Origin of the sequence: Streptosporangium longisporum (genome assembly GCF_039534895.1) — a bacterium.
In the GTDB taxonomy this organism is placed as follows: domain Bacteria; phylum Actinomycetota; class Actinomycetes; order Streptosporangiales; family Streptosporangiaceae; genus Streptosporangium; species Streptosporangium longisporum.
Window position 1 is genome coordinate 1 of record NZ_BAAAWD010000009.1, and the last position, 56879, is coordinate 56879.

The following is a 56879-nucleotide window of genomic DNA, read 5'->3' on the forward strand; positions in this document are numbered from 1 at the left end:
CTGCTCCAGGTGCTGTGGGGACGGTGCGAGCGCCGGCGACCACGTCGTCGAGGGCGACACCGCGCTGCTGGCCCGGTGGCGCGAGCTCACCCGGATCTGACCCCCGTCCCGGGAATCTCCCGTCATCTCCTCCGGAAACCACTCGGACCCCACCCGAGCCCGGCCGGGTGCGGGTAAACGTCCGTACCGGGATTCGGCCAAGACACGACAGGCCCCGCGGCGGGCGCGCCCGCCGCGGCCGGGACCCGTGATGCCATGACCTTATGATCAGATGTCACAGGCGGTGGTCTCGGCCGCCCTCGTCTCCGCCGGGCTGTTCGGCGGCACCGCGCTCGCCGACGCCGAGCCCGCCACGGCGGCCGTCGAGGTGGACCGTCCCCAGATCACCGTGACGGGGGAGGGCGTGATGTCGTTCACCCCGACGTCATGCGCCTGGACACCGGTGTGGAGGTGCGCCGTCCCACCGCGAGGGACGAGGCCTTCACCGCCGCCCGCGCCCGCCGCCGCCGCGCTGACGCGGGCACTGCTCGCGGCCGGGGTCCGCGGCCAAGGACCTCAGGACCGACGAGCTCTCCCTGGGGCCCGAGTACAAGGAATATCCCACGATCTCCGGCTACCGGGCCGCGCAGGGCGTCGAGGCCGTGGTCAGGAACATCGACTCCGCGGACGAGGTGGTCGACGCGGCGGTCGCGGCCGGTGAGGCGGTCCGGCTGGACGGCGTGTCGTTCGAGGTCTCCGACAACCGCGTGCCGCTCAGGGCGGCGCGCGAGATCGCCTTCAGGGACGCCAGGGCCCGTGCCGTGCAGTACGCCAAGCTCGCCGGGCGCCAGCTCGGCATCCCCCTGGAGATCAGCGAGCAGAGCTTCACCCCGCCGACACCGGTCTACGGCGCCGCCGGGATCGCGGACAAGGCCTCGATCAGCCCCGGCCGCCGCGACGTGTCGGTCAGCGTCAGGGTGGTGTACGAGCTGGAGTAGGCCCAGCCCGGGCGGTGTCCCCCGATCGCCCCCCGAACCCGGGTACGCGACAGGTTCCCGGCACCCGGCGGGCCCCGGCGGGTCGACCACCCGCCGGGGCCCGTCCCCGCTCCCCGCCCCGGCCGTGATCACGGCCCAGGGAGGGGTCAGGGCAGGGCCAGCATCCGGTCCAGCGCGACCTTGGCCCAGTGGGCGGTGTCGTCGTCCACGGTGATCTGGTTGACGACCTGGCCTGCGGCGAGCGACTCCAGCGCCCAGACCAGGTGCGGCAGGTCGATCCGGTTCATCGTCGAGCAGTAGCAGACGGTCCGGTCCAGGAACGTCACGTTCTTGTCGGGGAACATGGCGCCGAGCCGCTTGACCAGGTTCAGCTCGGTGCCCACCGCCCAGGAGGACCCGGCCGGAGCCTGTTCGATCTTCTTGATGATGTACTCGGTCGAGCCGACGTGGTCGGCCTTGGTGACCACCTCGTGCCTGCACTCGGGGTGGACCAGCACGTTGACCCCGGGTATGCGGGCGCGCACGTCGTCCACGCACTGGGCGCTGAAGCGGCCGTGCACCGAGCAGTGCCCCTTCCACAGGATGACCGTGGCCGCGGCCAGCCGCTCGGGGGTCAGGCCGCCGCCCGGCCGGTGCGGGTCGTAGACCACGCAGTCGTCCAGGCTCAGGCCCATCTCCAGCACCGCGGTGTTGCGGCCCAGGTGCTGGTCGGGCAGGAAGAGCACCTTCTCGCCGCGCTGGAAGGCCCACTCCAGGGCGCGCCTGGCGTTGGAGGAGGTGCAGACGGCACCGCCGTTGCGCCCGCAGAACGCCTTGATGTCGGCGCTGGAGTTCATGTAGGTGACGGGGACGGTGACGTCCGCGATCCCGGCGTCCTGGAGCACCTCCCAGCACTCCTCGACCTGGTCGAAGGTGGCCATGTCGGCCATCGAGCACCCGGCCGCCAGGTCGGGCAGCACGACCTTCTGCGAGGCGGAGGTGAGGATGTCGGCGGACTCGGCCATGAAGTGCACGCCGCAGAAGACGATGTACTCGGCGTCCGGCCGGGCCGCGGCCTCCCGGGCGAGCTTGAACGAGTCGCCGGTCACGTCGGCGAACCGGATGACCTCGTCGCGCTGGTAGTGGTGGCCCAGGACGAAGACCCGCTCGCCGAGCGCCGCCTTGGCCCGCCGGGCGCGCTCCACCAGCGCCGGGTCGGACGCGGACGGCAGCTCGCCGGACAGTCGACGCCGCGCTCGCTGTGCGGGTCGACACCCCTGCCGAGGACGAAGAGCGGAAGCCCGGTCTCGGTGGTCGTCACGGCCACACCCCCTTATCGTCGAAGTGACGACTAATGATGACACACGTCCCGCAGGTCCCGTTCGCCGGGAGGGGGTCCCGGATCCGGCCGAGGAGTCTGCGGCCTTCCAGGAATGTGTGCACCGGGACGGGTGTTGGTAGCGTCTGAGAAGGACGTCATACACAGACAGCCGTTCCCGGGGAGCGGCTGACGCAGACGCGGGAGTCACCACATGTCGGTTGAGAGCAGCCAGACCACGGCGCAGGGCCTGATCCTCAGTTCCGCGGCCGCCGCGAAGGTCAAGAGCCTGCTGGAGCAGCAGGGCGAGGAGGGACTCCAGCTGCGCGTGGCCGTGCAGCCCGGTGGCTGTTCCGGCCTGCGCTACCAGCTCTTCTTCGACGACCGTTCGATGGACGGCGACGTCGTCTCCGACTTCGACGGCGTGAGCGTGGTCACCGACCGGATGAGCGCCCCCTACCTGGTGGGTGCCACCGTCGACTTCGTCGACACGATCGAGAAGCAGGGTTTCACGATCGACAACCCCAACGCCACGGGTTCGTGCGCGTGCGGCGACTCGTTCAACTGACCGGGCGCGCACGGCCGGTCCGGACGGGGCGGCTCGTCCCGTAGGACGAGATCGCGAAGGCCCCGCGGGATGACATCCGTCACCCCGCGGGGCCTTCGCGCGCCCGCGCTGTCGCGTATTCTTGCGAGGCTCGACGCCCCTGTTTCCAGATGCCGACAACGAGGAGAACAGCCCCGTGCGCATCGCCGTCACCGGCTCCATCGCGACCGACCACCTGATGACCTTCCCCGGGCGCTTCGGCGACCAGCTCATCGCCGAGCAGCTCGACCGGGTGTCCCTGTCGTTCCTGGTGGACGACCTGCAGATCCGCCGTGGCGGCTGCGCGGCAAACATCGCCTTCGGCATGGGCTGCCTGGGGTTGCGGCCCGTCCTGGTCGGCGCGGTCGGCGCGGACTTCGCCGACTACCGCTCCTGGCTGGAGCGTCACGGCGTCGACTGTGACTCCGTGCACGTCTCCGAGGTCCACCACACCGCCCGGTTCCTGTGCACCACCGACGAGGACCACAACCAGATCGCCTCGTTCTACACCGGCGCGATGGCCGAGGCCCGCCTGATCGAACTGGGCCCCATCGTCGACCGGCTCGGCGGCCTGGACCTGGTGCTGATCAGTCCCAACGACCCCGAGGGGATGCTCAGGCACACCGACGAGGCGCGCCAGCGGGGCATCCCGTTCGCGGCCGACCCCTCCCAGCAGCTCGCCCGCATGCCGGGGACCAGATCCGCCAGCTCGTCGACGGTGCCGCTACCTGTTCGGCAACGACTACGAGAAGGGCATGATCGAGCAGAAGACCGGCTGGAGCGACGCGGAGATCCTCGACCGGGTCGCCGTCCGCGTCACCACGCTCGGCCCCAAGGGCGTCGTCATCGACCGCAAGGGCGAGCCGTCCCTGCACATCCCCGCCGCGCCCGAGCTCGGCAAGGCCGACCCCACCGGGGTGGGCGACGCCTTCCGCTCCGGCTTCCTGTCCGCCGTGGCCTGGGGGCTGCCCCTGGAGCGCTGCGGCCAGGTCGGCAACCTCGTCGCCACCCACGTCCTGGAGCGCGTCGGCGGCCAGGAGTACGAGCTCGGCCGGAAGGTCTTCCTGGAGCGCCTCACCGGCGCCTACGGCGTCGACGCCGCCTCGGACGTGTCGGGCTTCCTGAACTGCCACTACGCCTGATCCGGCGCATCTCGCCGCCTCCGGTGGCCGGGGCCGTCACCCGTACCGGGACCCGGCCCCGTCGCCGTGTCACCGCGCCCGGCCCCGCCGCGCCCTCGCGCCGCGGGGCCGGGCGCGGCGGGTTCCGCCCGCCCGTTTCCGGCCGTCCGTTTCCGGTCGTCCGTTTCCGCCTCCGCGCGGTGCGTTCCGGCCGTCCGCGTGCCCGGTCCGGACCGTCCGCGCGGGACGGGTGTCAGCTGCCCGCGTAGACGCGGTGGACGAACTCGGCCATCTTGTCGTCCGGCAGGTGCCTGGCCAGGTCGGCCTCGCTGATCATGCCGATGATGCGGCCGTTCTCGATCACCGGCAGCCGCCGTATCTGGTTCTGCTCCATCTTGGCCAGCGCCTCGGCGACGCCGGCGTCCGCGGAGACCCAGACCAGGCCGGTGGCCAGCTCCCCGGCGGTGATCTTGGACGGGTCCTGACCGTGGGCCACGCACTTGATCACGATGTCGCGGTCGGTGATGATCCCCTTCAGCCGGTCGTCGCTGCCGCAGATGGGCAGCGCGCCCACGTTCATGTCGCGCATCATCTGCGCCGCCCGGTCGAGCGTCTCGTGTGCCTCGACGCACCGGACCCCGGCGTGCATCAGATCTCTGGCGGTCTCACCGCTCATGTCGTCCCCCCGATTCCTCTGGTCGGACTTACGGAGGGGACATACCCGATTTAAGGGCAGATCAGTAATTACGCCGCACGTGGATGGCCCAGCCCCGCTGGGGGAGCTCGTAACTGGCCACGTGCCGTGCGACTTCAGCCGGCACCACGCGGGGATGTCGTTGAAGGCGGCGGGATCGTCGGCCAGCACCGAGACGATCCCGTTGAGCGGCACGAGGTTGATCTGCTCGGCCAGCATGATGATGGGGATCGGGCACTTCTTGCCCAACGCGTCGATGGTCAGGGCCGGAGGCTGGGCGGAATCCGCCGGGGTGGCCTGGCTGGACGTCATGACCTTCTCACTCCCCGAAAGTTGATCACAGCTTTACCCCCGCCTCCTCACGGATCCTGCGCACCACGTCCGGCAGGACGGACAGGAAGCGGTCGACATCCGTCGCCGAGGCGCCTCGGGGCAGCGACACCCGTACGTTCCCGTGCGTGAGCACGCCCATGGCCTCCAAAACATGCGACGGACGAAGCGTACTCGCCGTGCACGAGCTGCCGGACGATACCGAGAATCCGGCCCTGTCGAGTTCGGTCAGCAGTGCCTCACCCTCCACGTAGAGACACGAGAACGTGACGATGTGCGGTGCCCGCGCCACCGGGTCGCCGATCACCTCGACGTCCGGGACCGTCCGGGCGACCTCGGTCCTGATCCGGTCCACGAGCGCGGCGATCCTGGCCGACTCGATGGCCGACTCGGCCACGGTGGCGCGCAGCGCCGCCGCCGCCGCGACGATCGCCGGGACGTTCTCGAACCCCGGGACCCTGCGGCGCTCACGGTCGTCGTCGGGCAGCGGGCTGCGCCAGCGGGTGCCCTTGCGGACCACCAGGATCCCCACCCCGGCCGGGCCGCCCCACTTGTGGGCGCTCGCGGCCAGCACCGACCACCCGCCGGGCAGCGGCATCCGGCCCGCGGTCTGGGCGGCGTCCACCAGCAGCGGCACCCCCGCCCCGGCGCACGCCTCGGCGACCTCGGCCACCGGTTGCAGGGTGCCGACCTCGTGGTTGGCGCTCTGCAGGCAGGCCAGCGCCGTGCCCTCGGCACCGGCCGCCTCGGCGAACGCACCCGCCTCGACCGCGCCGGTGATGCCGACGCCGACCGTCTCGACCGCCCCGCCGTCGCGCTCGTGGATGCCCGCGGCGTGCAGCACGCTGGAGTGCTCCACCGCCGAGGTCACCAGGCGCCGCCCGGCCCGGCGCCGCCCGTGCAGGGTGCCGAGCACGCCCAGGTGCACCGCCTGGGTCCCCGAGGAGGTGAACGAGACCTCGTCCGGCCTGGCGCCCAGGGCCTCCGCCACCTCGGTCCTGGCCTGTTCCAGTAACATCCTGGCCCGGCGGGCCGAACCGTACAGTCTCGCGGGATCGGCCCAGCCGACGTCCAGGGCCGCGATCAGGGCCTCGCGGGCCTGGGGGTGCAGCGGCTCCGTGGAGGCCGCGTCGAAGTACGCCACGCTCCCAATCGTCGCACCACGCGCGGTGCGGGCGGGGGCTGGGCGGGAGGGCGGCCCATGGTCGCGCTAATGTGTCCCCCAGCGTGAAGCTGCTGACTACGAAAACCTGAACGTGAACAAACGATCTCCCAGGAGCGACTCCTGGGCTTCATCTGTGGGGTAGGCGATCCGTGAGTCCGACCCGCCGTTCTGCACGGCGTCCGTTGGCCCGCCGCCGGGTGCCACGCGCCGCCGCTCTGGCGCTGCCGCTGGTTTCCCTGACGGCGTGCAGTGCCGAAGACTGGTCCCGAGCCGGCCTGCCCGAGGGCATCACCGAGCAGTCCAACGCCGTCCAGAGCCTGTGGAACGGCTCGTGGATCGCGGCCCTCGGCACCGGCGTGGTCGTGTGGGGGCTGATCCTGTGGTCCGTCGCCTTCCACCGCAAGAGGAAGAACTCCCCCGACGAGCTGCCGCCCCAGGTGCGGTACAACCTGCCGATCGAGATCCTCTACACGGTGATCCCGATCATCATGGTCGGCGTGTTCTTCTTCTTCACCGCCAGGGACCAGAACTACATCACCACCATGTCCCCCAAGCCTGACGTCACGGTCAAGGTGGAGGGCTTCCAGTGGAGCTGGCGCTTCACCACCGAGTCGGCCGGCAAGACCGTGCAGGTGGCCGGCATGCCGGCGGAGAACTACATGAAGGGCCCGCAGCTCGTGCTGCCGGTCGGCAAGAGCGTCAAGTTCCAGCTCAGCTCGCCCGACGTCATCCACTCCTTCTGGATCCCGGCGTTCCACTTCAAGCTGGACGTGATCCCGGGCGTGGACAACAGGTTCGAGGTGCGGACGCTGGACAAGCCCGGCGTCTACGCCGGGCGCTGCGCCGAGCTGTGCGGTGTGGACCACAGCCGGATGCTCTTCTCGGTGAAGCTCGTGCCCGCGGCCGAGTTCGACCAGTACATCGCTAGCCAGGCCGGTGCCCAGTGACAGCAGTCAACAATCCCCTCGTCCTCTCCCCGGCGACGCCGACCCGCAAGGGCCTGGTGATCACCAAGTGGGCGTCGTCCACCGATCACAAGATCATCGGACACCTCTACCTGATCACCTCGTTCGTCTTCTTCCTGATCGGCGGCGTGATGGCGCTGGTCATGAGGGCGGAGCTGGCGCAGCCGGCCCTGCAGTTCATCAGCAACGAGCAGTTCAACCAGCTGTTCACCATGCACGGCACGATCATGCTGCTGATGTTCGCGACCCCGCTGTTCGCCGGGTTCGCCAACGAGCTGATGCCGCTGCAGATCGGCGCCCCCGACGTCGCCTTCCCGCGGCTGAACATGGTCAGCTACTGGCTCTTCGCCTTCGGCAGCACGATCGCGCTGGCGGGGTTCATCACCCCGGGCGGCGCGGCCAGCTTCGGCTGGACCGCCTACGCCCCGCTGTCGGACGCGATCTTCTCTCCCGGCATCGGCGCCGACCTGTGGATCGTCGGGCTGACCATCAGCGGTCTGGGCACGATCCTCGGCTCGGTGAACTTCATCACCACGATCATCTGCATGCGCGCGCCCGGAATGACCATGTTCCGGATGCCGATGTTCACCTGGAACATCCTGCTCACCTCGATCCTGGTGCTGATGGCCTTCCCGGTTCTGGCCGCCGCGCTGCTGGCGCTGGAGGCCGACCGCAAGCTCGGCACGCACATCTTCGACCCCCAGAGCGGTGGCGCGCTGCTGTGGCAGCACCTGTTCTGGTTCTTCGGCCACCCCGAGGTCTACATCATCGCGCTGCCGTTCTTCGGCATCATCACCGAGGTCATCCCGGTCTTCAGCCGTAAGCCGCTGTTCGGCTACATCAGCCTGGTCGGCGCCACCATCGCCATCGCGGGCCTGTCGATCACGGTGTGGGCGCACCACATGTTCGCCACCGGCCAGGTGCTGCTGCCGTTCTTCTCGTTCATGACGTTCCTCATCGCGGTGCCCACCGGGGTGAAGTTCTTCAACTGGATCGGCACCATGTGGCGCGGCCACCTGTCGTTCGAGTCGCCGATGCTGTTCGCGATCGGCTTCCTGGTGACGTTCCTGTTCGGCGGCCTGACCGGCGTCATCCTGGCGTCCCCGCCGCTGGACTTCCAGGTGGCCGACTCCTACTTCGTGGTCGCGCACTTCCACTACGTGGTCTTCGGCACGGTGGTGTTCGCCATGTTCGCCGGGTTCTACTTCTGGTGGCCCAAGTTCACCGGCACGATGCTGAACGACCGGCTGGGCAAGGTCCACTTCTGGACGCTGTTCATCGGCTTCCACACCACCTTCCTGGTCCAGCACTGGCTGGGCGCGCAGGGCTTCCCGCGCCGCTACGCCGACTACAGCCCGATCGACGGCTTCACCGACCTGAACATGGTCTCGTCGGTGGGCGCGTTCCTGCTGGGCGCCTCCACGCTGCCGTTCATGTACAACGTGTGGAAGACCGCCAAGACCGCGCCGCGGATCACGGTGGACGACCCGTGGGGATACGGCAACTCCCTGGAGTGGGCGACCTCCTGCCCGCCGCCCCGGCACAACTTCACCTCCCTGCCCCGTATCAGGTCCGAGCGGCCCGCGTTCGACCTCAAGCGCCCGTACGCCCAGACCCCCGGTGAGCTGGAGAAGGAGGAGGCCCGATGAAGGTCCAGGGCTGGCTGTTCATCCTCTGCGGCGTGTTCTTCGCCGCCGTGGACGTCGTCTACTGGTACTGGTCCAAGGAGCCGGTCGGCACGACCGCGATGGCCATCTCGGTGGGCTTCGCGTTCATGATCGGCTACTACCTGATGTACACGGCCCGCCGCATCGGCGAGCAGCCCGAGGACGACAAGCAGGGCGAGATCGCCGACGGCGCCGGGGAGCTCGGCTTCTTCAGCCCGCACAGCTGGTGGCCGCTGTTCGTCTGCCTGGCGGTCGCGCTCACCGCGGTCGGCCTGGTCATCGGCTGGTGGCTGTTCCTGATCGGCGTCTTCGCGGTCCTGATGGCCACCATCGGGTTCGTCTTCGAGTACTACCGGGGCAACTTCTCGCACTGACCTCCCGGCACCCGCGCCACGAGGCGGGCCACGGAAATCCTCCGTGGCCCGCTTTTTGTCGTTTATTGGGTGCTCGCGGTGGATGTCTTCCGTGGCGGACCGCCTACTCCGGGTAATAACTGAATGAGTGGTTCGATCCGGACAGGGGAGTTCATGTGGGGCACGCTATCCGCGGTTCGAGCCGGGGGGCCGGGGCCGGACTGCTGGCCCTCGCCCTGGTGACCGCCTCCTGCTCGACGAGCACCGCCACGCCGGGCGGATCCGCGCCGGCCTCCTCGCCCGCGGCCGCGGCCCTGGTCACCGTGGCGCCCCTGAACGGGGCGACCGGCGTGGCCACCGACACGCCGATCGTGGTCGCCGCCCAGGGCGGCACGCTGACCCAGGTCGCCGTCAGGGCCGTGAAGGGCTCCAAGAAGCCGCTGGCGGGCGTTCTCAGCGCCGACGGTACCCAGTGGCGCAGCCGCGGCACGGCGGCTCCAGGGGCCTCCTACGAGGTCCAGGCGACGGCCGTCAACCCCGCGGGCACCGCCACCCGGACCACCTCCTCGTTCTCGACCGTGAAGGCCAGGGAGACGTTCGCGATCCAGAACATCACCCCGAACCGGGACGACACCGGCCTGACCGTCGGCGTCGGCATGCCGATCATGATCACCTTCGACCGGGACGTCTCCGACCGGGTCTCGATCGAGCGCCACCTGTCGGTGAAGACCTCCCGGCCCGTGCTGGGCGCGTGGCACTGGTTCGACGACCGCAACGTGCACTTCCGCCCCAAGAGGTACTGGCCGGCCGGCACCAGGGTCCGCGTGCAGGCCCGCCTCGCCGGGGTACGCGGCGGCGCCGGCCTGTACGGCGCGGCAAACCGGGCCGTCGACTTCAGGATCGGCCGCTCGCAGATCACCCGGGGCAGCGTGCTGTCCCACCACCTCACCGTGCGGCGCAACGGCAGGGTCGTCCGGGAGATCCCGATGAGCGCCGGCAAGGGGGGCGTGTGGAAGTACCACACGACCAGCGGCGTGCACCTGGCCATGTCCCGGGAGAACGTGACCGTCATGACCTCGCCGGGGATCGGGCCGGGCTCGGCGGGGTACTACCGGCTGACCGTCTACGACACCGTGCGCATCTCCAACAGCGGCGAGTACATCCACAGCGCGCCCTGGTCGGTCGGCTCCCAGGGGTACTCCAACGTCAGCCACGGCTGCGTCAACGTCAGCCCGTCCAACGCCAAGTGGTTCCTGGACAACACGCTGATCGGGGACCCGATCATCATCACCGGCTCGCCCCGCATCCTGGAGCCCACCAACGGCTGGGGGCACTGGCAGGAGAGCTGGCGGCAGTGGCTGAAGTGGAGCAGCCTCAAGCACTTCACCACCGACGACGTCTGACTCCTGCGCGGCCACCGAGGCCCGCACGCGCGCACAAGGCCCGTGCGAGCCCCGCGGCGGGCCCCAGGCGCACGAGAGGGGGCCCGGACGCCGTTTCCGGTGTCCGGGCCCCCTCACGTACGGCCGTGGCCTCTGGGTGCCCCTGAGGGCCTGTGAGACCTCACGGGCTCCCGGGCGTGGTGCGGTCAGCGGGTCAGGGACCTGTCCTCGCCCTTGCCGACCGCTGCGGGCTCGTCGTGACCGTGGTCGTCGCCGTGGCCGTCTCCGTGCCCTGCCTCCAGCGGGATCTTCTCGCCGCCGTAGGCCTGGCTCATCCTGGCGCGGAGCCTGCCCAGCGGGCCGCGCATCCCCTTGGAGGGGATGCCGTCGCGGCCGGTGTTCCCGTCGGTGATGACCGGGACGGTCTCCCGGCGCATGTGGGCCGCGATGGCCTCGTGCGGCGGGACGTGCACCTCGATGTACTCGCCGTGGGGGAGACGCTTGATCACGCCGGACTCCACGCCGTGGCTGAGGATCTCCGCGTCGCTGCGCTGCAGGCCCAGGCAGACCCGGTAGGTGATGATGTACGCCACCACCGGCCCGGCGATGATCAGGAAGCGGCCGATGTAGGTCGTCCAGTTCAGCGAGACCTGGAAGAACGCGGAGATCTCGTCGTTGGCGCCGAGCAGCCACAGGACACCGTAGAAGGTGACCGCGGCCATGCCGATCGAGGTGCGGTGCGGGTTGTTGCGGGGACGCTCGGCGATGTGGTGCTCGCGCCGGTCGCCGGTGACCCACTGCTCGATGAACGGGTAGAGAGCCAGGCCCGTCATGATGATGCCCATCGGCACCAGGGCGGGGATCAGCACGCTCATCGCGAGCGTTCCCCCGGCCTGACCGAAGAGGTTGATCTCCCAGGCGGGCATCAGGCGGAGCGAGCCCTCCAGGAAGCCCATGTAGAAGTCGGGCTGCGAACCGGCCGAGATGTCGGCCGGGGTGTAGGGACCGAACAGCCAGATCGGGTTGATCTGGGCGAAGGTGCCCAGCAGCGCGATGACCCCGAACGTGAACATGAAGTAGGCGCCGGCCTTGATCATGAAGGCCGGGTAGAAGGGCGAGCCCACCACGTTCTCGTTCGTGCGGCCCTTGCCCGACATCTGGGTGTGCTTCTGCACCCACATCAGGATCATGTGGGCGCTGATCAGCGCCAGCAGGATGCCCGGGATCAGCAGGATGTGCAGGGAGTAGAACCGGGAGATGACGTCCTCGCCCGGGTACTCGCCGCCGAAGAGGAAGAAGGTGATCCAGGTGCCGACCAGCGGCAGCGAGATCGCCACACCCTCGGTGATCCGCAGGCCCGCGCCGGAGAGCAGGTCGTCGGGCAGGGAGTAGCCGGTCAGGCCCTCGGCCAGCGCCAGCGTCAGCAGCAGCACGCCGATCAGCCAGTTGAGCTCGCGGGGCTTGCGGTAGGCGCCGGTGAAGAACACCCGCAGCGCGTGGATCATCATGCCGCCGATGAACAGCAGCGCCGCCCAGTGGTGCATCTGGCGCATCAGCAGCCCGCCGCGCACGTCGAAGCTGATCGACAGCGACGACGCGTACGCCTCGGACATCATGACGCCGCGGAGCGCGTCGTAGGAGCCGGCGTACTCCACGTGGGCCATGCTCGGCTTGAAGAACAGGGTCAGGAACGTGCCGGTCAGCAGGAGGATGATGAACGAGTAGAGAGCGATCTCACCGAGGAGGAACGACCAGTGGTCGGGGAAGATCTTCCGCAGGTTGCGCCGGAGGAAGTTCCCCGCCCCGAGGCGGTCGTCGACGAAGTTACCCGCGCCCGCGATGGGCTTGGGAACGCTTTCGACACTCATTTTTGTTTGGCTCCGTTCTCACGGGCCTCGGCCTCGGCGTCGCCACGCTCCCAGAAGCTGGGACCGACAGGGACGGCGAAGTCCGCCGTAGCAACGAGGTACCCCTCATTATCCACGGCGATGGGCAGCTGGGGCAGAGGGCGGGCGGCCGGGCCGAAGATGACCTTGGCGCCGTCGGCGGCGTCGAAGGTCGACTGGTGGCACGGGCACAGGATGTGGTGGGTGGTCTGCTCGTACAGGGCCGCGGGGCAGCCGACGTGCGTGCAGATCTTGGAGTAGGCCACGATCCCGTCGTGCGTCCAGTTCAGGTTCGTCCCGGACCTGAGCTCCTCGGGACGGAACTTGATCAGGATCAGCGTGGCCTTGGCCAGCGCGTTCAGGTCGTGCTCGTAGCCCTCGGGGACCACCGACAGGATGCCGCCGGGGGAGTTGAAGTCGGCCGCCCGGATGGGTGAGCCGCTTCCCTCGACGAGCAGCTTGCGGGGCTTGCCGTCCTTGGTCTTCTCTCCCCAGACGGTGTGCCGCAGCTTCTCGGGGAAGTTCGTGTAGCTCGGGCCGAGGTCGCGCAGCAGCACCAGCGGGGCCAGGCCCAGCGGGGCGGCGGCGGCCAGCAGGGTGCGCCGCAGCAGCGGGCGCTTGGTGATCCCGCTCTCGGCCGCGCCCTGCAGGAAGGTCTCGCCGACGTAGGCCCTGGTCGCGGGGTCGGAGGCCATCGGGTGGCGCTCCTGGACCAGGCTGTACTTCGGCATCACCATGCGGACCCAGGTCACCATGCCCGCGGCCAGCGCGAGCAGCGCCAGGGTGAGCGTGCCGCCCAGCGCGAAGTTGGAGGTCTGCGTCTTCGCGACGTCGCCGACCTGGAAGATCACGTATGACGCGACGAAGGCGATCCCGGCCAGGAAGGCGACGGCGAAGCAGAGGGCGGCGTAGCGCTCGCCCTTCTTCGCGGTCGCCTCGTCCTGCGGGACGACCCCGGGGACCTGGACGTCCGCGGGCCGGGCGGCCTGCTCGGTGGTGCCGAGCATCGAGGTGCCCGCCGCGGGCGAGGGAGTGCCGATGACGCGCTTGGGCGCGCGCTCCTCGGGCTGTTCTGTGCCGTGGTTGTTCTCAGTCATTTGGCCTGTCGCCTCTTCGCGGTGATCCAGATGGCGGCCAGGGAGAGCAGGCTCAGGCCGACGATCCAGGCCACCAGACCCTCGGTGACCGGGCCGATGCGGCCGAGACCGGCGCCGCCCGGGTCGGGCTCGTTGCGCACGCCCACGATGTAGGCGATCATGTCCCGCTTCTGCTCGGGGGTGATGATGCTGTCGTTGAACACCGGCATCGCCTGCGGGCCGGTGACCATGGCCTCGTAGATCTGCCGCTCGGTGGCCTGGTGCAGCGGCGGGGCGTACTTGCCCTGGGTCAGTGCGCCGCCCGCGCCGACGAAGTTGTGGCACTGGATGCAGTTCGCCCGGAACAGTTCACCGCCCTTGACCGCGTCGCCCTTGCTGGCGTCGACCATGTCGTCGTCCGGCGTGACCGGGCCACCGCCCAGGGACTGGATGTAGGCGCCGAGCTGGCGCAGCGTGTCCCGGGTGACCCAGGGGGCCACGGGCTTGCGCGGGGCCTGCGACGACGGGTTGGCCAGGGGCATGCGCCCGCTGCCGACCTGGAAGTCGACGGAGGCCGAGCCGACGCCGATCAGGGTCGGCCCCTGGCCGGTGCCCTCGGCGTTGCGCCCGTGACAGCTGGAGCAGCTGCGCTCGAACAGCTTCTTGCCCTCGGCCACGTCGTCGGCCCTGCCGGACGCGATCGCCGCGTCGGCCTGCCGGGGGGTGGAGGCCGCCAGGGCGACGGTGTAGAGCCCGCCGATCAGCCCCAGGGCCAGGAGCAGGACGGCGTATCTCGCGAGGGGATGCCGCCGCCCAGCGGTGATCCTATTCACAGAGATCCCCGATTCCTTATTGAATTCCGTAGATGGTCACGAAAAGGCCGATCCAGACCACGTCCACGAAGTGCCAGTAGTAGGACACGACGATCGCGCTGGTCGCCTGCTCACGGGTGAAGCGCTTCGCGGCGTACGTGCGTCCCAGCATGAGCAGGAACGCGATCAGCCCACCGGTCACGTGCAGGCCGTGGAAACCCGTGGTCAGATAGAACACCGAGTCGTACGCGGAGTGCGACAGCGTGTGCCCCTCGTGGACCAGCTGGCTGTACTCGTACAGCTGGCCGCCGACGAAGACGGCGCCCATCAGGAAGCTGACGATGTACCAGAAGCGCAGCTTGGCGACCTGGCCCTTCTCGGCAGCCCACACGCCCAGCTGGCAGGTCACACTCGACAGGACCAGGATGACCGTGTTGGCCAGGGAGAACGGGACGTTCAGGTGAGCCTCGGGCCAGGGTTGCCCCTGGCCGATGGTCACCGACCGGATGGTGAAGTACATCGCGAACAGCGCCGCGAAGAACATGAGCTCGGAGGACAGCCAGACGATCGTCCCCACGCTGACCAGATCGGGCCGGCGGGACGAATGTGCTGTCGTCGTCGTTGAGATTGCGGATGCTGTCGCCACGGGCAGCATTATTGCGGCTCTCCTGCTCGGGTCGCCGCACGCCCCCCCCGATAGGGAGCGCATACGCCCCCCCGAAGTGGACGTACGGGGCAATTCACCCGGCAGTGGCTCCGGTCTGGGAGCCGGGGGCGGCAGACCGGTAGCATCCCAGGTGACCATACATCGACGGACGAGGGACAGTGAGCGCGACCGTGAGCACCGACGACACGACGATGAGGATCCTCGTCTACAGCGACGACGCGAGCACCCGCGAGCGGGTCCGCCAGGCCGTCGGCCGCCGCCCCGCCGCCGACGTGCCCTTCGTGGAGATCGTGGAGTGCGCCACCCACGCCAAGGTCGTCCAGTACTTCGACTCCGGTGAGATCGACGTCGCCGTGCTCGACGCCGAGGCCAAGCCGGCCGGGGGCATGGGCGTGGCCCGCCAGGCCAAGGACGAGGTGCACGACTGCCCGCCGATCTGCCTGCTGATCGCCCGCAGCGCCGACCGCTGGCTGGCCGAGTGGTCGCGCGCCGAGGCCGTGCTGGGGCACCCGATCGACCCGGTCGTGCTCGCCGAGACCGTCGCCGACCTGATGCGCCGCCGCCTGTCCACCCGCCTGCCCGCCCGGTAGAGAACCCCGGCGACGACCCCCCTGGAGACCTTCATGGACGCGCGTACCACCTGGCCCGCGCTGTTGTCCGCCCTGCTCGCGGGTGAGCACCTGACGGCCGACGAGGCCGCCTGGGCGATGGACCAGATCATGTCCGGCTCGGCCACCCCCGCCCAGATCGCCGGCTTCGCCGTGGCGCTGCGGGCCAAGGGCGAGACGGTCGCCGAGGTGGCCGGCCTGGCGCGCATCATGCTGGAGCGGGCCGTGCCGCTGTCGGTCGAGGGCCCCGTCGTCGACGTCGTCGGCACCGGCGGGGACCGGGCGCACACCGTCAACGTCTCGACCATGGCCGCGATCGTGGCCGCCGGGGCCGGGGCCAGGGTCGTCAAGCACGGCGGCCGGGCCGCCTCCTCCTCCTGCGGCGCCGCCGACGTCCTGGAGCACCTGGGGATCGTGCTCGACCTGCCCCCGGCCGAGACCGCCAGGGTCGCGGTGGAGGCCGGGATCGCCTTCTGCTTCGCGCCCGTCTACCACCCGGCGCTGCGCTTCGCGGGCCCGACCCGTAAGGAGCTGGGCATCCCCACGGTCTTCAACTTCCTGGGCCCGATGACCAACCCGGCCAGGCCCGCCGCCCAGGCCATCGGCATCTTCGACGCGCGCATGCTCCCCGTGGTGGCCGGCGTGTTCGCCGAGCGCGGCGTCTCCGCGCTCGTCTTCAGGGGCGACGACGGGCTGGACGAGCTGACCATCTCCACGACCTCCACGGTCTGGGTGGTGCGCGCCGGCCAGGCCGAGCGGACCGTGTTCGACCCGGCGGTCCTGGACATCCCCAGGGCCGAGCCGGACGCGCTGCGCGGCGGGGACGTGACCTTCAACGCCCAGGCCGTCCGCGACCTCCTCGACGGCCGCACCGGCCCGGTCCGCGACGCCGTGCTGCTGAACGCCGCCGCCGCGCTGGTCGCCCTCGACGGCGCCTCCGGCGACGCGAGCGGCGCCGTCGAGGACCTGGACGCCGCGATGGCCGCCGGGTACGAGCGCGCCGTGCGGGCCGTCGACTCCGGCGCCGCCGCCGCCACCCTGGAGCGCTGGATCGAGGTCAGCCGGCCGCGCTCCTGACGGCGTCCCTCCCCTCGTGGACGGACCGAAGATCCGCCCACGAGGGGATGTGACCCCCGCGGGGAGCGCTCTAGATTGCCTCCATGTGGCGTGCCGACTCCCCGATCGGGCAGATGCTCCCCCTCCTGCTGGCGTGCGTGACGCCGGCTCTCTGCCTGACCGTCGTGGTCCTGGTGCGCGAGCGCAGGCTGCTGCTGCTCAGGCTGAGATCCTGGGAGGCCGCGGACGCCGGCCGGCAGCGCGAGCTGGCCCGCGCCCGGTTCGCCGAGCGCCGGGCGCGCATCGCCCGGGAGCTGCACGACATCGTCGCGCAGGGGATCAGCATGATGACGCTCGGCGTGGGCGCCGGACGGATGATCATGAGCAAGGATCCCGAACGGGCCAGGGAGACCCTCAGGGTGGCCGAGGAGGCCGGCCGCCAGGCGCTGGTCGAGCTCCAGCGTGCCCTGTCCCTGCTGGACCTCGACGGTCCCTCCACCGGCAGGACGCCCCAGCCCCGGCTGTCGGACCTGGGCGACCTGCTCGCCGGGATCCGGGCGAGGGGGCTGCGGGTGGAGGTGGTCGAGGACGGCCGCCCCGCCGAGGTCGGGCTCGCCCTGGAGCTGGTGGCCTACCGGATCGTCCAGGAGGCGCTCGCCAACACCCTGCGGCACGCCGGGGCGGATTCGGCGCGCGTCACGCTGCGCTGGCGGCCGGGCTTTTTGGAGGTGTCCGTCCGCGACGACGGGCACTCCGGTCCGCCGGGGGCCGCCGGGGCCGGCCTGCTCGGCATGCGTGAGCGCGCCGTCCTGTTCGGCGGGACGCTGGAGGCCGGCGTCCTGCGCGGCGGGGGCTTCGAGGTACGGGCCAGGCTGCCCACCGCCGGTGAGGTGAGCCCCGGCCGCACCGGCGAGCCGGGGGAGCGGGCGCGGGGGCTAGTCGGACTCGCCCAGGCCGATCGAGAAGGCCGCGTCGAGGTCGTGCCGGGAGTAGGCCCGGAAGGCGATGTGCGTCTCGGTGTGCAGCACCCCGGCCACCTTGTTGATCCGCCCGGGGACCACCTCGGCGATCTCCTCGTAGGCGCTCACCCGGACCATGGCCATCAGGTCGTACTCGCCGGTTATCGAGTAGACCTCGCTCACCCCGTCGATCTCGGCGATCGTCTGGGCGACCTCGGGGATCCGGTCCACCTCGGCGTTGATGTGCACGATCGCGGTGACCACGAGCTTCCTCCTCGTTGAGTGCTGCCTGCCGTCTCAGAAGCTACCAGTGCCGTCCCGCGCGGCGCTCAGCGCAGCGGGCGGCCCTCGCGCGCCCGGCGCGGCTCGCCCCCCTGGTAGGCGCGGTCGATGCGCGCCTTGAGCCTCCCGGCTCCCGAGACGGGCAGGCTCCAGGTGCCCTCCACCTGCACCAGCCGCACCCCGGGCGACTCCAGCCAGCGCAGCACGCACTCGGTCTCCTCGGCGCTGGCCGCGTGCACCGGCCCGGCCCCGGGGGACACGGTCTCCGCGGTGGCCGTCAGCGCGTCGACGAACGGGGTGGGATGCGCTCCGGAGGGCATCACCCCGGCCGAGGCGAGACGGCCGTAGCGCACCACGTGGATCTCCCACCGGCCGCCGGGGAGCGGGGCGGCGGCGACCAGCTGGGGGATCGCGGTCAGCGACCGCAGCCGCTGCATCCGGGCCGAGGTGCGCACGTAGGCGGCCAGCCGGTCACGGTCGGCCGCGGCCTCCTCGTAGCGCTGGTCGAGCGCCAGGCGCTCCATCCGGGCCTCGATGGCCGAGAAGACCGGGGCCGCGTCCAGCTCCAGCGCCCGGCGGGCCGCGACCACGTGCACGGCGTACTCCTCAGGGCTCTCGCGGCCCTCGCACGGTGCCCCGCACCGGCCGATCTCGGCGAGCGCGCAGGCCGACCGCCGTGAGCGCAGGGTGATCCGCTCGGTGCACTGGCGCAGCGGGATCGTCTCGTGCAGCGCCGCGCGGGCGTCCTCGGCGGCGCGGGTGCTGGAGAACGGGCCCAGGTAGGAGGCGTCGTCGTCCTTGATCTCGCGGACCACCGACAGGCGGGGGAACGGCTCGTCGGTCAGCTTGAGCCAGAACATCTTCTCCGGAAAACGCGACCTGCGGTTGTAGCGGGGCTTGGCCGAGCCGATCAGCCGCAGCTCCCTGACCTCCGCCTCCAGCGCGGTAGCGCAGGAGATGGACCTGACCCGCGCGGCGATGCCGACCATCTCGCGGATACGGGGCCGGGTCTCGCCCGCGGTGAAGTAGCTGCGCACGCGGTTGCGCAGATCGACGCTCTTGCCGACGTAGAGCGGGTCGCCGCCCTCGTCCTCGAACACGTACACGCCCGGGCCGGAGGGCACGGAGTCGGCCAGGTGGCGCTTGCGGCGCTGCTCGGGCGTGGGCGCGCGGACGAAGCCCTTGAGCTCCTCCAGCGTGTGCACCCCGAACGAGCCGGCCCGCTCCAGCAGCGCGTGCAGCACGTCGGCGGTGGCCCGCGCGTCGGCGAGGGCCCGGTGGCAGGGCTCGGTGCGGCTGAACATCTTCGCCAGGGTGGCGAGCTTGGCGTTGGGCGCCTCGTCGCGGGTCAGCAGCCGCCTCGCCAGGTCCACGGTGTCGACCACCGGATGGCCGGGCGGGGGGTAGTCGTGGGCGGCGCAGGCCGCCTTGAGGAAGCCCATGTCGAACCCGGCGTTGTGCGCGACCAGGGTGGAGCCCGCGGCGAACTCCAGGAACGACGGGAGCACCGCCCCGATCCTGGGCGCGGCCACCACCATGCCGTCGGTGATGCCGGTCAGCACCGAGATGAACGGCGGGATCGGCGAGCCGGGGTCGACGAGGGTGCCGAACTCGCCGAGCACCTCGCCGCCCCTGACCTTGACCGCCCCGATCTCGGTGATGGCGTGCTCGGCCGCCGAGACGCCGGTGGTCTCCAGGTCGAAAACGACGAAGGTGACCTCGCTGAGCGGCGTGCCCAGCTCGTCGAGCGTTCCCTGTACGGCGTAGTCCACGATTCCCGACCCTAGAAGCCCCGACCGACATTTAGCGCGCCGCCTCCCCCTCCGGGGCCCCCGCGGGACGACCCCGGGAGCCCCGCGGGCGGGCGCCGCTCAGCTGCGGCGATCTCCCGCGATCATCCGCTCCAGCCGGTGCCGGTGCAGCACCAGGTCGTCGGGGTCGGCGGGCATGGGCAGCTCGCCGAAGTGGACGCGGCGCTGCCAGACGCGGGCCATGATGACCCCGTGCCGCAGCGCGGCGTAGGTCTCGTAGAACTCCATGTCCCGGGGGGCGTACCCGGTCAGCTCCCGGTACGTGCGGCACACGTCCTCGGAGCGCATGAAGTCCGGCAGGCCCGGCAGGCCCATGGACTCGGCGACGTCCTGGAAGAACCGGTGCAGGAAGATCATCCATGCGAGGTCCAGCTCCCGGGGGGCGATCGTGGCCATCTCCCAGTCCAGCACCCCCACCGGGGTGAAGTCCCGGTACATCACGTTCCCGATGCGGGCGTCCCCCCAGCTCAGCACGTCGGGGCCGGGATCGTCCGGCCAGTGCTCCTCCAGCCAGCAAAACGCCCGCTCCAGCAGCGGGATCGGCATCGCGCCGTGCGCCCACGCGTAGTAGGCGCGCTGCTCGTCGACGTGCCTGCGCAGCGCCGTCCCGCCCGTCCCCGCGGGCTCCAGTGCCGCCGTCTCCCCGGCGGTGAGCGCGGTGCCGTGCAACCTGGCCAGGATCTCCACGCTGTGCCGCTGCAGCCGTTCGCGGTCGGCCGGGGAGGCCTCCAGCAACCGGCCCTCGAAGGTGTACGGCGGCAGGTCCGGCGGCACGTCCCCCTCCAGGCGCTCCATCACGAAGAACGGGGTGCCCAGCGGGCCGGGGTCGGGCTCGTACCACAGGGTCGCCGGGGCGGGCACGCCCGCGCGTTCCCTGGCCAGCCGCATGACCTCGCACTGCCTGCCCAGGTCGTAGTCGGGGAAGACCGGCACCGCCTCGCTCGCCGGCGCCATCCGGGCCACGCACCGCGCCTCATGGGTCTCGCGAATCTCGCGGCCCTCGCGGCCCTCGTGGACTTCGCGGCCCTCGCCGCCGGAGGTCCATCGCGCGTCGAAGATCAGGGTCTCGCTGGACAGCCCGTTCCCCGACGGATGGGCGATCCTGGAGATCGTGACGGGTGCCCCGACCCTGCCGGTGAGCCAGGTGCGCAGCCGCTCGCGTACCTCGGCAAGGTCACGGGTGGAGGTCCGCATCCCCTCGACCCGTTCGTGCCGCTCGTCCATCGCTCTCCCGTGGCGTAGGTCACAAAGTGATCCGCACAGTCGTAACCTATGAGCAATCGCTTGTCCATAAAGGGTTCACCGGCGGGCCGGGCGCCGGTCGTCTTCGGTCAGGTCGGGGTCAGGGTGCGCTAGCCGTACCCTTGACGTGAATGCCGATCCGAGTAGGGGCCGTGATGAGTTCAGCCGGAGAGGGCCTGTCTCGTCCGTTACCCGAGCAGGTCCGTTCACACGTCGTGGAGCTGGCCTCCCAGATCCTCGGGTCGATGCCCGCCGCCTCGGTCCCCGCGCCCCTGAAGGGGATCGCCAGGTTCGACCCGCGCAAGCGCGCCAAGCTCGGCGGCACGCCCATCGCGGCGCAGCTGGAGACCGACAAGAAGTTCCGCGAGCTGGTCGCCGAGACCCTGACCGCCGGCTGGCCCGAGCTGGTCGCCAGCCTGGCCGAGGGCACCGTCCCGCCGGCCGCCGAGCCGGTGATGGTGGCCGCCGCCGCCTATCTGACCCGGCCGCCGGGCTGGGCGGAGATGGTGGAGACGGCCCGGGAGGACCTGGAGCGGTCGGCCGTGGCCGCCGAGGGGTCGGCGCAGGAGCAGACGGTCACCCGGCTGCGCGAGCAGCTCGCCGCGCAGAAGGCCGCGGCCAAGGACGAGGCCGAGCGGCTGCGCGAGCAGCTGCGGTCCTCCCGCTCGGAGGTGTCCGACCTGCGTCACCGGCTGCACGACGCCCGGGAGCGGGCCAGGGCCGCCGAGGCGCGCGCCGTCGCGGCCGAGGAGGCCGCGGCCGAGGTCAAGGCGACCGCGGTCTCGGCCGGAAGCGCGACCGAGAGCGAGCTGCGCCGCCTGCGTGAGCGCCTGGCCGACGCCGAGCGCCAGCTGGAGGCCACCCGCAGGGCCGCCCGCGAGGGCCGCAGCGTGGAGGACACCAAGGTGCGCATGCTGCTGGACGCCCTCCAGGACGCCGCGGCCGGGCTGCGCAGGGAGCTGGCGCTGCCGTCGGGCATCCACCGTCCCGCCGACTCGGTGGCCGCGGTGGCCCCGGGAAGCCAGGGCGTCCAGGCGGTCCCGGCGCGGGCGCTGGCCGACGACGACCCCGCCCTGCTCGACCAGCTGCTCGCGCTGCCGCAGATCCACCTCATCGTGGACGGCTACAACGTGACCAAGTCCGGTTACGGCACCTTCACCCTCGCCGACCAGCGCAGCCGCCTGCTCACCGGTCTGGGAGCGCTCTATGCGCAGACCCGTACCGAGCTGACCTGCGTCTTCGACGGCGCGGAGCTGAACGGGCCGGTCCCGGTGTCGGCGCCGCGCGGGGTGCGCGTGATGTTCAGCGCCCCCGGGCAGATCGCCGACGACCTGATCCGCCAGCTGGTCCGCGCCGAGCCCACGGGACGGGCCGTCGCGGTGGTCTCCTCCGACCGGGAGGTGGCCGACTCGGTCCGCAGGATGGGGGCCCGGCCGGTGCCCGCGGTCCTCCTGCTGCGTCGCCTGGGTCGTGCGTGAACCTTTCGGGTGGTTCGCGCATCGAATGATCCAGGAGGATTACCCGATGAAGAAGATCATAGCCCTCGCCCTCACCGTCCTGACCGCCGCGGCCACCGCCGCACCCGCCACCGCCGCTGCGGCCGCCCCCGTCGGCGGCACCGCGTCCACCGGGACGGCCGCGATCCCCAAGGGCTTCCTGCTGTACGAGAAGGACGCCGCGAAGAAGGACGACGACCCCGAGACGACCTGGAAGGTCAGCGGCTCGGTGAGGACCCGGCTGGCGGTGAACCCCTGCGACCGGAGCACGCTGGCCAGGACCGGCCGCCTGGCCGCGCGGACGGTGACCTACACCGCGGTGCCGGACTTCATGAAGGTCGAGCAGGTCGTGCTGTACCGCTCACCGGCCGACGCGGCCAGGGCGGTCTCCCAGGTCCGCGCGGCCCTGGTCGCGTGCCGGTCCGACACCCAGTCCGGCTCCACCTACCGCTACGCCCACGCGCGGCAGGCCGGGCTCGGCGATGAGGCGCTGAGGGTCTCCGGCCAGGTCTACTACCGCGGCAAGGCCGGGGTGGGCGGTGACCGGAGCGTGCTGGTCAGGAAGGGCAGCGCGGTCCTGATCTACCAGTGGGCCGGGGAGTACTCCAAGCCCGCCGCGGGCGACTGGACCGTCCAGCTGCGCGACGCCAGGAGGATGACCGCCAAGGTCTGCGCCGTCGCCGTCTGCCGGTAGCGGGGGGCCGCTGCCCGGCGGACATGACCTGCGGCGGAAGGAACGGCTACCCGTTTGGGGCAAACCCGGCGAAAAGGTGAGCCAATCATTACTTCTTCTGTACTATTCGCCGCAGGTCTGTGTATCTGGGAGGCGTTGACGTGGCCGTGGCGGGCATGCCGGTTGGACTGAGTCGGATACCGGTGGCGGCCGGTCTCGCCCTCGCGCTGCTGATGGTGCCGGTGAGCGGAGCGGTCGCGGAGCCCAAGCCCACCCTCGCCCAGGCCAGGAAGAAGCTGGCCAAGCTCAACGAGCAGGCCGACCAGGTCGTGGAGAAGTACAACCAGGCCGCGGAGAAGTGGAAGCGGGCCAGGAAGAAGTACCGGACGCTCAACGGCGACCTGGCCCGCCAGAGCGAGCGGGTCGCCGGGTTGCGCGAGGAACTCGTCTCGATGGCCGTCAGCAGCTACCAGTCCGGCGCGCTCACCGGCTGGGAGAGCATGGTCGTCCAGCCCGACCCCGCGGCGCTGCTCAGCGGCTTGGCCGCCGCCGACCAGATGGCCGCCTCCCGGGCCCGCTCCCTCACCGCCTTCGGCCAGGCCACCAAGGAGCTGCGGACCAACCGGGACAAGGCCAAGGAGGTGCTGGCCGAGGCCGACGAGACCCGCGACGAGCTCGCCGAGGAGAAGGCCAAGGCCGACAGGATGGTCAAGGTCCAGACCAAGCTCCTGCGCGAGCTCGGCGCCTTCCGCCAGGGCGACCCCGACAGCGCCGGGATCCAGTACAACGGCGCCGCCTCGGGCAACGCCCGCGCCGCCCTGCAGTTCGCCTTCGCCCAGGTGGGCAAGCCCTACCAGTACGGCGGCACCGGCCCCGGCGGCTGGGACTGCTCGGGCCTGGTGCAGGCCTCCTGGCGGACCGGCGGGGTCAGCATCCCCCGGACGACCTGGCAGCAGTGGAGCTGGGGCGCGAGCCGCAAGGTCTCGCTGAACGACCTGCAGCCGGGGGACCTCATCTTCAGCGAGGGCCTGGGGCACGTCAGCATGTACGCGGGTGACGGCAAGATCGTGCACGCCCCACAGACCGGCGACGTGGTCAAGGTCGTCCCGCTGTCGGCCTACGGCCGCCGTCTCGTCGGGGCCGTCCGCCCCTGAGGGGCCGGGTGCTCCTGAGGGCCCGGGTACTCCGGTCCGTGTGCTCCCGAGGGGCCGGGTCTCCTGAGGGCGGATCGTGTGCCCCTGAGGGGCCGTGCGCCTCTGAGGGCCCGTTCGCCTCGGAGGCGGCCCGTGTGGCCGGAGCCGCCTCTCCGGAGGGTCCCGGTCCGCAAGGACGGCTCGGCCCCCGGAGGACCCGTCCACCGGCGCCCGTGGGGTCCGTGAAAACGTCTCGCGGGCGGGCGACGATTCCGCGCGCTCGCGGGAGTCGTCTCTCCGGACGGACCATCGGCCTCCTCCGGCCCCCGGAGGCGTGCCGCGACACAGGATCAGGGAGACGACGATGCCCACCCCCGCGACCCCGCAGCCGCTCGACCACACCTTCACCGCCCCCATCGAGAAGGACGGCGCCTTCGCCACCTTCGTGACCGTGCCGGGCTCGGCCGAGCTCCTCGGCACGAGGCGGGCCGTGAAGGTCACCGGGACGGTCGACGGTCACCCGTTCGCCGCCACGCTCATGCCCTCGGGCACCGGCCCGCACTGGCTGCCGCTGCGGGCGGAGCTGTGCAGGCTCATCGGCAAGCACGAGGCCGGGGCCGAGGTGACGTTCCACCTCGAGCGGCGGCTGAGCTGAACCGTCCCCCCGCGGGCCCGGGACGCCGCTCACGGCGACCCGGGCCCGCGCCGTCCCCCGTGCTCACCGCGAGGGCCGGGACAATGTGACGAAGATAACAAAAGCCGTGATTTCCCGGGCTTACAGGGCGGTGTGACGAGAGTCATATCTCGATCGCATAAATAGGCATCACGCAGCGGTAACGGGAGGATCAAGAAGCCCTCTCGATCCTCCGTTTCTGGGAACCCTTTGCCGAAACGTGGCGATCGGAGTAACTTCTGGCTGCGCGACGTGCAAGCCATGCCGCCGCGGTGAACGACGGTCTCCGGGCCGTCTTCGTCCATAGAAATCCAGCCGGCCGCCGCGCCCCCGCAAGGGGCGGACGTCACCGTGGCGGCCCGCCGAATCCGTGCAGCCAGGAGGCATGGAACCGGGGACCCAAAAGGCCCGACACACCGTGGCCAGGGGTGAATCGGCACATTTGTGCCGTAGGGCATCTTCCAAGCCCGAATCCGTCAGCTAACCCGGTAGGCATCAGTGGAAGCACCAAGGAGAAATCCTGTCTACCACCCCGTATAACCCCCGTTTGTCACGCTTTTTCCGCCTTTCTCTAGGCGGCGTCGCCCTCACGTTGACCGCCTCAGCCGGAGCGGTCACCCTGGGACCCACGGCGGCGCAGGCGATGACGGACAATCCCCCTGAGATCCTGGTCAGCAGCGCGACCGGCGTCTCCGAGCAGAGCGAGAGCACGGAGACCGGGCGGGCCACGACGAAGGGCACGGTCAAGGCCAGGACCAAGGGCAAGACCGCCACGAAGTCCAAGGCCAAGGCCAAGACCACGATGAGCAGGGCGGCACTGCAGAAGGTCCGGGCCGTCAAGGCCGTCGCGGCGGCCAAGAAGCAGATCGGCGATCCGTACCGGTGGGGAGCCTCCGGTCCCGGAGCCTTCGACTGCTCGGGGCTCGTCCGCTACGCCTGGCGCACGGCCGGTGTGTCCCTTCCCAGGATCACGCACAGCCAGTACAGGTCGCTCAAGAAGAAGGTCCCGTGGAGCAAGCTGCTCCCCGGTGACCTGCTGTTCTTCAGCGGAAAGGGCCACGTCGGCATGTACGTCGGCAAGGGCAGGATGGTCCACTCGCCGAGCAGCGGCAAGTCCGTCCGGATCGTGAAGCTGAAGGGGCACTACCGGTCCTCCTTCGCGGGAGCGGCCCGGCCCGGGGTCTGAACCCGAACAGTGACAGCGGTCCCGTCCCCGCACCGCGGCGACGGGACCGCTGCTGTCCGGTCGGCTACCATCGGCTCACATGTCCGTCCCGAACGGGTCCCACCCGGGCGGATCCGTCCCGCGAGACCGCCGCGCGGTGCTCGCCGGGATGCTGGCGCTGCTGAGCGCCGGCCCGCTCACCGGGGCCGGACCCCTCCCGGCCGGCCGGTACGGCCCTTTCGGCGCCCCGGAACCCCTCGGCACCCTCGCCGGCCGCCGCGCTCCCGCCGTCCCCGCCGTCCCCGGTGATTCCCGCGCTCCCGGTGTCTCTGACATCCCCGGTGTCCCCGATGCCCCTGACGTCCCCGTCGGCCTCTGGCCCGACGGTGCGACCGTCGTGCGGGGCCGGCACTCCGTGGTGGTCGGTCACCGCGTGCCGCACGCCGCCCTGCGGGACCTGGCCGCCACGGCCGACCGGGCCCGGCGCACCGTCGCGGAGATCTGGGGACCGGTCCGCGCGCTGGTCCTCCACCCCGCCACCGACGCCGAGGCCGCCGCCCTCGCCGGGGCGGGAAGCACCCACGGTCTGGCCGCGCTGGCCACCGCGGACCGGGTGATCGTCCTGCCGTCCGGCTACGCCCGGCTCACCGCGACCGGCAGGGACGTGGTGATCACGCACGAGCTCACCCACGTGGCCACCGGCGCCACCCGCGGCGGCCGGGTGCCGATGTGGCTCTCGGAGGGCTTCGCGGACTACGCCGGGTACCGCGACGCCGGGATCGCCGTGCGGACGGTCGCCGCCGAGCTGGCCGCGGAGGTGCGCGCCGGGACCCTGCCCGCCCGCCTTCCCGTACCGGCCGATTTCGCCCCGGGCGCCCCGAGGCTCGCGCAGGCCTACGAGGAGGCGTGGCTCGCCTGCCGCCTCGTCGCGGAGCGCTTCGGGGAGAAGGCGTTGGTGAGGCTCTACGGTAGCGATGTCGGGAGCACGCTCGGCCTGTCGGCGGCCGAGTTCACCCGGGCCTGGCGCGAGTACCTCCGGAGGGAACTGCGATGACGCTGAGCACGACGGACGCGCCCTCGGGCACGCGGTCGGCGGGGTGGGCGCTGGCCGTCCTGGGCGCGATCACCCTGGCGGTCGTGGCGTTCACCACGCCCTGGCGGGCCCTGCCCGCAGCGGCGCCCGAGATCGCCCCCTCCCCGGAGCGGGACTTCACCGCCGAGCAGATCGCCCGCTCCCAGGCGTTCGACGCGCTGGTCAGCGTTCCGGCGTACCTGTCGCTGGGCCTGACGCTGGTGGTGGCCGGGGTGCTGGTGGCCACGCCGCTGGGCGCCCGGCTGGCCGACCGGCTGCGGGGCCCCTGGTGGCTGCGCGTGCTGCTCGGCGTGCTGCTGATCTCGGCCGCGGTGGCGGCCCTGCGCTGGCCGCTGGGGATGTGGTCGGAGACCTACCTGCGCGAGTACGGGCTGTCCACCCAGCAGTGGCCAGCGTGGTCGGCCGACCGGGTCAAGAGCGCGGGCGTCGGCACGGCACTGACCGCGATCATGGTCCTGGCGGTGGTCGCGCTGGCGCGGCGCTACCGGCGCTGGTGGATCCCGGCCTCGGCCGGGGTGTTCGCGCTGACGCTGGGCGCGTCCTTCGCCTACCCGGTGCTCATCGAGCCGATCTTCAACGACTTCAGGCCGATGGAGGCCGGGACGCTGCGCGACGACCTGCTCGCCATGGCCGCCAGGGACGGCGTGCCCGTGGAGGACGTGCTCGTCGCCGACGCCTCCCGGCGGACCACCGCGCTCAACGCCTACGTCTCCGGCTTCGGCGCCACCCGCAGGATCGTCGTCTACGACACGCTGCTGCGGGCCCCCGCCGACGAGGTCGAGCTGGTGGTCGCGCACGAGCTGGGCCACGCCGACGCGGGCGACGTGCTCTGGGGAACGCTCGTCGGCGGCCTGGGCGCGGCCTGCGGGGCGTGCCTGCTGTACGCGGTGGCCTCGGCGCCGGGCCTGCGGCGGCGGGCCGGGGTGCCCGCCCTCGGCGACCCGCGGGCCACGGGCCTGATCATGGGGCTGGTCAGCCTGGCCACGGTCCTGTCGGGACCGGCCCAGAACGTGGTGAGCAGGCACGTCGAGGCCCGCGCCGACGTGCACGCGCTGGACCTGACCCGCGACCCGGCGACGTTCGTCGCCATGCAGCGGCGCCTGGCCGCCACCAACGTCTCGGACCTGTCGCCCGACCCCCTCGAGCACCTGCTCTACGCCTCGCACCCCGCGGCGCCGCAGCGCATCGCCGCGGCCCGCTCCTGGGCCCGGCTGAACGGTCTGCCCGAGCCGTGAGCCGGACCCTGGTCGTCACCAACGACTTCCCGCCCCGCGCGGGAGGGATCCAGTCCTTCGTGCACGGCCTCGTGGCCCGCCGCCCGCCCGGCTCGGTCGTCGTGTACGCCCCGGCCTGGCCCGGCGGTGACGCCTTCGACCGGCGCCGGCCGTACCCGGTGGTGCGGCACCCGGGGTCGCTGATGCTGCCCTCGCCCGCGGTGGCCCGCCGGGCCGCAGCCCTGGTCGCCCGGTTCGGCTGCGACACCGTGGTCTTCGGGGCCGCGGCGCCGCTGGGCCTGCTCGCGCCGAGGATGCGCGAGGCCGGGGCCCGCCGCGTGGTCATGCTCACCCACGGCCACGAGGCGGGATGGGCCGGGGTCCCGCTGGCCCGCGGTCTCCTCGCCAGGATCGGCGCGGAGGCCGACGCGGTCACCTACCTGGGGGAGTACACCCGGCGCAGGCTGGCCGGGCTGGTCCCCGAGGGCAGGCTGGTGCGGCTGGCGCCCGGGGTCGACACCGGGACGTTCCACCCCGGCGCCGGGGGAGAGCGGATCCGCGCCGAGCTGGGCCTGGGGGACCGGCCGACGGTGGTCTGCCTGTCCAGGCTGGTGCCGCGCAAGGGTCAGGACACGCTCCTGCGGGCCTGGCCCACGGTGCTGCGGGACGTCCCCGACGCGGTGCTCCTGATCATCGGTGGCGGCCCGTACCGCAGGACGCTGGAACGGCTCGCCCGGCCGCTGGGCGGCGCGGTCCGGATCGTCGGCCCGGTGCCGGAGTCCGCGCTGCCCGGCCACCTCGCCGCGGGCGACGTGTTCGCCATGCCGTGCCGCACCCGCCTGGGCGGCGTGGACGTCGAGGGGCTCGGCATCGTCTACCTGGAGGCGTCCGCCACCGGGCTGCCGGTGGTGGCGGGCTCCTCGGGCGGCGCCCCCGACGCCGTGCTGAACGGGGAGACCGGGCTGGTGGTCGACGGGACCCGCCCGGACGAGGTCGCCGCGGCCCTGACCGGACTGCTCAAGGACCCGGCCGGCGCGCGGACCATGGGAGAGCGGGGACGCGAGTGGGTCGCGCGCGAGTGGAGCTGGGAGCGTGCCGCGGCCCGCTTCGCCCGCCTGCTGGAGCCTGCACAGACCCCCTAACCCCACTCCGCGCTCTCCGGGAGACCGGCGGGGCGACCGGCGCGGGACGCGGCCGGGCCGCCGGGACGCGCGTCGCCGGGGTCACCGATGGGGTCGCCGGTGGGGTGGCCGGTGAGACGGTCGAGCGCCGCGGAGGTGGCGTCGTCGGCGGGCAGGTGCACGATCAGCCGCTGGTCGTCGTCGGCGGGCAGCTCCAGGGTCTCGTACGCCAGGCGCAGCTCGCCCGCCCCGGGGTGGAACATCCGCAGCACGCCGCTCGCCCGGGGCAGGCCGGGCAGGGTCTCCACGCGCCCGGTGAAGGCGGTCCCCGCGGTGACGGCCAGCTCGTCGGCGAGCAGCACCAGGTGCGGGTCCGTCCGGAACGCCCCCTGCTTGAGGGCGGCGACCTGCTCGTCGGCCACCTCGTCCCAGTCGGGGTAGACGGCCCGCGCCCGCTCGTCGGTGAACACGAAGCGGGCGAGGTTCGGCGGATCGCCGTCCAGCAGCCCGGTCGGCTCCGCCAGCCGCCGGTACCCCGCCGTGCAGGCCAGGACCTCGCTCAGCCGGTTGAGCAGCACCGCGGGGGCCGGCTCCAGGCGGTCGAGCAGCGCCCGCACGGCGGGGCGCGTCACGCGGGGCGGCACCGGCGCGTCCACGCAGTCGAAGCCGCCCTCGGCCGCCTTGCCGAGACGGTGCAGGTGGACGCGTTCGAGCGTGGTCAGCCGCAGCGCGCCGGCGAGGGCGGAGAGCACCTGCACGGACGGCCGCTGGTCGCGTCCCTGCTCCAGGCGGGTCAGGTACTCGACGCTGACCCCGGACAGCGTGGCCAGCTCGGCCCGGCGCAGACCCGGCGTGCGGCGCCGGGGACCGGCCGGCAGCCCGATCTCGGCGGGTGACACCGCTTCGCGGCGGACGCGCAGGAACAGCCCCAGTTCGTTGTCGCTCACGGTGCGAACGTAACAGCGGTGGCCGCGGGGAGCGTGCCCGCGAGCCACCGCCCCCCGGCCGTCCGGTCGTCGTTCCAGGCCGTTCCCCGCGTCCTGCCCCGGCGTTCCCGCGCTCTGCTCCGACGTTCCCCGCGTCCTGCCCCCGCGTTCCCCGCGCTCTGCCCTGGCGTTCCCCGCCCCGGACGGGCGGACGGCGCGTGCTAGCGGTAGAGGGAGTTCACCCGCTCGGCGAAGTCGCGCATGACCACGCCGCGCTTGACCTTCAGGGTCGGGGTGAGGTGCCCGCTCTCCTCGCTGATGTCGACGTCGAGCACGGTGAACTTCTTGATCTGCTCGGCCCTGGAGACCGTCCTGTTGGCGTCGTCCACGGCCTTCTGCACCTCGGCGACGATCTCCGGGTCGGAGCTGAGGGCGGCGAGGTCCGCGCCGGTCCTGCCGTGGGCGGTCTTCCACTGCTCCAGGGCCTCGACGTCGAGCGTGACGAGCGCCGCGACGAACGGCCGGTCGTCGCCCACCACCATCGCCTGGCTGACCAGCGGGTGGGCGCGGATGCGGTCCTCCAGCGGGGCCGGGGCCACGTTCTTGCCCGCGGCGGTGACGATGAGCTCCTTCTTGCGGCCGGTGATGCTGAGGTAGCCGTCCGGGTCGAGCTCGCCGATGTCACCGGTGTGGAACCAGCCGGCCTCGTCGATCACCTCGGCGGTGGCCTCGTCGTTGTTCCAGTAGCCGTCGAAGATGTGCCGGCCCTTGACCAGCACCTCGCCGTCCTCGCCGATGCCGATGGTGACCCCGGGGAAGGGCTTGCCGACCGTACCGATCTTGTTGGCCCCCGGGATGTTGACCGAGGACGGCGCGGAGGTCTCGGTCAGGCCCCAGCCCTCCAGGACCTCGATGCCCACACCGCGGAAGAAGTGGCCCAGCCGCTCTCCCAGGGCCGAGCCGCCGGACACCGCGGCCCACAGGCTGCCCCCGGTGGCGGCGCGGAGCTTGCGGTAGACGAGCCTGTCGAACACCCGGTGCCTCAGCCGCAGGGCCAGCCCCGCGCCACCGGTGGACTCCGCCCTGCTCCAGGCGACGGCCGTGTCGGCCGCGACGCGGAAGATCTTCGTCTTGCCCTCGGCGGCGGCCTTCTGCTCGGCCGTGTTGTAGACCTTCTCGAACACGCGGGGCACGCCCAGCAGGAAGGTGGGCCGGAAGCCCTGCAGGTCGGGGCCGACGTTCTTCATCGTGGGGGTGTGCGCCAGCAGCGTGCCCGTCTCGACCAGCACGACCTCGATGATGCGGGCGAAGACGTGCGCCAGGGGCAGGAAGAGCAGCGCCGACCTGCCGTCCACGGTGAAGAGCCGTTCCAGCGGACCGCCTGCGACGTTCCTGGCGGTGAACAGCAGGTTGTCGTGGGTCAGCCGGCAGCCCTTGGGCCTGCCGGTGGTGCCCGAGGTGTAGACGACGGTGGCCAGGTCGGCGCCCTGGCGGCTCGCCCTGCGGTCGGCGAGCGTGTCGTCGGAGACCTCGGCGCCGCGCGCGGTGAGCTCCTCCAGCGCGCCGCCCTCGATGAGCCAGACGTCCTTGAGGCCGGGCAGCTCGGACGCGCCCTCGCGGACGGTCGCCTCGTGCGCGTCCAGCTCCACGAAGACGGCCTTCGCGCCGCTGTCGGAGATGATCCAGGAGACCTGGCCGGCCGAGGAGGACTCGTAGATCGGCACGCTGACCGCGCCCGCGGACCAGATCGCGTAGTCGACGACGGTCCACTCGTAGCGGGTGCGCGACATCAGGGCGACGCGGTCGCCGGGCTCGACACCGGCCGCGACCAGGCCCTTGGCCACCCCGGCGACCTGGTCGCGGAACTCTCCGGCGGTGACGGCGGACCAGTCGTCACCGAGCTTGCGGCGCATCACGACGGCGCCCGGCTCCTGTTCGGCGCGACGGAACACCGTGTCGGTCAGGTTGGCGGAGGAGGGGACATCCACCAGCACGGGGACGCTGTACTCGCGCACGGATCACTCCCGGGGACGCACGGATCGATGGGCTGCCTGGAAGTTATCGCGATAAGTTACGCACCGGTAAATTCGTCATCCAGGCGTTATCACAGGAATTTCACCGTACCAAGTCCCCGAACTCACGGACGTGGGCCGCACCGTGGCCACGGAGCGGTGGTGTTCGCCAGGCGTATCGGTATTTGGCGGTAGTTAGGATGACGGGCATGCGGGTTCATGTCGTCAGCGACGTGCACGGAAGAGCCGACGCGCTGGCCCGCGCCGGGGACGGCGCCGACGCGCTGATCTGCCTGGGCGACCTGATCCTGTTCGTCGACTACCAGGACCACTCCAAGGGCATCTTCGCCGAGCTGTTCGGGGCAGAGCGGGCCGCGGAGTTCATCGGGCTGCGGACGGCCAAGCGGTTCGACGAAGCGCGGGCGATGTCCTCGGAGCTGTGGGCGTCGCTGGAGGGCGACCCGCGTGAGCACATCGAGCGCTCCGTCCGGCGCCAGTACGACGAGATCTTCGCCGCGATGCCGACCCCCGCCTACATGACCTACGGCAACGTGGACCTGCCGCTGCTGTGGCCCGAGTACGTCCGCGAGGGCCACCGGGTGCTCGACGGCGAGACCGTGGAGATCGGCGGCCTGCGCTTCGGCTTCGTCGGCGGCGGCCTGCGCACGCGGTACCGCACCCCGTACGAGATCGACGACGAGGAGTACGCGCGCAAGGTCGAGGCCGTCGGCGAGGTGGACGTGCTCTGCTGCCACATCCCGCCGGCCGTTCCCCAGCTGCTCTACGACGTGGTGGCGCGGCGCTTCGAGCGGGGCAGCGAGGCCACCCTGGAGGCGATCAGGCGGACCCAGCCGCGCTACGCCCTCTTCGGCCACGTGCACCAGCCGCTCGCCTCCCGCGTCCGCGTCGGCAGGACCGAGTGTCTCAACGTCGGGCACTTCCGCGGCCGCGGGACGCCGTTCGTCCTGGAATGGTAGGCGCGCCCGGCGTCGCGGGGACGTACGCGGACGATCGTGAGGCAGTACGGTTGGCCCATGGCTGATCGCACCACCTCCAGCATCACGATCGGCGCGGACCGGTCGACCGTCATGGCGGTCATCGCCGACTTCCCCTCCTACCCCGGATGGGCGGGTCAGGTGAAGGCCGCCAGGGTCCTGTCCGAGGGGGAGGACGGGCGGCCGGCCACGGTCCGCTTCGTCCTCGACGCGGGCGTGATAAACGACGAGTACACCCTCCGCTACACCTGGCACGGGGACGAGTCCGTCGACTGGACCATCGCTGAGGCGGGGAAGATGGTCTCCGGCCTCACCGGGAGCTACCGCCTCGCCGAGGTGGGCGGCGGCACCGAGGTGACCTACGAGCTCGCCGTCGACCTCAAGGTCCCGATGATCGGCATGATCAAGCGGAAGGCCGAGAAGGTCATCATCGACACCGCCCTGAAGGGGCTGAAGAAGCGCGTCGAGACCCCATGACCGGGCCAGGCGCGGCACCGGTGACGGGCTCCTGGACGGGCATGGCCCCGCCGGTCACGGGTACGGTCCTGCCGGTCACGGGCCAGGTCCTGCCGGTCACGGGCCCGGGACGGTCCGGCGCGCCGGTCACGGGTCCGGGCCGGGTTCCCGTGTCGCCGCTGACGGGCACCGGGGTTCCTCCGGTGCCGTGGGTGCGGGAGGCGCCGTGAGCCGGATCCTGCTCTTCACCGGCAAGGGCGGGGTCGGCAAGACGACCGCCGCCGCGGCCACGGCCACCCTCGCGGCCCGGTCCGGCCTCAAGACGCTGGTGGTCTCCACCGACACCGCCCACTCGCTGGCCGACGCTCTCGGCGTGCGGGTCGGCGGGGAGCCCACCGAGATCGCGCCCGGCCTCTCCCTGCACCAGGTCGACACCCAGCGGGCGCTGGAGCGTCAGTGGGGCGAGCTGCGCGACTACGCCAGGGGCCTGTTCGCCGAGCTCGGCCTCGACGAGGTGACCGCCGAGGAGATCACGGTGCTGCCCGGCGCCGAGGAGGTCATCGCGCTGCTGGAGCTGCGCGAGCAGGCGCGGACCGGGCTGTGGGACGTCATCGTCATCGACTGCGCGCCGACCGCGGAGACGCTGCGGCTGCTCGCCCTGCCCGAGGCCCTCGACTGGCACGTGAACCGGCTGCTGCCCGTCGGCAGGCGGCTGCTGCGCACCCTGTCCCCGCTGGTGCGCCGCCTGGCGCAGGTCAGCGTGCCCGAGGACCACGTGATCGGGGCCGGGGAACGGCTTCACCGGGGCCTGATGGAGGTGCGCGAGCTGCTCACCGGGCCCGGCGCGAGCGTCCGGCTGGTGCTGACCCCCGAGGCCGTCGTACTGGCCGAGGCCCGCCGTACCCTCACCTCCCTCAGCCTGTACGGCTACCGGGTGGACGCGGTGATCGCCAACCGGGTCTTCCCCTCCGAGGGCGCCGACCCGTGGCGGCGGCGATGGGTGGACGCCCAGGCCCGCCACCTGACCGAGGTCGAGGAGTCCTTCGCGCCGCTGCCCGTGCGGATCGTCCCGTACCTGGAGGCCGAGCCGGTGGGCCTCGACGCGCTCGCGCGCGTGGCCGAGGCCATGTACGGCGAGAGCGACCCCTTCGCCCCGCCCACCGTCGACCCGCCGCTGCGGATCACCGACGAGGGCGAGCTGATCCTGGCCCTGCCGCTGGCGGACAAGGACGACGTCGACCTGTCGCGCAAGGGCGACGAGCTGATCGTCAACGCCGGTTCCTACCGTCGCGTCCTGGCCCTTCCCGCCGCACTGGCCCGCAGGCCGGTACGGGAGGCCGCGCTCCGTGATGGCTTTCTCCGGGTACGGTTCGAATCGGGAGGGCCTGATGACCGATAACACGAATGACGAAGAGAAGACCCCTACGTCGCCTACACCTGGTAAGCCCGCCAAGCCGCGTGCGCCGAGGAAGCGGGGCACGACCGCCGCCCCCGCGACTCCGGACGCCCGGGAGGCCGGGACGCCCGGAGCCGAGACTCCAGGAGCCGAGACGCCGGTCGAGGCGCCGGTGAAGGCGGCGGAGACGCCGGAACCCGTCGTCCGGGCCGGCAAGGCCACCGGGACGAAGGGCTCCGGGAAGACCCCGCGCGCCAAGCGGGGCGAGCGTGCCGAACCGGCCGGGAAGACCACGGACGCCGGTTCCGAGGGGACCGAGGGCCCCGGCGAGGAGGCCGCGCAGTCCAAGAGCACCTCGCGGCCCAAGAGCACCGGGCAGTCCAAGAGCACCGCGGAGTCCAAGAGCACCGGCCGGGGCAAGGGCTCCGGAACGGCCAAGAGCGGCGGGCGGGCGAAGGCCGCCACCTCGGCCGAGAGCGCCGGGAAGGCCGAGAGCACCGAGAGCACCGAGAGCGCAGAGAAGGCCGTAAGCGCCGGGAAGGACGCGCGGGCCGAGAAGGACGCGGGGCGGGCCGACGGCACCGAGCAGGCGAAGAAGAGCACCGCGCGGGGCAAGGCTTCCGGAACCAAGGGGTCCGGAACGGCCAGGAGCACGGGCCGGACCAAGGCCACCGGACCGGACACGAGCACCGAGACCGCCGGGAGCACCGAGACCGCCGAGGCCGCCGGGACCGCCGAGGGCACCGGGCAGTCCGTACGGGCCGTGAAGGACGCCGGAGGGCAGGCCGGGAGCGCCGTCCGGCCCGAGGAGGCCCCACAGGACGCGCAGACCGGGGAAGCCGCTCAGGCCGAGGAAGCCCCGCAGACCGGGCGTGACGCGCGTGCCGAGTGGTTCGAGCGCGCCGAGCGGGCCCGCCGGGAGGAGCAGCGTGCCGCGCAGATCCCGTGGAGCTGGCCCGGACGGCGCTCCGACCGTCCGGAGCCGGACGAGCCTGCCGGACGCGACGAGCCGGCCCCTGCCGAGCCGGCGCGGACCGGCCGGAACGAGGACGAGCGCGTGCGCGCCGACCGTGCCGATCGTGCCGACCGCGTCCATGCCCGGGGGACCGGGGAGCAGGCCGGGAACGAACGTGCCACCGGGGAGCGCTCCGGGGACGGCGGCAAGGACCCGCTGGGCGCCGCGGCCGAGGAGGCGTTCAAGCTCTTCGAGACCCTGCAGCAGAAGGCGGCCAGGGAGCTGCGCAAGAACCTGATCAAGGGCACGATGACCGGCATCGGCGGCGCCATCTCCGGGGGCGGCCGGGGCAGGGAGCGGGACGTGTGGGAGGAGGCGGTCTCCGATCACGAGGAGTACATCTGCCGCGCCTGCCCGGTCTGCCGTGCGATGGCGGCGCAGCGTGACTCCGGCGGGGCGGTCACCGACCACCTCCTGCAGGCCGGGACCGAGCTGTTCGCGGCCTTCAAGTCGGCCGTCGACGGGATCGGCAGCAAGCCCGCGTCCGGAGATCGGGCACGGGAGCGCGAACGCGAGGAAACCCCCGTGGAGCACATCGACCTGGGGTGAGCCCAGGGGGAGAGGATGAACGGACAATGGCGCTGACCATCGGCGTGGACATCGGCGGTACGAAGATCGCGGCGGGAGTCGTCGACGAGGACGGCCAGATCGTCGCGCATCTGCTGCGGCCCACCCCGGCAGAGAACCCGGACCAGGTCGCTCACACGATCGGTGAGGCGGTCCTGGAGCTCGCCAAGGACCGGGAGATCGAGGCCGTCGGCCTCGGTGCCGCCGGCTTCGTCGACGAGACCCGGTCCATCGTCCGGTTCGCCCCCAACCTCGCCTGGCGCGAGGAGCCCCTGCAGAAGAAGGTCTCCGACCTGGTCGGCCTGCCGGTGGTCGTGGAGAACGACGCCAATGCCATGGCGTGGGGGGAGGCCAGGTTCGGTGCCGGCCGCGGTGAGACCCACCTGGTGTGCGTGACCGTCGGTACCGGCATCGGCGGCGGCCTGGTGTTCGAGGGCTCGCTCTACCGGGGCCGCTGGGGCATGGGCGCCGAGCTCGGTCACATGCAGGTGGTCCCCGAGGGGCGTCCGTGCGGCTGCGGCAACCTCGGCTGCTGGGAGCAGTACGCCAGCGGCAGCGCCCTGGTCAACGAGGCCAGGATCATCGCCGAGGCCGATCCCGGCCGGGCCGCCACGCTCCTGAAGATCGCCGGGACCCCCGACCAGATCGAGGGCCAGGAGATCACCGACGCGGCCAGGCAGGGGGATTCGGCCGCGCTGGCCGCGTTCGCCTCGATCGGCCGGTGGATCGGACAGGGCCTGGCCGACCTCGCGGCCGTCCTGGACCCGGGGTGCTTCATCCTCGGCGGCGGTGTCTCGCGCGCCTCGGACCTGTGGATCGACGAGGCCCGGGACTCCTTCGCCACCCAGCTGAGCGGCCGGGGGCACCGGCCGCTGGCCGACATCCGCCCCGCCGAGCTCGGCGCCTCGGCCGGCCTGGTGGGCGCCGCGGACCTGGCCCGCCGACGCTGACGTCACCTCCGCCGGGCATGCCCGCCGACGCGCGGGCATGTCCGGCGGAGACGCGCGGGCATGTCCGGCGGAATCGCGAGGTTCGTGTCGTACGCGGGTATAGGGGCGCCTTGTCGGGGTACCCGTCGTGAGGCCGTGGGGTCGCGGCGGGTCCTGAGGTGAGGTGACCGTGGTGCTGAGGATCGCCAGCTACAACGTGCGTTCCATGAAGGACGATCTGGCGGCGCTGGAGCGCGTGGTCTCCGCGCTCGACGCCGACGTGCTCTGCGTGCAGGAGGCTCCCCGGTTCCTGCTGTGGCGCCGCAAGCGCAGGCGGCTGGCGGCCTTCGGCGGGCTGACCGTGGCCTGCGGGCGCCGCCGCGGCGGGGTCGCCGTGCTGACCGGCCCGCGGGTACGCCTGCTGCACGGGGAGGGGCGCCTGCTGGAGTCCTTCTTCCCGCTGGAGCGGCGCGCCGTCGCCGTCGCCGTGGTCGAGGCGGAGGGACGGCGGCTCGCGGTCGGTTCCATCCACCTGGATCTGGACGAGAAGGCCCGCCGCCGGCACGCGGCCGAGGCGTTCGCCGTCGTTCAGGAGGTGGCCGACCGGTTCGACGCGCTCCCGGTGCTGGCCGGGGACATCAACGAGCAGTCCGGCCAGCCCAGCTGGAACCACCTGGCCGAGCGGCTGACCGACTGCTATCCGGTCTCGCCCCGCGGGAACGGCTTCACGTTCCCCGCCAAGGGCCCGCACAAGCGGATCGACGCGATCTTCGCGATGGAGGGCCTGTCCGTGCTCTCCTGCGGCGTGGTGGACGCCGCCCCGGCCGACCTGGCCGCCGCCACCGACCACCTGCCGGTGATCGCCGAGCTGGACCCGCTGCGACCCGGGGCCGGTGAGGCTACGCCGTCCGGGCCGGGGGAGAAGGGCGGGGTGGACACCGTGGCGGGCGAGGGAGGCCCGGCGGACCGGACTCCCTGAGGAGGTCCCGGCCGCGTCCGGAAAGCTCCGGACAGGAACTCCCGGTCGCGTCCGGAAAGTCCTGGAGAGAGGGTCCCGGCCACGCTCGGAGAGCCCCGGACAGGAACTCCCGGCCACGCCCGGAAAGCCCGGGGAAAGCATCCGGGAAAGCCCCGAGGAGTTCCGGAGAGGCGCCGGAGCAGGGCGTTTCCGCCGGGGCGCGGGGGTGCGCGAGCGGGACCTTCCCGGCAGGCGGCGGGACGTGCCCGCGGATCGGGGTCCGTCAACTGCCGAGACCGGCACACGGAAGGGGACGGGCGCCGTACCATTTGGAACATGACCCGTCGCCTTCCGCGGCGTGCGCTGGTTCTCGGCGCGGGAGGCCTGCTCCTGCTGTTCTCGCACACGTTCCCGGTACACGCCGATCCCGTCAGCCCGCCCGAGGCCGAAGCCTGGCAGGCTCCGGTCAGTGCGGGCCTGAGCAGTGACGGCTCCCTCTCGGACGTGGCGGGCGTCTCGTCCACCAGCGTGTGGGCCGTCGGCCAGCAGAGCGTCTGGGACATCTGGCAGAGCCGCGGGGCGATCACCCACTGGGACGGCTCGTCCTGGAACGAGGTGGGCATCCGCAACGACCCGACCGGCGCCGGGCTGCTCCGTTCCGTCGCCGCGGCCTCGGCGACCGAGCTGTGGGCCGTCGGCGAGGGGCACGACGGCCAGCCGTACGTGGCGAAGGGCGACGGGGGGACCTTCGACAGGGTCACCCTCGACAGGCTGCACGCGGGCGACTGGCTGGGCGGGGTGGCGGCCGTCCCCGGGAGGGTGGTGGCCGTGGGCCGGCGCGACGGGACGCCGTTGATCGTGACCGGCACCACCTCGAAGTGGAGGCTCAACCGGCTCACCGACCGGGGGACGCTCTACGGGGTGGCGCTGTCGGGCAAGGGCGACGGATGGGCGGTGGGCGACGCCGAGGGCGAGCCGCTCGTCATGAGGCAGTCCGGCGGACGCTGGAAGCCGTCCAAGATCCCCGACATCCCCGGCGGCTACCTGAGGGACGTCCACCTCGACGGGCCGAAGCGGGCCCTGGCGGTCGGCGGCGTCTCCCGGGAGACGGGCGGGACCGCGCCGCTGGCCCTGTCGTGGAACGGCAAGAAGTGGTCGCGGGTGCCCCTTCCCGAGGGGGACGTCCGGCTGTACGGGGTGACGGGCGACCGCAAGGGGCACTTCTGGATGTCCGGGGTCGACCTGGAGCGTCCGCGGGAGCCGTTCCTGCTCCGCTACGACGGGCACCGGGTCAAGGCGCTGCGCGGTCCCGAGAGCACCGCTCCCCGGACGGTCAGGCTCCAGTCCGTGGCCTACCTGCCGGGCACCCGCACCGTGTGGACCGTCGGCCACGTGGTCGACGGCTCCGGAACGTACACCGACGTGATCGAACGGTTCGGCGACCCGGAGCGCACCAAGTCGTGACCCGCGGGCCCGCGCCCGGACGGCCGTGCCAGCCCGGTCTCAGATGACCGCGCCGTCGTCCCAGCCCGAGTCGTTGGGCGGCCCGTCACCCATGCGGACCACCAGCGCCACGAACCCGCCGACGAACGCGGCGACCGCGGTGAAGAGCATCCAGCCCCTGAGGTTCCAGTTGAGGGCGGCGCTGAGCAGCAGGTAGGCGGGACCGCCGAACAGGGCCAGCCAAGCGATCTTGGTGGTGGCGTCGGTCTTGGGCAGCGGGGGAGGGGGCGGGGGCACGTAGTGGCCCTCCTCGTCCTCACCGGCGGAATCGTCGGCACCGGGGTCGTCGTCCGGCCCGTCCGATCCGGCCGGCACGGTCGCCCTGCCCGGGGAGCCGTCGGCCGGGTCGTCCTCGCGCAGGAGGTCTTCCTCGTCCGACTGTTTGATCACCCGTCGCTGAGGCTCGGCCGGCAGGTTCTCGCTGTCCGGCCACGGCTGATGTGCCGAGTCGTGCTCGGCGGTGTCGTTGAAGGACGCGACGATCTGACGCCAGACCTCGTCCTCATCGCTTTGAGGTGTCACTTAGCTGGGCCCGTTGTTCATCGGCCGATCACTTTCTCCCGGAGACCGCGCCATCCCCCGCTCACGATCAGTCTCTCTGCAAGGGTACAGACGCGTTCGTCGTGATGAACTCCAGGCTCCCTGCAAAGATCCGATCCGCATCGTTGTCGAGGGTCGCGACGTGATAGCTGTCGGGGAGCTCCACCACATTCAGGTTCCCTCCGGTCAGCCTCTCCCGCAGAATACGCACACTTGCCGGTTTCACAACATGGTCCTGCGGACTATGAAAAATCAGGACCGGTTGCGTGATCTTGCCGAGTTCCGAACGGGTCAGCTTCCAGAGCCGGAGCAGACCGGCGGCGGCCTTGACGGGGGTGCGCGCGTACCCGAGCTCGGTCGCCCCCTCCTTCTTGATGTCCCCGGCGACGCCCGGTACCGAGTTGACGACGAACTTGAGCACGGGAGAGAGCCACAGCAGCGGCACGTCGTTGACCACCGAGGGGTTGACGACCACCACCCCCTTGATCCCGTCCCCGTGCACCTCGGCCAGGCGCAGCGCCATGCACCCTCCCAGGGACAGCCCCATGACGAAGACCTCGTCGCAGCGTCCGCGCAGGTCCGCCAGGGACTTGTCCAGCTCGGCGTACCAGTCCTCCCAGCGGGTGCGGTTCATCTCCTGCCAGGTCGTACCGTGTCCGGGCAGCCGCGGCAGGGCCACCGTCATGCCCGCCGCCGCGAGGTACTCGCCCCAGGGTCGCAGCGACTGCGGGGAACCGGTGAATCCGTGGCAGAGCAGGACGCCGATCCGTCCTCCCGCATGGTGGTACGCCTCCGCACCGGGCATGACTGGCATCGTGGCTCCTTGTGAGGTTCGCCCGATCGTCGCACGAGCGGGACGTGTTTTGCGAGAGGCCGTTTCGGGCGGTTCGTCGGGGTAGGTGGCTGCGATCGGAAGTGGGAGGATAACTCCAGGTCCCCGCCTGCAACCGAAGGAGTGTCGAGTGTTGTACTGGGTGGTGAAGGCCGTCGTCGGGCCCCTGCTCCATCTCATCTTCCGCCCGTGGGCGGAGGGCGTGGACCACGTGCCGAGGGAGGGTCCCGTGATCCTCGCCGGGAACCACCTCTCGTTCGCCGACCACTTCTTCGGCGCGCTCTTCCTCAAGCGCAAGGTGATCTCCCTCGGTAAGTCCGACTACTTCACCGGCTCCGGCGTCAAGGGACTGATGAGCAGGGCCTTCTTCAGCGGTGTCGGTACCGTCCCGATCGACCGTTCCGGCGGGAAGGCCAGCGAGGCGGCGCTGCGCACGGGCAAGCGCATCCTTGCCGAGGGCCAGGTGCTCGGTATCTACCCCGAGGGGACCCGCTCTCACGACGGCCGTCTCTATAAGGGCAAGACCGGGGTGGCCAGGATGGCCCTGGAGTCGCGGGTGCCGGTCATCCCGTGGGCGATGGTCAACACCTTCGAGATGATGCCCCCCGGCAGCGTCCTGCCCAAGCTGGGCCACCGCCCCGGGGTGAAGTTCGGCAAGCCGCTCGACTTCTCCCGCTACTACGGGATGGAGGAGGACCGCCTCGTCCTGCGCGCCGTCACCGACGAGATCATGTACGCGCTGATGGAGCTCTCCGGCCAGGAGTACGTCGACCAGTACGCCGCCGACGCCAAGGCCGAGGCCGCCCGCGCGGCCAAGGAGGCCAGGGAGACCGCGAGGCGCGAGGTCAGGGAGGCCGCCAAGGAGGCGGCCAGGGAGGCCGTCAGGAAGGCCCGCAAGCGCGGCTGAGACCGTTCCGCCCGGCCTTCGTGGCATCCCGTACGGCGCAGGACCCGCGAGGTCAGCGGGTGGACTCGCGGACGATCAGCTCGGGCTGGAACATGATCTGCTGGTGGGCATGGGAGGCGGGGTTGTCGCACTCGTCCAGCAGCAGTTCGGTGGCGACCCGGCCGAGCCGGTGGGTCGGCTGCCGGATCGAGCTGAGCGACACCGCCGACGCCGAGGCGAAGTCGATGTCGTCGTAGCCGATGAGGGAGACGTCCTCGGGGACCCGCACGCCCGCCTGGAGCAGGCCGCGCAGCATGCCGAGGGCCAGCAGGTCGTTGGCGCAGAACACGGCGTCGGGCAGCCGTCCCTCGGCGATCAGCTTCTCCGCCGCCTGCTGGCCCGAGCGGGCGTTCATCGCGCTCATCTCGATCTCCTCCAGCGCCCGCGCGGGGTCGCGGCCCGCGGCGGCCAGCGCCTGCCCGGCGCCGATCAGGCGGTCGGCGCACTGGCGGACGGCGAGGGGGCCGGTGACGTAGGCGATCCGGCCGGGGTCCGCCTCCAGCAGGTGGGCGACCGCGGTCGAGCCGCCGACGACGTCGTCGACCGCCACCGAGCACTGGTCGGACCGTTCGGCCGGGTGGTCCACCAGGACCACGTTGATCCCGCGCTCCTTGAGCTGCCCGAGCCTGGTGAGGTCCGGCCCGGAGGGGGTGATGAGCACCCCGCGGACCCGCTGCTCGGCGAAGACCAGCAGGTTGCGCTCCTCCTTGAGGCGGTCGCCCGAGGAGTTGCCCAGGATCACCGCGTACCCGCGCTCGCTGGCGACCTCCTCGACGCCCGCGGCCACGTCGGTGAAGAACGGGTTGCCGATGTCGATGACCGACAGGCCGACGGTGCGGCTGTGCCCGGCGCGCAGGCTGGAGGCCGAGCCGTGCCGGACGAAGCCGAGGTCGCGGATGGCCTGCTCGACCCGTTCCCGGGTGGCGGCGGCCACCTTCTCCGGACGGTTGAGCACGTTGGAGACGGTCCCGGGGGACACTCCGGCCCGCGCCGCGACTTCCTTGATGCTCACCGAACTCATGAGCAATCATTAAAACGTAACAACGTGGTCGACGCCAGTAAAGACGGTATTCCAGGCCCCTCCGCCTCTTTTCTGTAAAACGTTTTCATGATAAAGGGGCACCCTGCCCCTCGTGACGATCGCGGATCGGACCGGTTCGCCGGTCGCCCGGGGACGGGCCGCCGGTCGTCCAGAGAGAGGTCAGGGCGGGGCGCTCAGCCCTCCAGGAGCTTCCTCGCGGTCCGGAGGTGTTCGGCGACCTGCTCGGACTCGCCTCCCTCGTGGCCGTTGAAGGCCCACACCCGGATGTCCTTGGGCCCGGCGTAGTGGTTGTAGGCGGCGAAGACCGTGGACGCGGGGGTGACGCCGTCGCGCAGGCCGACCGAGAAGAGCGCGGGGGTGGTGTTGCGGGCCGCGAAGTTCACGCCGTCGAAGTGGTCGAGGGTGGCGAAGACCTCCTCGACCCGGTGACGGTGGCTCTTGAGGAACCTGCCGAGCTCGCCGTACGGGTCCTCGTCGGTGATCTCGGCCGCGTGCCGGATGTGCGACATGAACGGCACGTCGATGAAGGCGAACATCAGGTCGTCGACCAGCGCGCTCACCGCCATGGCCAGGGCGCCGCCCTGGCTGCCGCCGGAGACCACGACGCGGGAGGCGTCCACCAGCGGGTGCGCGCGGGCGGCCTCGACCGCCCGGACCCCGTCGGTGTACAGGCGCCGGTAGTAGTAGTCGCCGGGGGACAGGACGCCCTGGGTGAGCTTGCCGCTGACCTGCGGCCCGGTGCCGCCCACCGGGTCGGGGGTGTCGCCGGTCCGCCAGCCGCCACCCTGCCCGCGGGAGTCCATGACCAGGATCGCCCATCCGGCCACGGGCCAGGTGAGCCAGTCGTGCGGCAGGCCGCGCCCGCCGTTGTAGCCGATGTACTGCACCACGCACGGCAGCGGCCCGGTGGCCGTTGCGGGCACCAGCAGCCAGCCTCTGATCTCGTGCCCGCCGAACCCCGCGTAGCGGACGTCGAAGCAGCGCACCAGGGACAGGTCCGTCTCGATCTCGGTGAAGACGGCGTTCAGGTCGTGCTCGCGGGTCTCGGCCAGCGTCGCGGCCCAGAAGGCGTCGAACCCGTCCGGTTCCCGGCGTTCGGGCCGGTACTGCCTGAGCCGGTCCAGCGGCATGTCGACGAACAAGGCATCTCCCCGGGGTCGGAACGGCGCGCGGTGGCCTGCGGTGGATCGGCCGGCCGGTGGCCGGTCGATGATCGGACGGTGGTGGATCGGTGGTCGGCCGTTGGTCGGGCGGTGTGCCGGCCGGTGACCACGGTAGGGGGCGGCCCCCGCACTTGTCAGCGCGGGTGCCGATGGTAAAAACGTATCAATTCAGCAATCCCGTCGGTCGGCGTTGACAGTGCCGGACCTGCCGCGTAGCTTCGTCATCGCTATTAAAACGTTTTTAAGCCATGCGCGCAGCGGTGTACCCGCGTTCCGGCACGCGGCCGGGCGGGCGGTGGGCACACGAGTGGGGAGAGGCCATGACGTCGCCGGTTGAGGAGCTCCTGCAGCGGTCGCACACGCTGGGGGCCGACCCGCGGAACACGAACTTCGCGGGCGGGAACACCTCGGCCAAGGGGGCGGTGACCGACCCGGTGACCGGGGAGCCCGCCGAGGTCATGTGGGTGAAGGGGTCCGGGGGGGACCTGGGCACGCTGACCGAGCGGGGCCTGGCGGTGCTCCGGCTGGACCGGCTGCGGGCACTGACCGGGGTGTACCCGGGGGTCGAGCGCGAGGACGAGATGGTCGCGGCCTTCGGCTTCTGCGCCTTCGGCCCCGGGGGTGCCGCCCCGTCGATCGACACCGCGATGCACGGCCTGGTGGACGCCGCGCACGTGGACCACCTGCACCCGGACGCGGGCATCGCGATCGCCACCGCGGCCGACGGCGAGGAGCTGACCACGCGGATCTTCGGCGAGCGGGTCGTGTGGGTGCCCTGGCGGCGTCCCGGCTTCCAGCTCGGCCTGGACATCGCGGCCGTCAAGGCCGGCAACCCGGCGGCGATCGGCTGCGTCCTGGGCGGGCACGGCATCACCGCCTGGGGCGACACCTCGGCCGGGTGCGAGGCCAACTCGCTGGAGATCATCCGTACCGCGGAGGCGTACATCGCCGAGCACGGCCGCGCCGCGCCGTTCGGGCCGGTGCTGGACGGCTACGAGCCGCTGGAGGCGGCGGCGCGGGCCGAGCGGGCGGCGGCGCTGCTGCCGGTGGTCCGCGGCCTGGCCTCGACCGACGCCCCGCAGGTCGGCCACCACACCGCCACCGACGAGGTGCTGGACTTCCTGTCGCGCGAGCGCCACCCCGCGCTGGCGGCGCTGGGCACCTCCTGCCCCGACCACTTCCTGCGCACCAAGGTGGCCCCGCTGGTGGTGGACCTGCCCGCCGGGGCGCCCCTGGAGGACGTGGTCGCCCGGCTGCGGGAGCTGCACGCCGACTACCGCGAGCGGTACGCGGCCTACTACCGGCGCCACGCCACGGAGGGCTCGCCCGCGATGCGCGGGGCCGACCCGGCGATCGTGCTCGTACCGGGGGTGGGCATGTTCTCCTTCGGCAGGGACAAGCAGACCGCGCGGGTGGCCGGGGAGTTCTACGTCAACGCGATCAACGTGATGCGCGGCGCCGAGGCGATCTCCTCGTACGCGCCGATCGAGGAGAGCGAGAAGTTCCGGATCGAGTACTGGGAGCTGGAGGAGGCCAAGCTGCGCCGGATGCCCCCGGCCCGGCCGCTGGCCACCCGGGTCGCGCTGGTGACCGGTGGCGGGTCCGGCATCGGCGCGGCGACCGCGCGCAGGCTGGCCGCCGAGGGGGCCTGCGTGGTGGTGGCCGACCGCGACCTGGACGCCGCCCGCGCGGTGGCCGAAGAGCTGGGCGCGAAGGCGTACCGGCCCGAGGACGTCGCGGTCGCGGTCCGGGTGGACGTCACCGACGAGGAGCAGGTGCGCGCCGCGCTGCGGGAGGCCGTGCTGGCGTTCGGCGGGGTGGACCTGGTGGTCAACAACGCCGGGCTGTCGCTCTCGCGCTCGCTGCTGGAGACCACGGTGGCCGACTGGGACCTGCAGCACGACGTGATGGCCCGGGGCTCGTTCCTGGTCTCCCGGGAGAGCGCCCGCGTGATGATCGCCCAGGGGATGGGCGGGGAGATCGTCTACATCTCCTCGAAGAACGCGGTGTTCGCCGGGCCGAACAACGTGGCCTACGGCGCGGCCAAGGCCGACCAGGCCCACCAGGTACGGCTGCTCGCGGCCGAGCTGGGCGGGCACGGCATCCGGGTCAACGGCATCAACCCCGACGGGGTGGTGCGCGGCTCGGGCATCTTCGCCTCCGGCTGGGGCGCCAACCGGGCGGCGGTCTACGGGGTGGAGGAGGAGAAGCTGGGCGAGTTCTACGCGCAGCGCACCCTGCTCAAGCGCGAGGTGCTGCCCGAGCACGTGGCCGGGGCGGTCTTCCAGCTGACCCAGCTGACCCAGACCACGGGCCTGCACATCCCGGTCGACGCGGGCGTCGCGGCCGCCTTCCTGCGCTGACCCCCGTAGATCTTTTCCGTCCCGCCGGTCGGGCGCGGCGGACGTCTCCCGAGAGGAGCCTGCATGCAGTCGGCACCGGGGACCCGGCGGTACGCCGCGGTCGACCTCGGCGCGTCGAGCGGCCGGGTGGTGGTCGCCGAGATCGGGCCCGGCACCCTCGACCTGCGCGAGGTGCACCGTTTCGCGAACGTGCCCGTCCGGGCCGGCGGCACCCTGTACTGGGACATCCTGCGGATCCACCGGGGCGTGCTGGACGGCCTGCGCGCGGCCGGTCCGGTGGACGGCATCGGGATCGACTCCTGGGCCGTCGACTACGGGCTGCTGGACGAGCGCGGCGCGCTGCTCGGCAACCCGGTGCACTACCGCGACGCGCGCACCGAGCACCGGACGAGCGACGTCCCCTTCGAGGAGCTGTACGCCCGCACCGGCATCGCCCGCCAGCCGTTCAACACGATCCACCAGCTCGCCGCCGAGCCCCGGCTGGCCTCGGCCGCGACGCTGCTGCTCATCCCCGACCTGATCGCGTACTGGCTGACCGGCGAGATCGGCGCGGAGCTGACCAACGCCTCCACCACCCAGCTGCTCGACGCCAGGACCCGCGAGTGGGACCCGGTGCTGGCCCGCGGTCTCGGCCCCGCGGCCGGGATCCTGCCGCCGATCCGGCGCCCCGGAGAGGTGATCGGCCCGCTGCTGCCCGAGGTCGCGGCCGAGCTCGGGCTGCCGGTGGCCACCCGGGTCATCGCGGTCGGCTCCCACGACACCGCCTCCGCGGTGGCCGGGGTCCCGGCGGCGGACGAGCGGTTCGCCTACATCTCCTGCGGCACCTGGTCGCTGGTCGGCGTCGAGCTGGACCAGCCCATGATCAGCGAGGAGGGGCGGCGGGCCAACTTCACCAACGAGGCGGGCATCGACGGCACCGTGCGCTACCTGCGCAACGTCACCGGCCTGTGGCTCCTGCAGGAGTGCATCCGCACCTGGTCGGTGGCCGGGGACGGCCTCGCGGACACCCCGGCCACCCCGGCCACCGGCCGGGACCCGGCGGACGTGCCCGTCGTGGACGTGCCCGGAGCGTCCGGTGCCGGACGGGGCACCGGGCCGGGCGGGCGCGTGGACCTGGAGGCGCTGCTGGAATCGGCCGCGCGCGAGGAGCCGTTCCGGTCCGCGGTCGACGCCGACGACCCGGTCTTCCACGCTCCCGGCGACATGCCCGCGCGCATCGCCGACTTCTGCCGCCGTACCGGCCAGCCCGTCCCGGACACCCGGGCGCGGATGGTCCGCTGCGTGGTCGACTCCCTGGCCCTGGCCCACCGGGCCGCGATCCAGGACGCCCGGCGGCTCACCGGGCAGGCGGTGGACACCGTGCACATCGTCGGCGGGGGCTCGCGCAACACCCTGCTCTGCAGGCTCACCGCCGACGCCTGCGGCCTTCCCGTGGTCGCCGGCCCGGTCGAGGCCACCTCGATCGGCAACGTCCTCGTCCAGGCCAGGGCCGACGGGGCCGTCTCCGGCACCCTGGCCGACCTGCGGGCCCTGATCCGGCGCGGCCAGCCGCTGGAACGCCACGAGCCGAGCCCGGGGGCCGAGGTGCCGCCCGCGGAGAGGTTCGGCTGGCCCGCCAGGTGAGTCACGGTCCCGGCGGTGCCGGTGGCGCGGTCCTGCGGTTTCGCGGGGGCCGTCGCCGGGGCTCCGTCCCCGGTGGACCGCGCCGGACGGGCCGGTGCCTCCCTGAGGGCGGCGGATGATCAGGTGAGGTGGGCGCGGATCTGGCGGATGTGCTCGGGAGTGGTACGGCAGCAGCCGCCCACGAAGGCCGCCCCGGCCGCGTTCCACTGGGCCGCGGCCTCGCCGAACTCCACCGGGTCGGCCAGTCCCAGCCAGCGCCGGTTCTCCGAGTCCCAGACCTCGCCCGAGTTGGGGTAGGCCATGCTCGGCTTCCCCTTGACCTGCGAGATCAGGCTGCGCACGTGGCGCGGCGCCGTGCAGTTGACCCCGACCGCGATCACCTGGGGGTTGCCCGCGAAGAGCCCGGCCGCCGTCCTGAGCGGGGTGCCGTCGTTGATGTGCTCGCCGTCGCGGCAGGAGAAGCTCACCCACGCCCGCATCTCCGGCGTCTCGGCGAGCAGCCGCCGCAGTGCCCTGGCCTCGGCGTAGGACGGGATGGTCTCGCAGGCCAGCAGGTCGGCCTCGCTGTCGGCCAGGATCTGCCAGCGGTCGCGGTGCCAGTCGGTCAGGCCGTCCTCGTCGAGGTCGTAGTCGCCGGTGTACTCGGCGCCGTTCGCCAGGTAGGCGCCGTACGGGCCGACGCTGGCGGCCACCGTGCCGGAGCCGTGGGCGTCCCTGGCCTGGGCGGCCAGGTGCACGGACAACATGATCAGATCCTCGGCCTCGGCGGCGTTCAGCCCCCGGCGCATGAAGGCCGGGATGCTCGCCTGGTAGCTCGCGGTTATCGCCACCTCGGCGCCCGCAGCGAAGTAGTCGAGATGCGCCTGCCGGATCACGGAGGGGTTCTCCAGCAGGAGTCTCGCCGACCACAGGTCGTCTCGCAGGTCCGCGCCCAGCTCCTCCAGGTGCGTGGCCAGGCCGCCGTCCAGAATCACCATCCCGCCACCTTATGTGGAGCGGCCTGGCCTGAAAGCCCTCTTTTCCCGCCTTCCCGCCCCGGTCGCGGCCACGATCCGGCGCCCGGCGCCCTCCTGTCGCGGACGCCGGGGGGCTCGTGGTCCGTCCCGGGGCTCTGGCGGATCCGTCTGCGAAGTCGTTCCCGGACCCCTCTCCAGCTCCCGTTCTCGTTCCCGGTCCCCTCTGCTGACCCGACCTGTTCCCGGACCCGTTCGCGGGGTCCGGGAACGGGTCCGGGGTCACGGCCGGGTTCTCACGCGCGGGCTCTCACGTCCGGGCTCGCGTCGGGGTTCTCGGTTCCGGGACGAGAGGGTCAGCGCTTCCAGAACGGCCGGCGCTTGGCGGGACCGGCCAGCGCCTCCAGGCCCTCCACGGCCCGGCGCCAGAGAGCGTCCAGGTCGCCGCCCGCCTGCAGGTCCTCGGCCAGGGCCGTCAGCTCCGGGTGTCCGCCCAGGTAGACGGCCAGGGCCGCGAGCCGGCTGCCCAGGTCCTCCAGGACGCGCAGCCGCTCGGCGTCGGGCAGGGACTCCGCGGCGCGCAGCAGCTTCAGCTCCTGGGCGAGCTGCTCCCTCGGCGGCTCCTGCGCCGCACCACCCCGCCGGGGGGCCGCCGCCTTCGGGGCGGAACGGGGCAGCATCCGCGCGCGGTCGTCGAAACCACCCGCCGCCGCCTCCTGGGACAGGCCGGCGACGGGCATGCTCGCCCCGAACGCCGGCGGCGCGCCGGGGGCGGCCATCCCGGGCGGGCCCATCGGGGCCGGGGAGGGCGGGGCCGCGCCCGTGTAGGCCGCCGAGGCCATCGACATCGGCATCATCGGGGGCGCCGCGGCCGGGCTCGCCCAGCCGCGAGGCAGCTCCACCGGCTGGATCACCCGGTGCCCGGGACCGCCCTCGGCGACCACCTGGCTGTCGACCGCGACGAAGGCGGTGAACCGGCAGAGCACCCCGTACCTGAGCGAGGTCTCGACGATCTCGGTCTCCAGCGACCGGTCACCGGCCGCGTACCGGTCCTCCAGGGTCCGCAGCCGGGCCCGCGCCCAGATCGACCGCATCGCCGGGGCGTCCACCGTCGTCGCGCCGACCCGGCGCTCCCACGGACGGCCCGCGGCGTCCAGCCCTCCCACGGTGATCGCCCCGGCCGCCGCGCCGCGGTAGCGGCCGAACACGGTGAGCGGGACGCCCGGGTAGATCGAGCCGAGGTGGCTGACGGTCTCGGTGACCAGGTCGAGCCCGTCGGCCTTGAGGGACAGGTCGGTCACCAGGGGCGCGCCGATCCGGCGGTGGATGTGCTCCATGGCCTCGTCCAGCCGGTCCTCGGACTCGACCAGCTCGCACCGGCCGCCTCCCAGCCCGGCCAGCCTGCCCAGGAAACCGGCGTTGACCGCCTGGTCGATGCCGACCGTGTGCACCCGTACCCCGGTGAGCCGGCGGCCGATCCGTTCCAGGATCTGGTCCTCGTTGCCGACCTGGCCGTCGGTGACGAGCACCAGCACCCGGTCCCCGGCCGAGTCGCCGAGCAGCGTGACGGCCCGCTCCAGCGGGGTCAGCATCTCGGTGCCGCCGCGCGCCTCCAGCCTGGCCAGGTGCTCCACGGCCCGGTAGCGGTTGCGGTCGGACGCGGCCGACAGGCCCTCGCCGAGCCCGTCGGGGTGCTCCACCTCGGTGTCGAAGGAGAGCACCGCGAACCGGTCGCGCGAGGTGAGCGTGTCGACGATGCGGGCGGCGGCGCGCCGGGCGGCCACCATCTTCCAGCCGGTCATGCTGCCCGAGCGGTCGAGGACCAGCACCACGTCCTTGCTCCGGGCCTCGCCCCCGGCGGACTCCGCGCCGGGGACGACGGTCAGCGTGAACGTGCCCCCGGCCTCGCCGGTCTCCCCGTTCCCCGAGCCGGTCCCGGATTCGGTCCCGGAGCCGTTCCCCGAGCCGGTCCCGGAGCCGTTCCCCGAGCCGGTCCCGGAGCCGTCGCCGGGACGGGTGTCGGGGGCGAGGGCCAGCGAGGTGGAGGCGTCGAAGGCCAGCCGCAGGATGAAGTCGCGGTCCAGGCGCTCGCCCGGCTGGAGGCGTACGGTGCCGCCCTCCTCGCGGACCACGTGCAGGCTGGAGCGCAGCTCGCGCAGCTCCAGGCCCGCCGGGTCGACGGAGGCGGCCAGCGAGAGCCGGACCGGGTTGGGAAAGCCCGGCAGCAGCACCGGCGGGGTGATCCGGGAGGCGTCCGGGACCGCGTCGGTGTCCGGGGCCCAGCCGTCACCGGCCGCCTCGCCGTCCAGCGGGGCGCCGGGGATGTAGCGCGGGGCCACGACCAGCGGGAACCGGAAGGTGGCCGCGCCGTCCTCGTACGGGAGCGGCTGGTCCAGCGTCAGGTGCACGGTGACCCGCTCGCCCGGCACGATGTTGCCGACCCTGATGGTGAAGACGTCCGGCCGGTCCTCCTCGGCGATCGCGGCCCGCCTGCCCTGGGAGATCGCCTGGTCGTAGTCGGCCCTGGCCTGGCCGCGCTCCTTCAGCACGCCCTCGATGACCCGGCCGTCGGCCTCCATCCGGAACGCGGTCACGGCGGCCCGGTCGGGCAGCGGGAAGACGTAGGTCGCCTCCAGGGCCACGTCGTAGGGGTTGCGGAACCCCTGGACCACCTCGACCCCGGCCGTCAGGCCGGACACGGCGGCGGTCACGTCCACGCTCTCCAGCGGCAGGTTGCCGCGTTCGGTGGTCAGCGCCCCCAGCCCGGCGTCCGGGACGGGCAGGCACTCCTCCGGTCGCAGAGTGGTGATGGAAACGGTCATGGCTGCAGTCCTTCCGGAGGTGTGAGGCCGCGTTCGCGCAGGAGCGACAGGAGCTCCCGCGAGGCGGCGGCGATCTCGGCGAGTTCGTCGGGCGACGGGGCACGCCCGCCATCGTGCCCGCCGTCGAGCAGCAGCGTCACGCCGTCCGCCAGCCGTACACCGTGCACGGCCACGGCCGCCGGGACGGCTGGGGGGACGGGGCGGGCGGGGCGGGCGTTCGGCGGGGGAGGTGCGGGAGACGTGGGCGGTGCGGGCGGCGCGCCGGAGGCGGTGGGAGGAGCCGGGGGGGCGGTTCGCGCGGCCGGGTCGGGTGCCGGGCGGGAGGGGGCCGACGCCGGGGCACCGGTCCAGAAGCGCGGCCGTGCCGTCGCGGGGGAGGGGGCCCCGGGCTCGGGCCTGTGCTCCGGCCGCTGCTCGGGCCGCTGCTCGGGCCGGTGTTCCGGTCGGTGCTCGGGCCGGTGCTCGGGTCTGTGGTCCGGTGGCGCCTCGGGGAGGCGGGCGATGGCCTCCAGGGTCCGGTCGGTGGCCCCGGCCAGCTCGACCTGGATCTCGGCGATGGTCCGCCCGTCGGCCTGGCGCCGCTTGACGGCGATCAGCTGGAGCAGGTGGCGCCTGCCGTACACGGCCACCCGTCCCCGGCGGGCCGAGGGCGGGTCCAGGAGGCCGATCGTGGAGTACCACCGGATCACGCGCTCGTTGGGCACGTCCCTGACCCGCCCATTGAGCCGGGCGGTGGGGGCCAGCGCCGCCGACGCCTGCTCGGCCAGTTCACCGATGGTCCATTCCATACGAAGATAGTGACACTGTAATCATGACAGTGTCAACATAAGAAGCCGGATGTGTGGGTACGGACATTCCGTACGAAACCGGAGATTAAGGCGAAAACAGGGGGGACGCTCTATGTCCGCGATCACCAGCCCGCTCAATCCGGAAGACAAGAAGGTCATCGCCACCGCGCTCCAGGGGTCGCTCGTCGACCTGCTCGACCTGTCACTGCTGACCAAGCAGGCCCACTGGAACGTGATCGGTCACAACTTCCGCTCCCTGCACCTGCAGCTCGACAAGATCGTCTCGGCTGCCAGGAAGCACGCGGACACCGTCGCCGAGCGAGCGGTGGCCATGGGGTGCAACCCCGACGGCCGGGGCTCCACGCTCGCGAAGAGCACCGAGGTGCCGCAGCTGGAGCCGGGCTACCTCAACGACGGCAAGGTCGTCGCCGCGATGACGGACATCCTCGGCTCCATCACCCGCCGGATGCGCGAACGCGTCATGGCCACCGAGAAGGCCGACCCGATGACCCAGGACCTGCTCATCGAGATCACCCAGGACCTGGAGAAGTACCACTGGATGATCGAGGCCCAGCGCTAGGTCGTCTGCCGGGCGCCCCGATCCCACGGGCCGGGGCGCCCTCCGCGCCGGGCACGGTGCCTCCCGTCACCGCCGGGACCGTTCACCCGCGGGCAGGACGATCCCGGCGGGGCGGAGGGCCCGGGGTTCACCCGGCCGTCGCCCGTACGCCGAAGACGTTGTCGATGGCGTACCGCCAGCGTCCGTCCGGCCCGCGCCGGGCGACGTCGGTGGCGGTGCCCTCGATGTGCACGGGCGCGCCGTCGGGGCCGGTGCCCTCGATGACCCAGTCGACGATCAGCAGGGCGAGGTCGCCGGCGCTGTAGACCTGGCGCGGCCGCACCGTGATCGGGAGGCCGAGGGCCATGAAGGCGGTGTTGGCGTCGTACGCCTCCCGGCCGGTCAGCGGCGAGCCCGGTTCGGCGACGAACACCGCGCCGTCCTCGTAGATCTCCGCCAGCGCCTCGGGGTCACCGCTGTTGAAACGCTCGGCGAACACCGCCGGAACGTCCTGGGGGGTCTCGGCGAGTCGTCGCATCACGCACGTCCTTCCCGGTAGGAGGTAGGAATCGGGGAACGCGGCAACGCTAGGAGGCGCCCTCGTGACTCACCAAACGGTCGGCCACCCGGCCCCGGTCCGGCCCGGCCTGCCCGACGACCCGCGCGCGGACGTCGCCGAGCCCACCCCGTCCTGCCCGGTGGAGATCACCCTCGCGGCCCTGCACGGCCGCTGGACGACCCTGGTCGTCCGGGAGTTCCTGCGGGGCGACCACACGTTCAGCGAGCTGCGCCGGGCCCTTCCCGGCCTGTCGGACAAGGTGCTGTCCGACCGGCTGGCACACCTGACCGGGGCCGGCGTGCTCGACCGTCACCGGATGCCGGGGTGGCCGCCCCGGGTCCGCTACAGCCTCACCGAGCGGGGCCGCCGCCTCGGCCCCGTGCTGCAGGCGCTGTGGGACTGGGGCGAGCCCTCCCTCCACCGGGAGGGTCACAGCAGGTAGCGGGCCAGCTCGGCGATGGGATGGGGGCGGGAGAGCAGCTCCCGCAGCGCGTCCAGGTGGGCGAGACCGGGAAGGTCGGGGCTGGTCAGGCCGGTGTCGCGCAGGGCGCGCCGCCAGCTCTCGGCGTCGCCCGCGGCACCCTCCAGCCGCCGCAGCACGCTCACCCCGTCGATCTCCCTGACCAGCAGCGTCAGCAGGTGCGGCCACTGCACGGCCAGTGCCGCGAGCTTGGCGACCTCGCCGTCCGAGGCCGGGGCCGCTCCGGCGAGGGCGCGGCGGTAGGTCAGGAACGAGTAGAAACGGAAGACGTTGACGTACCGTTTGATCTCGCGCGGGTTGAAGAACGTCAGGGCCGGCAGCACGAACTCGATGGCCCGGTAGGCGTTCTCGTCGCTGTAGAGGTCGTCGAAGACCCGGTCGGCGGCCTCGCGGGTGGCCGCGCAGAGGCCGCCGACCGCGTCGGAGCACTCGATGCCGAGCGCGTCCTGCGCCAGCCGGGCGGCCTCGTCGATGGTGGTCGTGGTCGGCCGCAGCGCCCAGATGGCGTCCTGCAGCCGGCTCACCTGGACCGGGTCGGGCGGGTCGCCCGCCCACGGGCCGGGTACGGGCGGCACGTCCCCGGCGGTCCGCGGTGCCGCCTCCTTCACCGGCGCCCGTGCTCCCAGCGTCTCCACCGACGTCCGCGACCCCGGTACGTTCGCAGAGGCCCGCGTTCCCGGTGCCCACACCGGTGCCCGCCGCCCCGGCACGGCCGCTCCCGTCGGCGCGCCGGCGCCGGGCGAACCCGGTCCGGTGGCGTCGTCCGGGAAGGGCCGTGCGGGAGACAGGGGACCGCGTGAACGCGGTCCGGCCGGATCCGGTGGCGGGTCGAGCCGTTCCAGGGCGGCTGGGGGACCCGCCGGACACGGTCCGGCCGGATTCGGTGTGACATCGGGCACGCCCAGCAGTGCCCGCACGAAGGCGGGCAGCCGGTCGGCGTCGTCCAGCAGCGGCACGCTCAGCGGCAGCTGCACGATCTTCTCCAGGAACCGCCAGCCCAGCCCGGCCCGGCCGCCGCCGGACAGGGTCCCGGCCAGCTCGGGGTAGGCGGCCTCGATGTGCGCGACGACCACCTCCGGCTCCATGGCCAGGACGAAGACGCAGTTGGGGAACTCCCCGGCGAGGAAGAGGTTGATCGCCTCGATGACCTGCGCCACCGTTCCCGGCGAGCAGCGGTCCAGGTCGTCCACGAACACCACCAGCGGGCGTCCCTCGGTGGCGACCAGGTCGAGGACCTGCCGCATGTCGGTCTGGACCAGGTGCAGGAAGCCGGTCCTGGAGCGGTACCCCGGCACGGTCACGGCGTCCGGGACCGACCCGTCGGCCAGGCCGCCGGAACCGAGCAGGTCCGGCTGGGTGACCAGGCCGCGGAAGGCGTTGTCCGCGGCCTCGCCGAAGAACCGCGCCAGCCGCAGCGCGCCCACCCCCACCACCACCGCGGAGCCCGTCGCGCCCACCGCGGCGGCGGCGTTGCCCAGCAGCGCGCCGAAGGCGGGCAGCAGGGCGGTGGCCGCCATCAGCGCACCGGTGACCACGAGCGTGGCCACCAGGCCGAGGGCCACCGGCGCCAGGCGGGTCATCGCCAGCCGGTAGGCGCGCCTGCGGACCGCCTCCCGGTCGATCCTGGACAGGTTCAGCTCCAGCCAGAACCGCTCCCGTTCGGCACGGGGCAGCCGCCGGGTGACCTGGCTGATGATCTCGTGGGCCAGCCCGGCCCAGACCTGCTCGCCGCTCTGGTACATCCAGGGGTTGAACCAGACCGTGGGCCGCCAGTCCGCAGGCCGCAGCGGCAGCGGGTCCGGCTCGGCCTGCCCGGCGCTCTCCCGGCCCCGGCGGCCCGCCCTGGCCAGCACCTCGGCGTTGGTCAGCGTCCGTTCCGCGCGGGTGCCCGGCAGGTGGATCGGGACGGCCGCGTCCCCGGCGGCTCCCGGGTCCAGGACGTCCTGG

Annotated in this window: 50 protein-coding genes, 3 pseudogenes and 1 riboswitch (1 of these 54 running past the window's edge); of the genes and pseudogenes, 30 read left to right on the forward strand and 23 right to left on the reverse strand. The window is 72.4% G+C overall.

The annotated features are described in order from the left end of the window. Window positions 1–267: 267 nt before the first annotated feature. Entirely contained in the window at window positions 268–417 is a 150-nt protein-coding gene (locus ABD832_RS18035; protein WP_344896349.1) for a hypothetical protein, read from the reverse strand. A gap of 158 nt (window positions 418–575) precedes the next feature. Between ABD832_RS18035 and ABD832_RS18040 the strand changes: the two genes are divergently transcribed. After that, entirely contained in the window at window positions 576–977 is a 402-nt protein-coding gene (locus tag ABD832_RS18040; protein ID WP_344896799.1) for an SIMPL domain-containing protein, read from the forward strand. A gap of 146 nt (window positions 978–1123) precedes the next feature. Here ABD832_RS18040 and nadA read toward each other — a convergent pair whose 3' ends face one another. Further along, window positions 1124–2161: a quinolinate synthase NadA gene (nadA, locus tag ABD832_RS18045; protein WP_344896353.1), complete on the reverse strand. Its 1038-nt coding sequence runs from the start codon at window positions 2159–2161 to the stop codon at window positions 1124–1126. A 327-nt stretch (window positions 2162–2488) separates the two neighbouring features. Between nadA and erpA the strand changes: the two genes are divergently transcribed. Continuing rightward, entirely contained in the window at window positions 2489–2842 is a 354-nt protein-coding gene (erpA, locus tag ABD832_RS18050) for an iron-sulfur cluster insertion protein ErpA (protein ID WP_344896355.1), read from the forward strand. 175 nt (window positions 2843–3017) lie between these two features. Then, window positions 3018–4002, forward strand: a pseudogene (locus tag ABD832_RS18055) (carbohydrate kinase family protein). 232 nt (window positions 4003–4234) lie between these two features. On the opposite strand, the gene ABD832_RS18060 reads toward ABD832_RS18055, so the two are convergent. The 3 genes and pseudogenes from ABD832_RS18060 to ABD832_RS18070 form a co-directional block, all read right to left on the reverse strand. Continuing rightward, the gene (locus ABD832_RS18060) at window positions 4235–4657 is read right to left on the reverse strand and encodes a CBS domain-containing protein (protein WP_344896802.1); all 423 of its coding nucleotides are present in this window, start codon (window positions 4655–4657) and stop codon (window positions 4235–4237) included. Window positions 4658–4843: 186 nt separating this feature from the next. Next, window positions 4844–4987: pseudogene (locus ABD832_RS18065) on the reverse strand (sulfurtransferase TusA family protein); the annotation flags it as partial. Window positions 4988–5012: 25 nt separating this feature from the next. After that, complete coding sequence (locus tag ABD832_RS18070; RefSeq protein WP_344896358.1) at window positions 5013–6149, reverse strand: cysteine desulfurase family protein; 1137 nt, start codon at window positions 6147–6149, stop codon at window positions 5013–5015. Between the two features lie 218 nt (window positions 6150–6367). Here ABD832_RS18070 and ctaC point away from each other — a divergent pair, with 218 nt between their 5' ends. The 4 genes from ctaC to ABD832_RS18090 all read left to right on the forward strand — a co-directional run bounded on the left by ctaC (window position 6368) and on the right by ABD832_RS18090 (window position 10558). Then, a complete protein-coding gene (gene ctaC / locus ABD832_RS18075; RefSeq protein ID WP_344896360.1) occupies window positions 6368–7117 on the forward strand; it encodes an aa3-type cytochrome oxidase subunit II in 750 nt (249 codons plus the stop codon). Then, entirely contained in the window at window positions 7114–8784 is a 1671-nt protein-coding gene (ctaD, locus tag ABD832_RS18080) for an aa3-type cytochrome oxidase subunit I (RefSeq protein WP_344896363.1), read from the forward strand. Before ctaC ends, ctaD begins: the two co-directional genes overlap by 4 nt. Next, window positions 8781–9176 (forward strand): cytochrome c oxidase subunit 4, encoded by a 396-nt coding sequence (locus ABD832_RS18085; RefSeq protein WP_344896367.1) that lies wholly within the window; start codon window positions 8781–8783, stop codon window positions 9174–9176. Before ctaD ends, ABD832_RS18085 begins: the two co-directional genes overlap by 4 nt. A 155-nt stretch (window positions 9177–9331) precedes the next feature. After that, the gene (locus ABD832_RS18090; protein WP_344896369.1) at window positions 9332–10558 is read left to right on the forward strand and encodes a L,D-transpeptidase; all 1227 of its coding nucleotides are present in this window, start codon (window positions 9332–9334) and stop codon (window positions 10556–10558) included. Window positions 10559–10743: 185 nt separating this feature from the next. Here the strand turns inward: ABD832_RS18090 and qcrB are convergent, their stop codons facing one another. The 4 genes from qcrB to ctaE are packed head-to-tail and all read right to left on the reverse strand — an operon-like array spanning window position 10744 to window position 15020. Further along, window positions 10744–12405, reverse strand: a complete 1662-nt coding sequence (gene qcrB / locus ABD832_RS18095; RefSeq protein ID WP_344896372.1) for a cytochrome bc1 complex cytochrome b subunit — start codon at window positions 12403–12405, stop codon at window positions 10744–10746. After that, entirely contained in the window at window positions 12402–13520 is a 1119-nt protein-coding gene (gene qcrA, locus ABD832_RS18100) for a cytochrome bc1 complex Rieske iron-sulfur subunit (protein WP_344896375.1), read from the reverse strand. Before qcrA ends, qcrB begins: the two co-directional genes overlap by 4 nt. Beyond that, the gene (qcrC, locus tag ABD832_RS18105; RefSeq protein ID WP_344896378.1) at window positions 13517–14332 is read right to left on the reverse strand and encodes a cytochrome bc1 complex diheme cytochrome c subunit; all 816 of its coding nucleotides are present in this window, start codon (window positions 14330–14332) and stop codon (window positions 13517–13519) included. Before qcrC ends, qcrA begins: the two co-directional genes overlap by 4 nt. A gap of 16 nt (window positions 14333–14348) precedes the next feature. Next, complete coding sequence (ctaE, locus tag ABD832_RS18110) at window positions 14349–15020, reverse strand: aa3-type cytochrome oxidase subunit III (protein ID WP_486389075.1); 672 nt, start codon at window positions 15018–15020, stop codon at window positions 14349–14351. Between the two features lie 149 nt (window positions 15021–15169). Here ctaE and ABD832_RS18115 point away from each other — a divergent pair, with 149 nt between their 5' ends. The 3 genes and pseudogenes from ABD832_RS18115 to ABD832_RS18125 all read left to right on the forward strand — a co-directional run. Further along, entirely contained in the window at window positions 15170–15568 is a 399-nt protein-coding gene (locus ABD832_RS18115; RefSeq protein WP_344896806.1) for a hypothetical protein, read from the forward strand. Between the two features lie 33 nt (window positions 15569–15601). Beyond that, window positions 15602–16663: an anthranilate phosphoribosyltransferase gene (gene trpD, locus ABD832_RS18120; RefSeq protein ID WP_344896384.1), complete on the forward strand. Its 1062-nt coding sequence runs from the start codon at window positions 15602–15604 to the stop codon at window positions 16661–16663. A 113-nt stretch (window positions 16664–16776) separates the two neighbouring features. Continuing rightward, window positions 16777–17511, forward strand: a pseudogene (locus ABD832_RS18125) (sensor histidine kinase); the annotation flags it as partial. 66 nt (window positions 17512–17577) lie between these two features. Here the strand turns inward: ABD832_RS18125 and ABD832_RS18130 are convergent. The 3 genes from ABD832_RS18130 to ABD832_RS18140 form a co-directional block, all read right to left on the reverse strand. Further along, window positions 17578–17865 (reverse strand): Lrp/AsnC family transcriptional regulator, encoded by a 288-nt coding sequence (locus ABD832_RS18130; protein WP_344896809.1) that lies wholly within the window; start codon window positions 17863–17865, stop codon window positions 17578–17580. 65 nt (window positions 17866–17930) lie between these two features. Then, window positions 17931–19655 carry a DEDD exonuclease domain-containing protein gene (locus tag ABD832_RS18135; RefSeq protein WP_344896387.1) on the reverse strand — a complete coding sequence of 575 codons (1725 nt, stop codon included), beginning with the start codon at window positions 19653–19655 and terminating at the stop codon, window positions 17931–17933. A 99-nt stretch (window positions 19656–19754) separates the two neighbouring features. Next, the gene (locus ABD832_RS18140) at window positions 19755–20918 is read right to left on the reverse strand and encodes a phosphotransferase family protein (RefSeq protein WP_344896390.1); all 1164 of its coding nucleotides are present in this window, start codon (window positions 20916–20918) and stop codon (window positions 19755–19757) included. Between the two features lie 173 nt (window positions 20919–21091). Here ABD832_RS18140 and ABD832_RS18145 point away from each other — a divergent pair, with 173 nt between their 5' ends. The 8 genes from ABD832_RS18145 to ABD832_RS18180 all read left to right on the forward strand — a co-directional run bounded on the left by ABD832_RS18145 (window position 21092) and on the right by ABD832_RS18180 (window position 29525). Beyond that, window positions 21092–22414, forward strand: a complete 1323-nt coding sequence (locus tag ABD832_RS18145; protein ID WP_344896393.1) for an NYN domain-containing protein — start codon at window positions 21092–21094, stop codon at window positions 22412–22414. Window positions 22415–22460: 46 nt separating this feature from the next. Then, the gene (locus ABD832_RS18150; protein ID WP_344896396.1) at window positions 22461–23126 is read left to right on the forward strand and encodes a hypothetical protein; all 666 of its coding nucleotides are present in this window, start codon (window positions 22461–22463) and stop codon (window positions 23124–23126) included. A gap of 155 nt (window positions 23127–23281) precedes the next feature. Further along, window positions 23282–24259: a C40 family peptidase gene (locus ABD832_RS18155; protein ID WP_344896399.1), complete on the forward strand. Its 978-nt coding sequence runs from the start codon at window positions 23282–23284 to the stop codon at window positions 24257–24259. 343 nt (window positions 24260–24602) lie between these two features. Then, on the forward strand, window positions 24603–24893 hold the full coding sequence (locus ABD832_RS18160) for a DUF1905 domain-containing protein (RefSeq protein ID WP_344896401.1): 291 nt from the start codon (window positions 24603–24605) through the stop codon (window positions 24891–24893). A gap of 368 nt (window positions 24894–25261) precedes the next feature. After that, window positions 25262–25421, forward strand: a riboswitch (cyclic di-AMP (ydaO/yuaA leader). A 133-nt stretch (window positions 25422–25554) separates the two neighbouring features. Beyond that, on the forward strand, window positions 25555–26097 hold the full coding sequence (locus ABD832_RS18165; protein ID WP_344896404.1) for a C40 family peptidase: 543 nt from the start codon (window positions 25555–25557) through the stop codon (window positions 26095–26097). 79 nt (window positions 26098–26176) lie between these two features. Next, window positions 26177–27130, forward strand: a complete 954-nt coding sequence (locus ABD832_RS18170) for a hypothetical protein (RefSeq protein ID WP_344896407.1) — start codon at window positions 26177–26179, stop codon at window positions 27128–27130. Beyond that, the gene (locus tag ABD832_RS18175; RefSeq protein ID WP_344896410.1) at window positions 27127–28404 is read left to right on the forward strand and encodes a M48 family metallopeptidase; all 1278 of its coding nucleotides are present in this window, start codon (window positions 27127–27129) and stop codon (window positions 28402–28404) included. The genes ABD832_RS18170 and ABD832_RS18175 overlap by 4 nt, the downstream gene beginning before the upstream one ends. Continuing rightward, a complete protein-coding gene (locus tag ABD832_RS18180; protein ID WP_344896413.1) occupies window positions 28401–29525 on the forward strand; it encodes a glycosyltransferase family 4 protein in 1125 nt (374 codons plus the stop codon). The genes ABD832_RS18175 and ABD832_RS18180 overlap by 4 nt, the downstream gene beginning before the upstream one ends. Here the strand turns inward: ABD832_RS18180 and ABD832_RS18185 are convergent. After that, window positions 29522–30451: a helix-turn-helix domain-containing protein gene (locus ABD832_RS18185; RefSeq protein WP_344896416.1), complete on the reverse strand. Its 930-nt coding sequence runs from the start codon at window positions 30449–30451 to the stop codon at window positions 29522–29524. The genes ABD832_RS18180 and ABD832_RS18185 overlap by 4 nt on opposite strands. Window positions 30452–30651: 200 nt before the next feature. Then, window positions 30652–32445, reverse strand: coding sequence for an AMP-dependent synthetase/ligase (locus ABD832_RS18190; protein WP_344896419.1), 1794 nt, complete (start codon window positions 32443–32445; stop codon window positions 30652–30654). A 206-nt stretch (window positions 32446–32651) separates the two neighbouring features. On the opposite strand from ABD832_RS18190, the gene ABD832_RS18195 reads away from it, so the two are divergent. From ABD832_RS18195 to ABD832_RS18225, 7 genes are all read left to right on the forward strand, one after another. After that, entirely contained in the window at window positions 32652–33419 is a 768-nt protein-coding gene (locus ABD832_RS18195; RefSeq protein ID WP_344896422.1) for a metallophosphoesterase family protein, read from the forward strand. A gap of 57 nt (window positions 33420–33476) precedes the next feature. Beyond that, window positions 33477–33914, forward strand: coding sequence for an SRPBCC family protein (locus tag ABD832_RS18200; RefSeq protein ID WP_344896425.1), 438 nt, complete (start codon window positions 33477–33479; stop codon window positions 33912–33914). 205 nt (window positions 33915–34119) lie between these two features. Beyond that, window positions 34120–35292, forward strand: coding sequence for an ArsA family ATPase (locus tag ABD832_RS18205; RefSeq protein WP_344896428.1), 1173 nt, complete (start codon window positions 34120–34122; stop codon window positions 35290–35292). Between the two features lie 169 nt (window positions 35293–35461). Then, window positions 35462–36853, forward strand: a complete 1392-nt coding sequence (locus ABD832_RS18210) for a hypothetical protein (protein WP_344896431.1) — start codon at window positions 35462–35464, stop codon at window positions 36851–36853. A gap of 26 nt (window positions 36854–36879) precedes the next feature. After that, window positions 36880–37821, forward strand: a complete 942-nt coding sequence (locus tag ABD832_RS18215; protein WP_344896434.1) for an ROK family glucokinase — start codon at window positions 36880–36882, stop codon at window positions 37819–37821. A gap of 163 nt (window positions 37822–37984) precedes the next feature. Then, the gene (locus ABD832_RS18220; RefSeq protein WP_344896437.1) at window positions 37985–38779 is read left to right on the forward strand and encodes an endonuclease/exonuclease/phosphatase family protein; all 795 of its coding nucleotides are present in this window, start codon (window positions 37985–37987) and stop codon (window positions 38777–38779) included. A gap of 315 nt (window positions 38780–39094) precedes the next feature. Further along, window positions 39095–40222 carry a hypothetical protein gene (locus tag ABD832_RS18225; RefSeq protein WP_344896440.1) on the forward strand — a complete coding sequence of 376 codons (1128 nt, stop codon included), beginning with the start codon at window positions 39095–39097 and terminating at the stop codon, window positions 40220–40222. A 39-nt stretch (window positions 40223–40261) separates the two neighbouring features. Here the strand turns inward: ABD832_RS18225 and ABD832_RS18230 are convergent, their stop codons facing one another. Together ABD832_RS18230 and ABD832_RS18235 are read right to left on the reverse strand one after the other, a co-directional pair. Next, entirely contained in the window at window positions 40262–40783 is a 522-nt protein-coding gene (locus ABD832_RS18230; RefSeq protein ID WP_344896443.1) for a hypothetical protein, read from the reverse strand. 67 nt (window positions 40784–40850) lie between these two features. Continuing rightward, window positions 40851–41615, reverse strand: coding sequence for an alpha/beta hydrolase (locus tag ABD832_RS18235; protein WP_344896446.1), 765 nt, complete (start codon window positions 41613–41615; stop codon window positions 40851–40853). Between the two features lie 148 nt (window positions 41616–41763). On the opposite strand from ABD832_RS18235, the gene ABD832_RS18240 reads away from it, so the two are divergent. After that, window positions 41764–42540, forward strand: a complete 777-nt coding sequence (locus ABD832_RS18240; RefSeq protein ID WP_344896449.1) for a lysophospholipid acyltransferase family protein — start codon at window positions 41764–41766, stop codon at window positions 42538–42540. A 52-nt stretch (window positions 42541–42592) separates the two neighbouring features. Here ABD832_RS18240 and ABD832_RS18245 read toward each other — a convergent pair whose 3' ends face one another. Further along, the gene (locus ABD832_RS18245; RefSeq protein ID WP_344896453.1) at window positions 42593–43600 is read right to left on the reverse strand and encodes a LacI family DNA-binding transcriptional regulator; all 1008 of its coding nucleotides are present in this window, start codon (window positions 43598–43600) and stop codon (window positions 42593–42595) included. 194 nt (window positions 43601–43794) lie between these two features. Next, the gene (locus tag ABD832_RS18250) at window positions 43795–44763 is read right to left on the reverse strand and encodes an acetylxylan esterase (RefSeq protein WP_344896456.1); all 969 of its coding nucleotides are present in this window, start codon (window positions 44761–44763) and stop codon (window positions 43795–43797) included. A 269-nt stretch (window positions 44764–45032) separates the two neighbouring features. On the opposite strand from ABD832_RS18250, the gene ABD832_RS18255 reads away from it, so the two are divergent. Further along, window positions 45033–47147 carry a bifunctional aldolase/short-chain dehydrogenase gene (locus ABD832_RS18255; RefSeq protein WP_344896459.1) on the forward strand — a complete coding sequence of 705 codons (2115 nt, stop codon included), beginning with the start codon at window positions 45033–45035 and terminating at the stop codon, window positions 47145–47147. A gap of 63 nt (window positions 47148–47210) precedes the next feature. After that, window positions 47211–48770 (forward strand): rhamnulokinase, encoded by a 1560-nt coding sequence (locus ABD832_RS18260; RefSeq protein WP_344896462.1) that lies wholly within the window; start codon window positions 47211–47213, stop codon window positions 48768–48770. A 119-nt stretch (window positions 48771–48889) separates the two neighbouring features. Here ABD832_RS18260 and mmuM read toward each other — a convergent pair whose 3' ends face one another. The 3 genes from mmuM to ABD832_RS18275 form a co-directional block, all read right to left on the reverse strand. Then, entirely contained in the window at window positions 48890–49747 is an 858-nt protein-coding gene (gene mmuM, locus ABD832_RS18265) for a homocysteine S-methyltransferase (protein ID WP_344896465.1), read from the reverse strand. A 332-nt stretch (window positions 49748–50079) separates the two neighbouring features. Beyond that, complete coding sequence (locus tag ABD832_RS18270) at window positions 50080–52545, reverse strand: VIT domain-containing protein (protein ID WP_344896468.1); 2466 nt, start codon at window positions 52543–52545, stop codon at window positions 50080–50082. Beyond that, entirely contained in the window at window positions 52542–53333 is a 792-nt protein-coding gene (locus tag ABD832_RS18275) for a MerR family transcriptional regulator (RefSeq protein ID WP_344896471.1), read from the reverse strand. Before ABD832_RS18275 ends, ABD832_RS18270 begins: the two co-directional genes overlap by 4 nt. A 112-nt stretch (window positions 53334–53445) precedes the next feature. Here ABD832_RS18275 and ABD832_RS18280 point away from each other — a divergent pair, with 112 nt between their 5' ends. Continuing rightward, window positions 53446–53913: a Dps family protein gene (locus ABD832_RS18280; protein ID WP_344896474.1), complete on the forward strand. Its 468-nt coding sequence runs from the start codon at window positions 53446–53448 to the stop codon at window positions 53911–53913. Between the two features lie 127 nt (window positions 53914–54040). Here ABD832_RS18280 and ABD832_RS18285 read toward each other — a convergent pair whose 3' ends face one another. Continuing rightward, the gene (locus tag ABD832_RS18285; protein WP_344896478.1) at window positions 54041–54430 is read right to left on the reverse strand and encodes a YybH family protein; all 390 of its coding nucleotides are present in this window, start codon (window positions 54428–54430) and stop codon (window positions 54041–54043) included. 64 nt (window positions 54431–54494) lie between these two features. Here ABD832_RS18285 and ABD832_RS18290 point away from each other — a divergent pair, with 64 nt between their 5' ends. Further along, window positions 54495–54893: a winged helix-turn-helix transcriptional regulator gene (locus ABD832_RS18290; RefSeq protein WP_344896481.1), complete on the forward strand. Its 399-nt coding sequence runs from the start codon at window positions 54495–54497 to the stop codon at window positions 54891–54893. Here ABD832_RS18290 and ABD832_RS18295 read toward each other — a convergent pair. Continuing rightward, window positions 54881–56879, reverse strand: the 3' portion of a protein-coding gene (locus ABD832_RS18295; protein ID WP_344896484.1) for a KAP family P-loop NTPase fold protein. 1247 nt of this gene lie beyond the right edge of the window; 1999 of the gene's 3246 nt are visible here — the last part of the coding sequence; the start codon falls outside the window, past its right edge; the stop codon is at window positions 54881–54883. The two genes, ABD832_RS18290 and ABD832_RS18295, sit on opposite strands and share 13 nt — an antisense overlap.

Coding starts and splice junctions, on each gene's coding strand:
- erpA (WP_344896355.1), top strand. CDS start 2,489: ATGTCGGTTGAGAGCAGCCAGACCACGGCGCAGGGCCTGATCCTCAGT.
- ABD832_RS18060 (WP_344896802.1), bottom strand. CDS start 4,657: ATGAGCGGTGAGACCGCCAGAGATCTGATGCACGCCGGGGTCCGGTGC.
- ABD832_RS18085 (WP_344896367.1), top strand. CDS start 8,781: ATGAAGGTCCAGGGCTGGCTGTTCATCCTCTGCGGCGTGTTCTTCGCC.
- qcrB (WP_344896372.1), bottom strand. CDS start 12,405: ATGAGTGTCGAAAGCGTTCCCAAGCCCATCGCGGGCGCGGGTAACTTC.
- qcrA (WP_344896375.1), bottom strand. CDS start 13,520: ATGACTGAGAACAACCACGGCACAGAACAGCCCGAGGAGCGCGCGCCC.
- ctaE (WP_486389075.1), bottom strand. CDS start 15,020: ATGCGCTCCCTATCGGGGGGGGCGTGCGGCGACCCGAGCAGGAGAGCC.
- ABD832_RS18115 (WP_344896806.1), top strand. CDS start 15,170: ATGAGGATCCTCGTCTACAGCGACGACGCGAGCACCCGCGAGCGGGTC.
- trpD (WP_344896384.1), top strand. CDS start 15,602: ATGGACGCGCGTACCACCTGGCCCGCGCTGTTGTCCGCCCTGCTCGCG.
- ABD832_RS18140 (WP_344896390.1), bottom strand. CDS start 20,918: ATGGACGAGCGGCACGAACGGGTCGAGGGGATGCGGACCTCCACCCGT.
- ABD832_RS18145 (WP_344896393.1), top strand. CDS start 21,092: ATGAGTTCAGCCGGAGAGGGCCTGTCTCGTCCGTTACCCGAGCAGGTC.
- ABD832_RS18150 (WP_344896396.1), top strand. CDS start 22,461: ATGAAGAAGATCATAGCCCTCGCCCTCACCGTCCTGACCGCCGCGGCC.
- ABD832_RS18155 (WP_344896399.1), top strand. CDS start 23,282: ATGCCGGTTGGACTGAGTCGGATACCGGTGGCGGCCGGTCTCGCCCTC.
- ABD832_RS18160 (WP_344896401.1), top strand. CDS start 24,603: ATGCCCACCCCCGCGACCCCGCAGCCGCTCGACCACACCTTCACCGCC.
- ABD832_RS18165 (WP_344896404.1), top strand. CDS start 25,555: ATGACGGACAATCCCCCTGAGATCCTGGTCAGCAGCGCGACCGGCGTC.
- ABD832_RS18170 (WP_344896407.1), top strand. CDS start 26,177: ATGTCCGTCCCGAACGGGTCCCACCCGGGCGGATCCGTCCCGCGAGAC.
- ABD832_RS18175 (WP_344896410.1), top strand. CDS start 27,127: ATGACGCTGAGCACGACGGACGCGCCCTCGGGCACGCGGTCGGCGGGG.
- ABD832_RS18195 (WP_344896422.1), top strand. CDS start 32,652: ATGCGGGTTCATGTCGTCAGCGACGTGCACGGAAGAGCCGACGCGCTG.
- ABD832_RS18200 (WP_344896425.1), top strand. CDS start 33,477: ATGGCTGATCGCACCACCTCCAGCATCACGATCGGCGCGGACCGGTCG.
- ABD832_RS18215 (WP_344896434.1), top strand. CDS start 36,880: ATGGCGCTGACCATCGGCGTGGACATCGGCGGTACGAAGATCGCGGCG.
- ABD832_RS18225 (WP_344896440.1), top strand. CDS start 39,095: ATGACCCGTCGCCTTCCGCGGCGTGCGCTGGTTCTCGGCGCGGGAGGC.
- ABD832_RS18235 (WP_344896446.1), bottom strand. CDS start 41,615: ATGCCAGTCATGCCCGGTGCGGAGGCGTACCACCATGCGGGAGGACGG.
- ABD832_RS18245 (WP_344896453.1), bottom strand. CDS start 43,600: ATGAGTTCGGTGAGCATCAAGGAAGTCGCGGCGCGGGCCGGAGTGTCC.
- ABD832_RS18255 (WP_344896459.1), top strand. CDS start 45,033: ATGCGCGCAGCGGTGTACCCGCGTTCCGGCACGCGGCCGGGCGGGCGG.
- ABD832_RS18260 (WP_344896462.1), top strand. CDS start 47,211: ATGCAGTCGGCACCGGGGACCCGGCGGTACGCCGCGGTCGACCTCGGC.
- mmuM (WP_344896465.1), bottom strand. CDS start 49,747: ATGGTGATTCTGGACGGCGGCCTGGCCACGCACCTGGAGGAGCTGGGC.
- ABD832_RS18270 (WP_344896468.1), bottom strand. CDS start 52,545: ATGACCGTTTCCATCACCACTCTGCGACCGGAGGAGTGCCTGCCCGTC.
- ABD832_RS18275 (WP_344896471.1), bottom strand. CDS start 53,333: ATGGAATGGACCATCGGTGAACTGGCCGAGCAGGCGTCGGCGGCGCTG.
- ABD832_RS18280 (WP_344896474.1), top strand. CDS start 53,446: ATGTCCGCGATCACCAGCCCGCTCAATCCGGAAGACAAGAAGGTCATC.
- ABD832_RS18285 (WP_344896478.1), bottom strand. CDS start 54,430: ATGCGACGACTCGCCGAGACCCCCCAGGACGTTCCGGCGGTGTTCGCC.